This is a genomic window from Bifidobacterium bohemicum DSM 22767 (genome assembly GCF_000741525.1).
Classification (GTDB): Bacteria; Actinomycetota; Actinomycetes; order Actinomycetales; family Bifidobacteriaceae; genus Bifidobacterium; species Bifidobacterium bohemicum.
Map to the genome: position 1 here is coordinate 634,386 of NZ_JGYP01000002.1, position 57,671 is coordinate 692,056.

At 56.8% G+C, this 57,671-nt stretch carries 43 protein-coding genes, 2 tRNA genes and 2 pseudogenes (2 of these 47 cut by a window edge); 26 read left to right on the plus strand and 21 right to left on the minus strand.

Features of this window, described 5'->3' with window-relative positions:
• The 4 genes from BBOH_RS08260 to BBOH_RS04885 all read left to right on the plus strand — a co-directional run.
• Positions 1-63: the final stretch of a hypothetical protein gene (locus tag BBOH_RS08260; protein ID WP_052118223.1), read on the plus strand. Its footprint begins 561 nt before the window's first position; only the last 63 of its 624 coding nucleotides appear in the window; the start codon falls outside the window, past its left edge; it ends in the stop codon at positions 61-63.
• Between the two features lie 250 nt (positions 64-313).
• Positions 314-751, plus strand: coding sequence for a hypothetical protein (locus BBOH_RS08265; RefSeq protein WP_143242497.1), 438 nt, complete (start codon positions 314-316; stop codon positions 749-751).
• Between the two features lie 235 nt (positions 752-986).
• On the plus strand, positions 987-3,824 hold the full coding sequence (locus BBOH_RS04880; RefSeq protein ID WP_033522256.1) for a phosphoenolpyruvate carboxylase: 2,838 nt from the start codon (positions 987-989) through the stop codon (positions 3,822-3,824).
• 417 nt (positions 3,825-4,241) lie between these two features.
• On the plus strand, positions 4,242-5,576 hold the full coding sequence (locus BBOH_RS04885; RefSeq protein ID WP_033522254.1) for an ATP-binding protein: 1,335 nt from the start codon (positions 4,242-4,244) through the stop codon (positions 5,574-5,576).
• A 522-nt stretch (positions 5,577-6,098) separates the two neighbouring features.
• Here BBOH_RS04885 and BBOH_RS09565 read toward each other — a convergent pair.
• The 3 genes from BBOH_RS09565 to BBOH_RS04900 form a co-directional block, all read right to left on the minus strand.
• Positions 6,099-6,440 (minus strand): BspA family leucine-rich repeat surface protein, encoded by a 342-nt coding sequence (locus tag BBOH_RS09565; RefSeq protein WP_033522252.1) that lies wholly within the window; start codon positions 6,438-6,440, stop codon positions 6,099-6,101.
• Positions 6,441-6,610: 170 nt separating this feature from the next.
• Positions 6,611-8,518: an FAD-dependent oxidoreductase gene (locus tag BBOH_RS04895; RefSeq protein ID WP_033522302.1), complete on the minus strand. Its 1,908-nt coding sequence runs from the start codon at positions 8,516-8,518 to the stop codon at positions 6,611-6,613.
• A gap of 223 nt (positions 8,519-8,741) precedes the next feature.
• Complete coding sequence (locus BBOH_RS04900; RefSeq protein WP_033522250.1) at positions 8,742-9,305, minus strand: redoxin domain-containing protein; 564 nt, start codon at positions 9,303-9,305, stop codon at positions 8,742-8,744.
• A 666-nt stretch (positions 9,306-9,971) separates the two neighbouring features.
• Between BBOH_RS04900 and BBOH_RS04905 the strand changes: the two genes are divergently transcribed.
• On the plus strand, positions 9,972-10,709 hold the full coding sequence (locus BBOH_RS04905; RefSeq protein ID WP_033522300.1) for a carbonic anhydrase: 738 nt from the start codon (positions 9,972-9,974) through the stop codon (positions 10,707-10,709).
• Positions 10,710-11,048: 339 nt separating this feature from the next.
• Here the strand turns inward: BBOH_RS04905 and BBOH_RS04910 are convergent, their stop codons facing one another.
• From BBOH_RS04910 to BBOH_RS04925, 4 genes are all read right to left on the minus strand, one after another.
• Complete coding sequence (locus tag BBOH_RS04910) at positions 11,049-13,184, minus strand: alpha-galactosidase (protein ID WP_033522249.1); 2,136 nt, start codon at positions 13,182-13,184, stop codon at positions 11,049-11,051.
• 221 nt (positions 13,185-13,405) lie between these two features.
• Positions 13,406-14,323 carry a carbohydrate ABC transporter permease gene (locus BBOH_RS04915; protein WP_237743138.1) on the minus strand — a complete coding sequence of 306 codons (918 nt, stop codon included), beginning with the start codon at positions 14,321-14,323 and terminating at the stop codon, positions 13,406-13,408.
• A 2-nt stretch (positions 14,324-14,325) separates the two neighbouring features.
• The gene (locus BBOH_RS04920; RefSeq protein WP_169740237.1) at positions 14,326-15,294 is read right to left on the minus strand and encodes a carbohydrate ABC transporter permease; all 969 of its coding nucleotides are present in this window, start codon (positions 15,292-15,294) and stop codon (positions 14,326-14,328) included.
• Positions 15,295-15,480: 186 nt separating this feature from the next.
• Entirely contained in the window at positions 15,481-16,737 is a 1,257-nt protein-coding gene (locus tag BBOH_RS04925) for an ABC transporter substrate-binding protein (RefSeq protein WP_033522247.1), read from the minus strand.
• A 273-nt stretch (positions 16,738-17,010) separates the two neighbouring features.
• Between BBOH_RS04925 and BBOH_RS04930 the strand changes: the two genes are divergently transcribed.
• The 4 genes and pseudogenes from BBOH_RS04930 (at position 17,011) to BBOH_RS04945 (ending at position 20,673) form a co-directional block, all read left to right on the plus strand.
• Complete coding sequence (locus BBOH_RS04930; RefSeq protein WP_033522245.1) at positions 17,011-18,003, plus strand: LacI family DNA-binding transcriptional regulator; 993 nt, start codon at positions 17,011-17,013, stop codon at positions 18,001-18,003.
• A 217-nt stretch (positions 18,004-18,220) separates the two neighbouring features.
• Positions 18,221-19,534 carry a hemolysin family protein gene (locus BBOH_RS04935; protein WP_033522243.1) on the plus strand — a complete coding sequence of 438 codons (1,314 nt, stop codon included), beginning with the start codon at positions 18,221-18,223 and terminating at the stop codon, positions 19,532-19,534.
• Between the two features lie 84 nt (positions 19,535-19,618).
• Positions 19,619-19,912 (plus strand): annotated as a pseudogene (locus tag BBOH_RS09250) (Fic family protein); the annotation flags it as partial.
• A gap of 263 nt (positions 19,913-20,175) precedes the next feature.
• On the plus strand, positions 20,176-20,673 hold the full coding sequence (locus tag BBOH_RS04945) for a Dps family protein (RefSeq protein WP_033522239.1): 498 nt from the start codon (positions 20,176-20,178) through the stop codon (positions 20,671-20,673).
• Between the two features lie 314 nt (positions 20,674-20,987).
• Here BBOH_RS04945 and BBOH_RS04950 read toward each other — a convergent pair whose 3' ends face one another.
• Positions 20,988-21,752: an SDR family oxidoreductase gene (locus tag BBOH_RS04950; RefSeq protein ID WP_033522234.1), complete on the minus strand. Its 765-nt coding sequence runs from the start codon at positions 21,750-21,752 to the stop codon at positions 20,988-20,990.
• Positions 21,753-21,880: 128 nt separating this feature from the next.
• Positions 21,881-22,477 (minus strand): M48 family metallopeptidase, encoded by a 597-nt coding sequence (locus BBOH_RS04955; protein ID WP_420305097.1) that lies wholly within the window; start codon positions 22,475-22,477, stop codon positions 21,881-21,883.
• Between the two features lie 259 nt (positions 22,478-22,736).
• Here BBOH_RS04955 and BBOH_RS04960 point away from each other — a divergent pair.
• From BBOH_RS04960 to BBOH_RS04975, 3 genes are all read left to right on the plus strand, one after another.
• Positions 22,737-22,810 (plus strand) — tRNA-Ile (locus BBOH_RS04960).
• 59 nt (positions 22,811-22,869) lie between these two features.
• Positions 22,870-22,942 (plus strand) — tRNA-Ala (locus BBOH_RS04965).
• Positions 22,943-23,419: 477 nt separating this feature from the next.
• Complete coding sequence (locus BBOH_RS04975) at positions 23,420-23,908, plus strand: hypothetical protein (RefSeq protein ID WP_033522228.1); 489 nt, start codon at positions 23,420-23,422, stop codon at positions 23,906-23,908.
• 275 nt (positions 23,909-24,183) lie between these two features.
• On the opposite strand, the gene BBOH_RS04980 is transcribed toward BBOH_RS04975, so the two are convergent.
• A complete protein-coding gene (locus BBOH_RS04980) occupies positions 24,184-24,441 on the minus strand; it encodes a hypothetical protein (protein ID WP_033522226.1) in 258 nt (85 codons plus the stop codon).
• A 129-nt stretch (positions 24,442-24,570) separates the two neighbouring features.
• On the opposite strand from BBOH_RS04980, the gene BBOH_RS04985 reads away from it, so the two are divergent.
• The 7 genes and pseudogenes from BBOH_RS04985 to BBOH_RS05015 all read left to right on the plus strand — a co-directional run bounded on the left by BBOH_RS04985 (position 24,571) and on the right by BBOH_RS05015 (position 31,965).
• A complete protein-coding gene (locus tag BBOH_RS04985) occupies positions 24,571-24,870 on the plus strand; it encodes a helix-turn-helix domain-containing protein (RefSeq protein ID WP_033522223.1) in 300 nt (99 codons plus the stop codon).
• A 265-nt stretch (positions 24,871-25,135) separates the two neighbouring features.
• Positions 25,136-25,522, plus strand: coding sequence for a helix-turn-helix domain-containing protein (locus tag BBOH_RS08545; protein ID WP_074428601.1), 387 nt, complete (start codon positions 25,136-25,138; stop codon positions 25,520-25,522).
• A gap of 61 nt (positions 25,523-25,583) precedes the next feature.
• Positions 25,584-28,607: a CAP domain-containing protein gene (locus BBOH_RS09410; RefSeq protein WP_044098140.1), complete on the plus strand. Its 3,024-nt coding sequence runs from the start codon at positions 25,584-25,586 to the stop codon at positions 28,605-28,607.
• 740 nt (positions 28,608-29,347) lie between these two features.
• Positions 29,348-29,536: pseudogene (locus tag BBOH_RS09260) on the plus strand (hypothetical protein); the annotation flags it as partial.
• Between the two features lie 878 nt (positions 29,537-30,414).
• Entirely contained in the window at positions 30,415-30,948 is a 534-nt protein-coding gene (locus BBOH_RS05005) for a nuclear transport factor 2 family protein (protein WP_143242488.1), read from the plus strand.
• Between the two features lie 56 nt (positions 30,949-31,004).
• The gene (locus BBOH_RS05010; protein ID WP_033522181.1) at positions 31,005-31,247 is read left to right on the plus strand and encodes an HU family DNA-binding protein; all 243 of its coding nucleotides are present in this window, start codon (positions 31,005-31,007) and stop codon (positions 31,245-31,247) included.
• A 400-nt stretch (positions 31,248-31,647) separates the two neighbouring features.
• A complete protein-coding gene (locus BBOH_RS05015) occupies positions 31,648-31,965 on the plus strand; it encodes a hypothetical protein (RefSeq protein ID WP_033522179.1) in 318 nt (105 codons plus the stop codon).
• Positions 31,966-32,239: 274 nt separating this feature from the next.
• On the opposite strand, the gene BBOH_RS05025 is transcribed toward BBOH_RS05015, so the two are convergent.
• Together BBOH_RS05025 and BBOH_RS05030 are read right to left on the minus strand one after the other, a co-directional pair.
• Complete coding sequence (locus tag BBOH_RS05025) at positions 32,240-32,527, minus strand: ribbon-helix-helix domain-containing protein (RefSeq protein ID WP_033522175.1); 288 nt, start codon at positions 32,525-32,527, stop codon at positions 32,240-32,242.
• 3 nt (positions 32,528-32,530) lie between these two features.
• The gene (locus BBOH_RS05030) at positions 32,531-32,815 is read right to left on the minus strand and encodes a hypothetical protein (protein ID WP_237743139.1); all 285 of its coding nucleotides are present in this window, start codon (positions 32,813-32,815) and stop codon (positions 32,531-32,533) included.
• A gap of 393 nt (positions 32,816-33,208) precedes the next feature.
• On the opposite strand from BBOH_RS05030, the gene BBOH_RS05035 reads away from it, so the two are divergent.
• Complete coding sequence (locus BBOH_RS05035; RefSeq protein ID WP_033522171.1) at positions 33,209-37,255, plus strand: YobI family P-loop NTPase; 4,047 nt, start codon at positions 33,209-33,211, stop codon at positions 37,253-37,255.
• Between the two features lie 1,502 nt (positions 37,256-38,757).
• Here BBOH_RS05035 and BBOH_RS05040 read toward each other — a convergent pair.
• The 6 genes from BBOH_RS05040 to BBOH_RS05065 form a co-directional block, all read right to left on the minus strand.
• Entirely contained in the window at positions 38,758-39,471 is a 714-nt protein-coding gene (locus BBOH_RS05040; RefSeq protein ID WP_033522169.1) for an HAD family hydrolase, read from the minus strand.
• Between the two features lie 223 nt (positions 39,472-39,694).
• The gene (locus BBOH_RS05045; protein WP_033522218.1) at positions 39,695-40,354 is read right to left on the minus strand and encodes a heat shock protein transcriptional repressor HspR; all 660 of its coding nucleotides are present in this window, start codon (positions 40,352-40,354) and stop codon (positions 39,695-39,697) included.
• Between the two features lie 197 nt (positions 40,355-40,551).
• A complete protein-coding gene (locus BBOH_RS05050; RefSeq protein WP_033522167.1) occupies positions 40,552-41,565 on the minus strand; it encodes a DnaJ C-terminal domain-containing protein in 1,014 nt (337 codons plus the stop codon).
• A gap of 117 nt (positions 41,566-41,682) precedes the next feature.
• Positions 41,683-42,327 (minus strand): nucleotide exchange factor GrpE, encoded by a 645-nt coding sequence (grpE, locus tag BBOH_RS05055; protein ID WP_033522216.1) that lies wholly within the window; start codon positions 42,325-42,327, stop codon positions 41,683-41,685.
• 359 nt (positions 42,328-42,686) lie between these two features.
• Complete coding sequence (gene dnaK, locus BBOH_RS05060; RefSeq protein ID WP_033522165.1) at positions 42,687-44,588, minus strand: molecular chaperone DnaK; 1,902 nt, start codon at positions 44,586-44,588, stop codon at positions 42,687-42,689.
• 323 nt (positions 44,589-44,911) lie between these two features.
• Positions 44,912-45,418 carry a hypothetical protein gene (locus BBOH_RS05065; protein ID WP_033522163.1) on the minus strand — a complete coding sequence of 169 codons (507 nt, stop codon included), beginning with the start codon at positions 45,416-45,418 and terminating at the stop codon, positions 44,912-44,914.
• Between the two features lie 57 nt (positions 45,419-45,475).
• On the opposite strand from BBOH_RS05065, the gene BBOH_RS05070 reads away from it, so the two are divergent.
• A complete protein-coding gene (locus tag BBOH_RS05070; RefSeq protein ID WP_044098141.1) occupies positions 45,476-46,105 on the plus strand; it encodes a DUF4143 domain-containing protein in 630 nt (209 codons plus the stop codon).
• 160 nt (positions 46,106-46,265) lie between these two features.
• On the opposite strand, the gene BBOH_RS05075 is transcribed toward BBOH_RS05070, so the two are convergent.
• Both BBOH_RS05075 and BBOH_RS05080 read right to left on the minus strand, forming a co-directional pair.
• Positions 46,266-47,876: an MDR family MFS transporter gene (locus tag BBOH_RS05075; RefSeq protein ID WP_044098142.1), complete on the minus strand. Its 1,611-nt coding sequence runs from the start codon at positions 47,874-47,876 to the stop codon at positions 46,266-46,268.
• Positions 47,877-48,525: 649 nt separating this feature from the next.
• Positions 48,526-50,241 (minus strand): MFS transporter, encoded by a 1,716-nt coding sequence (locus BBOH_RS05080; protein ID WP_237743140.1) that lies wholly within the window; start codon positions 50,239-50,241, stop codon positions 48,526-48,528.
• Positions 50,242-50,478: 237 nt separating this feature from the next.
• On the opposite strand from BBOH_RS05080, the gene BBOH_RS08270 reads away from it, so the two are divergent.
• The 4 genes from BBOH_RS08270 to nrdE all read left to right on the plus strand — a co-directional run bounded on the left by BBOH_RS08270 (position 50,479) and on the right by nrdE (position 55,041).
• Positions 50,479-51,357, plus strand: a complete 879-nt coding sequence (locus BBOH_RS08270; RefSeq protein ID WP_052118220.1) for a TetR/AcrR family transcriptional regulator — start codon at positions 50,479-50,481, stop codon at positions 51,355-51,357.
• A gap of 384 nt (positions 51,358-51,741) precedes the next feature.
• The gene (locus tag BBOH_RS05090; protein WP_044098145.1) at positions 51,742-52,044 is read left to right on the plus strand and encodes a glutaredoxin domain-containing protein; all 303 of its coding nucleotides are present in this window, start codon (positions 51,742-51,744) and stop codon (positions 52,042-52,044) included.
• A 188-nt stretch (positions 52,045-52,232) separates the two neighbouring features.
• The gene (nrdI, locus tag BBOH_RS05095) at positions 52,233-52,745 is read left to right on the plus strand and encodes a class Ib ribonucleoside-diphosphate reductase assembly flavoprotein NrdI (RefSeq protein ID WP_044098224.1); all 513 of its coding nucleotides are present in this window, start codon (positions 52,233-52,235) and stop codon (positions 52,743-52,745) included.
• Between the two features lie 136 nt (positions 52,746-52,881).
• Entirely contained in the window at positions 52,882-55,041 is a 2,160-nt protein-coding gene (gene nrdE, locus BBOH_RS05100) for a class 1b ribonucleoside-diphosphate reductase subunit alpha (protein ID WP_237743163.1), read from the plus strand.
• 122 nt (positions 55,042-55,163) lie between these two features.
• On the opposite strand, the gene BBOH_RS05105 is transcribed toward nrdE, so the two are convergent.
• Complete coding sequence (locus BBOH_RS05105; RefSeq protein ID WP_081930339.1) at positions 55,164-56,414, minus strand: putative ABC transporter permease; 1,251 nt, start codon at positions 56,412-56,414, stop codon at positions 55,164-55,166.
• Positions 56,415-56,772: 358 nt separating this feature from the next.
• Here BBOH_RS05105 and BBOH_RS05110 point away from each other — a divergent pair, with 358 nt between their 5' ends.
• On the plus strand, positions 56,773-57,671 hold the 5' portion of the coding sequence (locus tag BBOH_RS05110; RefSeq protein ID WP_052118219.1) for a YhgE/Pip domain-containing protein. It continues 2,008 nt past the right edge of the window; only the first 899 of its 2,907 coding nucleotides appear in the window; it begins with the start codon at positions 56,773-56,775; its stop codon lies beyond the right edge, outside the window.

The following is a 57,671-nucleotide window of genomic DNA, read 5'->3' on the forward strand; positions in this document are numbered from 1 at the left end:
ATGATCACCACCTACAAATTCACCCAAACCCCTCAAATCAACATGGCAACCCTGGGAGACTGAACCATGACACGCCGCAACCCCCACACATACTGACGCACGAATCATAAAGCAACGCAATGATTGAACAAAGGAGATAACCATGGAACAAGCAGTCACCCTCTTCAATGGAACGGTGGAAATAAGTTTACCTAACGGATATGAACCAGTTAACGCCCGACCCAACGACAGCACGCATCCGACACCTCCGCCATTCATTGCAGCTTTGATGGCCGAATTACAAAAGTCGTTCACTGACGAGGACAGATCAGATATGCTGCAATCACGAACCCACGAGCTTTTCCGACGGGGTCATAACGCTTACGTCGCGGCAAGCTTGACGGGGCGCGACTGGGATGCGGCCAAACTCAATGAACGTCTCGACGGCTACTACCAAGGCATCGCGCGAAGTCTCCCGCTCGTCGCAAATGCTGAAATCGCAACCCGCCAAGCCAACAGCATCGACGAAGGCGACGAAACCACCAGCGGCAAGTCCATCGGCCTGATTCGCTACACGTTCGCCACTCCCCGGCACGACTGGTTCGCCAACACACTGCTGCTGCCGGCTGGCGAGCAGGAAGCCGTAATCAATATGGCATGCGACACGGAGCAACTACCAGCGCGCGCGATCGAGTTCATGTCCATCGCCGATTCCGCCAAGCTAGCAGGCACGGCCACATCGGATGTGCAGGCCGTGGACTCCAACCTCTGACCGGCGGCAGGTCCGACAGACCGAAGAATGCATGAGCTTTCATGGCACAAGTCCGTCCACAGTGCGGCCATCATGGGCGGCGCGCACGCAAAATGTCGCTTAGCTCACTCTACAATCGGAAGCGAACTTACCGGAAGATGGCTTTGGGCTCGCAACGACCGGCACCACAACCGCGGAGGAGCCGCGGAATGTCGGCAGATCAGGCAACCATGCGACCGGTTTGAAGGAGGAACTGATGTCAAATCAGCCAACAAGCAATACATCCGACGATGCGCGGGCAACGCACCCGGGCGACACGGTATTTACCGCCGGTGTCGGCACCAAAAGCCCCGAAGAGCATGAACTGCCGGAATCACTGAAAAGCGACCTGGACCTCTGCCTCGATATCCTGCGCAAAGTGCTGGGGGAGTACGACAAAGACCTGCTTTCCACATTCGACACCGTGCGCGGCTACGCCGTCAAAGCCAGCGCCGAGCACTATTCGGAGACCATCGGCAATGCCGAGACCAAGGAAGACAACCTCGAGAAGGCCGTCAAGGTCATCGACGGACTCAACGTGCATGACGCGCAGTTGCTGGCACGGGCCTTCACCACGTACTTCCATCTGGCGAACCTGTGCGAGGAGAACTACCGCGTCTCCACGCTGCACGACCGCGAGGCCGAGGTCGGCGAAAACGCCGCCACCGACCCCGTCAACGAACTCACGGGCGCATATCACCAGCTCATCGGTGAAATGGGTCCCGCGAAGGCCAAGGAGCTGCTGGACAAGCTTGAGTTCCACCCCGTGTTCACCGCGCACCCCACCGAGGCGCGGCGCAAGGCCGTCGAAGGCAAGATCCGCCGTATCGCAACGTTGCTTTCAGCCGGCAAACTGCTGGGCGGGTCCGACAAGAAAGAGAACATGCGGCGCCTGTACAACGAGGTCGACGCCCTGTTCCGCACCTCGCCGATCGCCCTGAAGAAGCCGACCCCCGTGGAGGAGGCCGACACGATTCTCGACATCTTCGACAACACCCTGTTCAATACGATTCCGCAGGTCTACCGCCGCTTCGACGACTGGCTGCTGGGCGACAAGGCCGGCACTGTCGAACCGCAGTGCCCTGCGTTCTTCCACCCCGGCAGCTGGATCGGCTCGGACCGCGACGGCAACCCGAACGTCACCGCGAAGGTGAGTCGCACCGTGGCGCGCAAATTCAGCGATCACGCGATTTCCGCGCTCGAAAACGCGACCCGTCGTGCGGGCACGAACCTTACGATGGAGGCGGTCACCACTCCGCCGAGCGACGAGCTGATCAACCTGTGGAACCATCAGAAGGAGATGAGCGAGCGGCTGACGGACAAGGCGTTGCTGATCTCCACGCAGGAGCTTCACCGCGCCGTGATGCTCGTCATGGCCGACAGATTGCATTACACTATTGAGCGGGACGCTGATCTGATGTACAAGAGCTGCGACGACTTCATCGCGGACCTCAAAGTGGTGCAGCGTTCGCTCGTGGCAGCCGGTGCGCCTCGGGCCGCCTATGGTTCGTTGCAGGACGTGATCTGGCAGGCACAGACCTTCGGCTTCCACCTGGTCGAGATGGAGTTCCGCCAGCATTCACTGGTGCATTCACGAGCATTGGAGGACATCCGCGAGCACGGCCTGCACGGCGAGCGCGGAGAGCTTCAGCCGATGACGCACGAGGTGCTCGACACCTTCCGCGCCTTGGGGTCGATCCAGAAGCGTCACGGGCAGAAGGCTGCGCGGCGCTATATCATCTCCTTCACCAAGTCGGCGCAGAACGTACGCGACGTCTACGAGCTCAACCGCATGGCTTTCGCCCATCCGGAGGATGTGCCCACCATCGACGTCATTCCGCTGTTCGAGCAGTTGGAAGACTTGCAGAACTGCGTAAGCGTGCTGGATGAAATGATCAGGATTCCCGAGGTTCAGGCGCGGCTTAAGGCCACGGGCGGCAGGCTTGAGGTGATGCTCGGCTATTCGGATTCCTCCAAGGACGCCGGCCCGACCACCGCCACGCTGGCTTTGCACTCGGCGCAGGGGCGCATCGCCGCGTGGGCCAAGGAACACGACATCGATCTGACGCTGTTCCACGGTCGTGGCGGAGCGGTCGGTCGAGGCGGCGGGCCCGCGAACCGGGCTGTGCTCGCGCAGCCGGTCGGTTCGGTGAACTGCCGTTTCAAGCTCACCGAGCAGGGGGAGAGCATTTTCGCGCGTTACGGCAACCAGGTGCTTGCCATTCGCCATGTCGAATCGGTTGCGGCCGCAACGCTTCTGCAGTCGGCCCCGAGCGTCGAGAAGACCAATACCGACATGACCAGGAAGTACTGGGACATGGCTCAGAAACTCGATGATTCGGCGCATAGGCGCTTCCTCGACCTGCTCAACACCCCTGACTTTACGCCGTGGTTCTCCACCGTCACCCCGCTTACGGAAATTGGCCTGCTGCCGATCGGCTCGCGTCCGGCCAAGCGCGGTCTGGGCGCCAAGTCGCTGGATGACCTGCGCACGATTCCGTGGGTCTTCTCGTGGGCGCAGGCACGCATCAACCTGGCCGCCTGGTACGGCTTGGGCACCGCGTGCGAGGAGTTCGGCGACCTCGATACGTTGCGTGCCGCCTACCGCGAGTGGCCGGTGTTCTCGACGTTCATCGACAACATCGAGATGTCACTGGCCAAAACCGACGAGCGCATCGCGAAGATGTACCTGGCGCTCGGCGACCGCGACGACCTGCGCGACAAGGTGCTTGAGGAGATGGAACTGACCCGCAAGTGGGTACTGAGCATCGTGGGCGACGAATGGCCGTTGCAGCACCGCCATGTGCTCGGCCAGGCCGTGCGCGTGCGTTCGCCCTATGTTGACGCGCTGTCGGTCACTCAGGTGCTCGCCCTGCGCCGCCAGCGCATGCTCGAGGCCGGCGGCGGCCGAACCCTGCCCGCCAATCACGAGGCCCCGAAGCCGAAGAAGGTGGACAACGAGGAGCTCAGCCGCGACCAACAGCGCAGCGGGTTCACCTACCTGATCCTGTGCACCGTGTCCGGCGTGGCCGCCGGTCTGCAAAACACCGGCTGAGTTTCGGCGCACAGGAAACCGGCATTAGCCGAAACGGGGCCTGCAATCCGATTCATATCGCGATGCAGGCCCCGTTCTTTTATCGGTCCGGTTTCCCGCCATCGCGGGACGCCCCGACACAACGCCGATCGACCAACAGCCACGGAGCCACACGCCTACTCACGCGAGGACAGACCCCGCTCTTAACCGCCATTTTGACCTATCAGTCGAAATACAAAATCCCGGGCCTTCAACCACTCATCAATATTGTCAAGTTACAAGCAAACAAGGGAAATCGTACATGATAGGCATCGAATATCCTGTGGAAGCGTGCAAATTATTTATAAAAAATCAGTGAAATCGTGTAGAATAGTATCTAGAAAGTTAGTGAAAACGTGCACAAAGCGGCGTGAAACGTTGGAATGAAGCGGGGATGACATGAAACGACAACTAATGGCTCAACTGGTCACCTGGAAAGACGACCCACAACGCAAGCCGCTCGTACTCGACGGCGCACGGCAGACGGGCAAGACGTGGATAGCCCGGGAATTCGGCCGCACGCACTTCAAACGGGTCGCCTACGTCTCCCTGCAGGACGACCCGGCGATGCAGGAGCTTTTCGCCGGTTCGCTGCGCCCGGAGCGCCTTATCTCCGGCATCGCGCTGGCGGCGGGCACGCGCATCGATCCGGCCGACACCCTCATCGTACTCGATGAGGTGCAGGAAGTGCCGCACGCGGTGGAATCACTGAAATACTTTGCCGAAGAAGCCCCGCAGTACCCGATCATCGCAACCGGCTCGACGCTGGGCATCACCATTCACCGCAACGTCTCGTTTCCGGTCGGAAAAGTCGACGTGCTACGTCTTTATCCGTTCTCATTCCGTGAGTTTCTCAACGCTTGCGGACAAGACCAGCTGACGCAGATCCTTGAAAGCGGGGACACGGATCTGATGACCGTATTCCATGAAAGATTCATGGAATACCTCAAATATTACATGGTCGTGGGCGGCATGCCCGAAGCGGTGCAGGCCTTCATCGACACTTACCCCGGCGTCGATTTCGAGCGAATTACCCGCATTCAAACGGCCATCGAACACGGTTACCGCAGCGACTTTTCAAAATACCCCGATGACATGCCGCAAGGGTTTGCACTGCGTCTGACTCAATTGTGGGATTCCCTGCCGCAACAGCTTGCGCGTGAGACCAAGAAATTCACGTATAGCGCCATCAAACCTGGCGCGCGCGGCCGAGAATACGACCTTGCGATCCAGCGTCTGCAGGACTCGTCACTGGTCACTCAGGTTCCACGCGCAAGAACCGTCGAATACCCGCTGCCGATGTTCGTGGACCGGTCCGCCTTCAAACTGTTCACCATGGACACCGGTTTGCTGCGTGAGATGAGCGGCATCGAGCCGCAGACCATTTTGGAGGGCGACAAGGTGTTCCGCACCGCCAAAGGCGCACTGGCCGAGCAGCTGGTCTGCCAGGAGCTGGTTGCCGCCGGTTTTGAGCCATATTATTGGACGGACACCAACGCGGCACACGAGCTGGACTTCCTCGTTCAAATCGACGGTCGAGTCATGCCGATCGAGGTGAAGGCCGGCGGCAATCTCAAGTCAACAAGCCTTAAATATGCAATGCGCAAATTCGGCATCACCTCCGCCGTACGCTTTTCATCCCTTCCGCCCCGCCACGACGGAGCGATCATCGACCTCCCGCTTTACGCGGTGAGCACACTGAAATCTCGGCCGCTCCAGCCGCAAAAGCAATAAGGTGCGAGACGCAGTTTGCCGCTAATCCGTCCGATGCCGTAGATTCGCAAGAGGCCGCAGTGACACCCGTCCGGCAAGCCACTGTCATATAGGATTACCACGCTTGCGGCTGAAACAGCCAGCCAGCACCGAAAACAAACGTCATAAGCAATGCACCAACAATTGACACGACGCCCTTAGATCGGTAATTCCCCGGTGTACGGCAACGCAGACACCGGTTGAATGACGACCGGAAACGGATTGGCACCCTCATCCGCAATATAGGTGCCCCGCCGAGTTGCTCACACCGCCCGCTCGGCCGAGGCGCCGGTGGCGCCCCAGGCCGAGTTCGTCCGTCCGCTCGCCGTTGGGCACCTCCTACCAATCAAGACTGTCGGAACCATAAACCCCCAATGGTGACGGCCGGCCTTCGAGCAGACCAACCCAGCCCATCATACGTTTGGGTTTGGCCGGCCGTCGTGGGTATCTCAAGGCCCGGGTCCCCTATGGTGCCGAGCTTGCTGGCGCCGTAAAACAGGAGATTTACATTGCTGACTTTACAAGTGTGCCATCTGGATAAATCAAGTTACTCAAGCTCCGGGTCTTAGTAAATATGCCTCGCATGTTGGTGACGTTCCGGGTGTTCCACTTGGATATACCGTCAGGTTGTCGAATCTCGTTCGCGACGCAGAACACGCTATCCATGTTCGTGACGTTGCCGGTATTCCAGGTTTCAAATCTGTCAATGGTCTCAAGCAGCGGAGTCACCCGGAACATGCAGTGGAGATCAGTGGCTTGGCTGACAGCGAGGTGAGTGACGTCAATGGTCTTGACACTAGGCAAGTTGGAGAAGGAGATATCGGCGCTTGCATCGTCATTTAGCACCGCTACTTAGTCTGAACAAAGTGCGAAAAGTACCGGAATCATCGTCTAGTTCCCATATTCCGGCCTGCTAAAGTGCGAAAAGTGCCAAAATCGCACTTTAGCTATATCACGCATGGGCCATCTGAATGACAATTTCAAGGAAGATGACATTCATGAGGGCATGGCCGAAACTACGCCTCGTCGATCAGGTCGAGCATCTGCGGCACAGTCTTCTTGCCGAACTCGACCTTCTGGCTGGTCGAGCCATCGGCGGCCGTCTTGTTGACGACGATGCAGGGCACGCTCATGGCGCCGTACTGGTTCTGCAACTCCGGGAAGTGCGAGATGTCGTAGGCCTCGGCGCGCACGGCGGGGTTGCCGGCGGCGATGCGCTGGGCGGAGAGAACGGTCGTGGGGCACATCGTGCAGGTCAGCGAGACCAGAACCATGACGTCCACGGACGCGGGAGTTCCGGCGGAGGCGGCGGAACCGGCAGCCCCGCCATCGGCGATGGACGCGATACGTTTCTCGCTGTCGTCATCCACCTTTTGGCCCGGGCCGGCGGCATTGTAGAGGCCAAGTACGAACGAGTTAAACTCGTGGCCGCTGGGTACGCCGTGGAAGGCCAGCCCGGTGGGCCTGAGCCGGCCCCCGTCGGACTCGTCGATCGTGCAGATGCGCACGCACGGGCGCACAAGCGGCAGGGGCGCCGTGACGTCGAATTTCGCACGGCCGTTCGCATCCAACTCGACGGAGCCATCGGCAGGCACGCCCGAGCCGGCTGCCAGACCGGCGGAACCGGACGAATCATGACCCTCGCCGTCAGCCACCACAGCAGTCAACTTGCCGTCGCTCAACGCCACCAATTCGTCGATGAACCCTTGCAACTGAGCCGAAAGCGGGGTTCGGTCCAACTCAAGCGACAGCCCCACCGGACGCGCCATGCGGGAGAACACGGCATCAAGCTGCTTGCGAATCCCGTCATTGAAGAAACCGGAGGTCTTGGAACGCGGAGCGCCGGTCTTGTCGGCGGCGGAAACAGCGGAGGATGGGGCGGGCGATGTGCCGGAGACCCTTGCCGCTGCCTCCTCGGCGGCCTCACGCCGCTCATACTTCGAGGAGGTGGGGCGAGGCGGCACCAAACCGGTCTTCTCGCTCAGATCCTTGGCGTACCGTTCGAGCTCCACGGCCGCCACCGCCCCGTCGGAGACGGCGGTGACCACCTGCCGCAGGTTCTTCTGACGCAGATCACCGGCCGCGTACACGCCGGCCGCGGAGGTCTCAAGAAAACCGTGCGTCACCACGTATCCCCATTCATCGAGGTCGACCACGTCCTTTAACAGATCGGTCTGCGGCAGGTACCCGGCGAAGACGAAAACGCCGAAACTATCGCTCAGAGTGGGTTTCCATGTGGTCTCTTCACCGGTTTTCGAATCCACCAGCGTAGCTTCGACCAACCCACCCTGTCCGGCAGAAACCGCCTTGAGCTCGGTATGATAACGGATCTCGATCTTCGGATTGGCCTTGGCCTCCGCGGCCACGGCCTCGTCGCAGGTGAAGTCATCGCTGCGGGCGATGACGGTAACCTTTTTGGCGTATTTGGTCAAGAATACCGATTCCTCGGCGGCGGAGAAGCCACCGCCCACGACCAGCACTTCCTTGCCGTTGAAGAACTCGCCGTCACAGGTTGCGCAATAGGAAACGCCGCGACCAGCGTATTCCGCCTCGCCCTCGAAGCCGATCTTGCGAGGGTTGGCGCCGGTGGCGATAAGAACGCCAAACGTCTTCAAGTCACCACGGTTGGTGTGTATGGTTTTGATGTCGTCCTGCACATCGAGGCCAGTGACCTCCGCAGACATGAACTCGGCACCGAAATCCTCGGCCTGCCCGCGCATAATGGACGTGAGCTGGCGCCCCTCGATCGACGCGACCCCCGGGTAATTGACCACCCTGTTCGTAATGGTGACCTGCCCGCCGTACTCATCCTTCTCCACAATCAGGACGCGATATCGAGCGCGCGCGAGGTACAGCCCGGCCGTGAGTCCGGCTGGCCCGCCTCCGATCACCACGACATCATACAAATCATCCTGCTGTTTCATGCTTTTCTCCCGCATCCTGCCTTAATCCTACCGACGGTCCACACTGCAATACTCTAGCGCTCCGCTATTGAAAAGCTAGATTGTCAATCGGTCTCTATCCCGTAGGCACTTTACACCGGAACCGCGGAAGCCTCCAGAGAGCCTTGGAACTCCGCCATTCTCCACAAAACGTTTCCCATGGTATTGCCGTAAAGTGCCTACGGAACGAAACGACAGGGTCCGATCAGAGCTGGCCGACCAGATCCAGGCTCGGCTCGATGGTCTCGTCGCCGGGGGTCCAATTGGCCGGGCACACCTGATCACCGTGCTCGTAGACGAACTGCGAGGCCTTGACACGACGCAGAATCTCCTCGGCGTTGCGTCCGACGTTCGAGGAAATGACCTCGTAGGCAACCACCTTGCCGTCCGGGCTGATGATGAAGTCACCACGCTCGGCCTGGCCGTTGACCTCATCATAGGTGTCGAGGTCGCGGGCGAGCTTGTTGGTCGGGTCGGCGATCATCGGGAACTGGATCTTGTTGATCTTCTCGTTGGCCTCGTGCCAAGCCTTGTGAACGAACTCGGTGTCGTGCGACACGGAATAGATCTCGCAGCCCGCGTCCTTGAATTCGCCATAGTGGTCGGCAAGATCCTCGAGCTCGGTGGGGCACACGAAGCTGAAATCGTTGGGATAGAAGAAGAACAGCGACCAGTGGCCGAGCACGTCCTTCTTGGAGATCTGCTTGATCTCGTTGTCCTGGTAGTAGTTGGAAGTGAAATCCATCAGCTCGTGCTGCAACATCGTCATATCTAATCATTCCTCCGTCCTGAATGCCCTTTCACGGGCACTCATTGCGATATCGTGCGACAACGATCCGCCGATTCGCAAACAACCACGAACCGGATTCCCGCATGTCCGCTTATCGCGCCATGCTACCGCCCATCCGAACAAGTCGGAAGTAACCGCCCCTCTTACCGACGTATCTTTACGCGCTTTGAACCACCCTTGCGCCCAACGGCGAACAACCATTCGGCATTACGACAGCCACACGCGAATCGTCCACGACCATGACGAGCACGAGTACAGCGGACAAAACCGCAACGGTCAACAAACGTGAAGCGAAGATATCACAGCGCCACCTCCGCTGGAGGCAACCCCCGGAACACCGCCGCTTCGAGCCGACCGGCATGCCTTCCTGCGACGACGCCCCACCCGCAGGGGAATACCGAACCCCCCCCCCGGCACATCGGCGGTCCCGGGTCATCTCGAAACCACCCGCACGATCGAACGGGGACGGTAGTATCGTCAGGAACGAGACACCGTCAAGACGGGCAGCCAAAGCCGACTCCGCACGCACGGCGAACAAGGAGGATCACGATGACCACCGGCCAAGCCACCACACGTTCCGAGCTCTTTGACGCACACGACGACCCAAGTTCGCCCGAATCAACGGCCAACGCCACCTGGAGCCGCATGCTGGAAGGCAACTCGCGCTTCGCGGCAGGCACACCCGAACACCCCTGGCAGGACCGCGAGACGCGGGAATCCCTGATCGACGGACAGCACCCCGACGCGGCGGTGCTCGCCTGCTCCGACTCGCGCGTGCCGCCCGAAATCATCTTCGACCAAGGACTTGGCAACATGTTCACCGTGCGCACAGCGGGCCAGATCATCGACGACGCGGTGATTGCGTCGCTTGAATACGCGGTGACGCACCTGCATGTGAGCCTGCTCGTGGTGCTCGGTCACGAACATTGCGGGGCCGTGGCCGGGGCCGTCGAAGAACTCGACGAGCTTGCCGCGAGCACCGGAATCGACCTGAATGCAGCCGATGGCGATGCGATGCAACCGGCGTCGGGAGTCGACAACGCGATTACCGGCAACGCAACTGCCGACGCGATTCTCAACGCGAACAGCGGCATGCCCATTGATGCAACGGGCGGCGAAGACGACCCGTTTGACCAGCTTGAAACGCTGGTGACAGAGGCGGAATCCGTCATTCTGCGCTCAGTCGGGGCCTCCGTGTTATCGGCTCGTGAAGCCGAACTGACCGATCACGACGATTTCGAACGCGTACATATCGCACGCACAATCGAGACCCTGGTCGACCGGTCGTCCATCATCCAGTATGCACTGGCAGAGCAACGACTTTCGATCGTCGGCGCACGCTATCGTCTGACGGACGGCAAAGTCGAGGTGTTGTCGTTCTGAGACATGACACTTCGTTGGTTCAGTTGACGATCTTGGCCTACAATCCTGTTTTTATGTAAATGCCCGGGAAGAGCGCAGACCGCCGCCGTCAAAACCGCAACGCCGCCAACTACACAGGCGTGGGGCAAGACCTGACTATACGAAACCAGATTGATCAAATCGTTCTTGTCGTAAAACTCGCCAGTGATGGGGAGACACGGGCCGCATCGGACTCATCGGGTCGTCAAGCCGCAGTATCCACCGCCCTTGCCTCGAACATAGCGTGGTCTCCCACGGTAATAAGCCTTGGTAGACCACGCATATCTCGAAGTGGCAGGATTTGGCGCAAGACCGAAACTGCTACTGTCGCACAATATCGATGAGGCGGGCAGTTTCGGGCCGGCAGCGCGGAATGCGGATGCCGACCTTTGCCAGATACTCTCCAGTTACCGCCACATCACCTATCGGACCATAGGAATCGAAGGACTCAAGCGGCGCGGAAAGCTCGGAAACCCCAGTCCAGCGAAGCTTATACCGAGCTGACGGATCGAGGCCGGGCACCCGCAAGTAGACCCCGCGGTTTGAATCGGACTCCTCATATTGCACATGCTCGATAATGGCCCGCGAGCCGTCCTGCGCGACCGCGCCGAAACCAAGTACCGTCGGGTCGGGAACATCCAATCGAACGAACCGACCGCCGTGAAGCAGGCCACGATTGGCTTTATACCAAGCAATCCAAGTCGCAAGTTGATCCAAGTCGTCGGCGTCGGCCTCGGTGATGTCCCATTCGATCCCGAAACCAAAGAACACTGCCGTGGCGGCCCGGAAAGCAAGACTGAAAGTTCGCCCCGTTTGCTGCGAGGAGGGTTGCGAGATATGTGCGCCAATGTATTCAGGCGCAACAGTCTGTGCGGTCCAACGCTGGATCTTCTGCCGGCTCAAGGCGTCGGTCATATCCGAGCACCAGAAGCGCGAAACCTTCTCAACCACGCCGGTATCGATGCGCCCGCCGCCGGAAGCACACGACTCCCATTCGATTTCGGGGAACCGTTCGCGGAAGGCATCCAGCAGGCGGTAGAAAGCCGTCGTCTGCTCATGCACCGCCGGCGCACCGCCATGCTGATTCGAACCGGCCTCAAGCAGGAAGCGGTTGTGATCCCACTTCACGTAGTCGACGCCAGTCCGCTCCAGAACCTCACTTATCGACTCATACACATAACTGAACGCCGCAGGATTGGTCAGGTCAAGCACCAACTGATTGCGCTGTTCGATTGGCGTCCGTTCGCCGGCCTGCATAATCCAATCCGGATGCTTGCGATAAAGGTCAGAATCCTGGTTGATCATCTCCGGCTCAATCCACAGGCCGAACTGCATGCCACGGGAGTGCACGTAATCCGACAACGGTTTCAGCCCGTCCGGCCATACATCTTCATCAATCCACCAATCTCCAAGGCCGGCATGGTCGTCACGACGCAGATGGAACCAGCCGTCGTCCAACACGTACCGCTCGATGCCGATGCGCGCGGCACGGTCCGCGATCTCCCTGAGCTTGTCGAAATCATGGTGGAAGGTCACCGCCTCCCACACGTTGAGCGTCGCCGGCTGACTCTTGGGATGCGTGGGCAGCGAGCGCTCCCAGGCGTGCACACTTTGGGCGGCGCCATCGAGTCCATTGTCGGAGGCGGTAACCATGACCCAAGGGGTGGTGTAGCTTTCGCCGCTTTCCAGCACGATCTCTCCGGGCAGCAACAATTCGCCTGCGTTGATGCCGGCGGTCTGCTCATCGTCCCGTTCGACGGCGACGGTAGAATTACCGCTCCACGCGACCTGGACCATGAGCACCGATCCATGACCGAAATCGAATCCCGGAGTGCCTGCCACAATCAGCGGCCCCGCGTAACCTGGCTTGCCTTTGCGGAACTCGCGCAGCCACATGCCATCAGCCACTTCATGACGCTGTGGCTGACGTTCACGCTCATGGCGACCCGCAAAATCCATAATCTCGGTCATGTCGTCACGAAGTGGAATATGCACGTCAAGACCGTCAAGCACATAAGTCCCGTCCTCAGAACCACCGATGTTGGTCAGCATATGGCGAACGCGTAGCGACCCGCCGACTAATGCCTCTACCTGTGTGACCAAGTCGAGCTTAGCGTCGGCATCCCGTGCCGAGTATGACAAAATGTTCGCCTCGACATTCACTCCCTCGGTAAGCACAAACCTAGGTGACCACGAACACCCTACGACCTTTTTCCCGACATCAACACCGATTCGCTGTCCACGCAGGCTCGGCCTGGTAAACAGATCGAGCGCATGCTCAACAAAGAGCGCACGCGGCCGCGGATCCTGATAGGGGAATTCAACTTCACCCACGCCTTCAGGATCATCAACCGCAAAGAACGCAACCACGTTCGGCAGGTCGCCTCCGATCTCGGCATCATTCATTGCCATGCGCGTCTGTGGAGTCTGACCGGTGGCATTTGTTGGAAACAGCATGGTTGTTTTCCCCTTATTTGTCTCACGTCTTACGGTTCTCGCCATTCGCGGAGCCATCACACGACTGTGATCCCTTGCAAAAACCGAGACCTTGGAACGATTCCTATAATCTTAAATTTCGATTTCGAATTGTTGTCTTGACCGTGATACCGTTTTTCATACTTTGAACAGCGGAATCACGATACATTTTTATATTTCATCGCCGCAATTACATCACTCCTTTATTTGACTGCGCCGGCGACCATGCCCGCAATGAAGTACTTCTGCAAAAATACGTAGGCCACCACCATCGGCACGGCGGCGATTAACGCTGCCGCAGCCGCAATGCCCAAGTTATTGGTGTTCGCAGAGAAGAACGACGCCACGCGCGGAGCGATGGTCTGCCTGGCCGTGTCAGTGAGGATGTAGCTTGAAAGGGCATAGTCATTCCACACCGTCGAACCAGTCATGATGACCACGGTGGCCGTCACTGGTTTAAGCATCGGCAGGATGAGGCGCAAAAACACTTGAAGTCTGTTGGCACCGTCAATCGTACCGGCCTCGTCAATAGCCGGCGGAATCGCTTTGATAAACGCCGTATAAAGGAACACCGCAAGCGGCAGGTTCGTTGCCGTCAGGACCAAAATGATGCCCCAGTAGGTGTTCGCCGCATTAATCTTCACCAAGAACGAATAAAGCGGCACTAGAATCGAAAGCGGCGGAATCATCATCATCGAAAGAATGAAAGCCGATACCGCACCGTTGAATCGTGTCTGACGGCGGGCCAACGGATAGGCCGCCATCGCGCCGAATACACACACAAGTACCGTGGTGCAGACCGTCACGATCACACTGTTGAACACGGAGGTGAGAATCCCCCCTTCTGTGATCGCCGTAGTCCAGTTGTCCCAAGCCAAATTGTGCATACGCGGGACAAGAGCGGAGGTCATGTCATCGGCAGGCTTAAGCGAGGAGGTAACCGCTAGGTAGAACGGCAACAGCTGGCAAACGATGACGACGCCGAGGAAAAAGTAGATCGCCCAACGCCCGCGTCGGTAATTCTTACGCTCTTGGCAAGCCTCGCGCATTTCGGTTGATTCGTGCGCAAGGAGGTCGCCTACGGAACCTGCGCCATTTGATTGTATGGTTTTCTGACTCATGATCACTCCCACTCCAGCTTGGTCAGGCCCTTATTGACGAGGAAGGTGACCATTGCAATGACGATGAACAGGACCACACCGATTGCCGAAGCATAGCCGGCTGCTTGATTGTCGAAATACACCGTGCTGATATAGGTCGAAAGCGAGTTGGTCGAATAGCCCGGACCTCCGCCGGTAAGCACCTTGATGACATCGTAAAGTTTGAGACCTCCGATGAGGTTGAGTACCACGCTAGTGGTGAAGGATGGCGCAAGAAGTGGTAACTGCACATGCCAGAACTTGTTCCACCCATGGGCGCCATCAACCTCTGCGGCCTCCAACACCTCCTGATCCATGGTTTGCAAACCGGATAGATAGATGATCATCGACACGCCAACGAACTGAATGGAGTTGACCAAGACGATAATCGCCACCGAAAAATGCGCGTTGTTGAACCACGCCACCTTCGGGAACCCGAGCCAGACGAGAATTTGGTTAAGCGCGCCCTGCTGATATTGAAAGATGAAATAATACATTATTCCCATCACGACTGGCGCCACGAGAGCAGGCAAATAAATAATCGCACGGATGAGCGTCTTCCCGTGAATCTTGGTGTTGAGCAGAAGGGCGAGCGCCAGGCCCAGTATCTGCTGGACCACTGTGCTGCCCACGCCGTAGATGAAGGTATTGAGCAGGATGACACCAAAATTGTGGTCCTTCAGAATCTGTCCGTAATTGGCCAGACCAATGAAGGTTTTGTTGGCATTGTAGCCATCCCAATTGGTCAGGGAATACCCGATTCCCGAAATCAGTGGGTAGATGATGAAAATTGCAAGAATGAGGACGACAGGCGCGTAGAACAGGTTGACAGATGCGCCGGCGAACCGTTTACGCCTGCGCTCTCGAGTTTCGCCCGAATTTGTCCTGTCGGCCCCCTGCCGCAGCGCTGTCTGTTGTCGCTGCGCGACCGACGATGTTGTATTACTAGACACGATTGCTTCCTAATGTTGATGTACTGCTTGATTCCAGCCGTCCGCTCCCAGGCCATTTGTCACCGAGGAGCGGGCGCCATTCGGCCTCATCGAAGCGGAGAGCCTGAAGCGCTACCTAAGACGGGGCTTTAGACGATCAAATCGCCACAGCGAGTGGCGCGGCTTACAAAAACCGCGCCGGAGCAATCAGGACTTCTGTCCGTAAAGGCTTTCAAACGAGGTCTTCATCTGGTCGGCTGCCGCAGAAGGAGAAAGCTGGCCGGTGATGATGCCGTCAGTGGACTTGGCAAGTGTGGTATACATGCCGTTGGGCAGATACTTGCGGTCAAAGAACGGCACCGTCTGCGTCTTCTTCTCATTGACCCAGTAATCATAGGTGTCTTGGAATTGGCCTAAAGCCGCAGGGACGTTCTTCAGTGCGGAATCGTTCATGCTCACCTTCACCAGCTCCTTCATATTCTCAGGCTTTGCGAGGAAGTCGATGAACTTCAGCGCGGTCTGCTTGTGCTTGCTGGTCTTCGAGACGCCAAACGCAAATTCCTCACCAGCGGAAAAGTAAGGCTTGCCGACCTTGGACGGCACCGGCATCATACCAAGCTTCACATCGGGGTTGAAGGACTCCATCATCTGCCCGAAGGTATTGCTGCGGAGGAAGAAGGCGGCTTTGTTCGAGGCCATATAGCGGTAGTCGTCATCCGGTGAAGCGGATACATAGTCTACATTGAAGTACTTTGAATCGGCCCATTTCTTGACCATGGACGCATATTCCTCAAAGTTCTTTGTAGTGAACTTACCCTTCTGCAGCCGTTCGAGATCGGACTTTTCGTGAAGCCCCGGAAGCAGATAGTCCGCGATGTCGCCTTGGATTCCGAAATCCTTGGGCGAGGCGACGATAGGGGTAAGTCCCGCAGCCTTGACCTTCTCACAGGCTTGGTCGAAGTCATCCCAGGTATTCAGGGCCTTCGGGTCGACGCCAGCCTGCTCGAGGACAGTCTTGTTATACATGATTCCGGAGACCTGCAAATCGGCGGGTAGCCCGTAGATATTACCGTTCTTATCCTTGAGGAAGTCGTCACAGATCGGCTTGACCTGCTTGGCCCAGGAACGGTTCTGCAACGGTTCGAGGAAGTTGCCGTAGCGGTCACGTGACCATCCGTGAGTGGCCCAAATATCAGGAGGATTGTGGCCGGCCAGACGGACCTTGATATCGTTTTCCGCATTATCCGAGCTAGCCGTGGCCTTGATGGTCACTCCGGGATTCTCCTTCTCGAACTTCTTCGCCATGGTCTGGAGAATTTTCAGGCGTGGTGTTCCGGTGCCTTGCATCGTCATGAATTCAATCGTCTCGCCACCCGACGAACTCGACCCTGAGCCGCATGCAGTCAGTGGAGCCATCAACAACATCCCGCATATCAAGGATGCGGCAATCTTCCTTCTTTTCATCTTCCCACCTCTACGTGATTCGATGTTATCTTTTACGCCAGCTCAAGATGTATTCGCAGTTGAATTTCTTTCGCTGGTCATCTTAATGCTACACGTGTAGAAAGAAATGTGCAAATTACTAGAATCGGATGGTATTGAACTTGATAATTGTTTTATTTATAAGGATAAGACTACTTGAGTTATCATTTCGATCTCTGTTTTATCGTGTAGATTGAGCGTATCTTGTATTATTGTGGTTGCGAGTAGAAGTTCCGATTACCAATGAAGGAAACGATGGCTAAAACGGCAGAAACGGCAACACGTAATGACGTGGCACGGCTAGCAAACGTCTCTACAGCCGTAGTAAGCTACGTTTTCAATAACGGCCCGCGTAACGTGTCACCCAAGACCGCACAAAAAGTTCGAGAGGCGGCGGAAAAACTCAATTACACACCGAATTCCATCGCACGAGCGTTGCGAACCGGAAATTCGAAAACCCTGGGCGTGGTAATCACCGAGTTCACCAACCCATTCGCGGAAAGCATCTACGAGGAACTTGAGTTGCGGGCTGCAGAAAAGGGATACTCCCTTCTTTTTGCCACCTCGCACCGTGAACCAGAGAAGGAAAAGAAAGCAATCCGACAACTTTTGAACCGTAAAGTGGACGCGCTTTTCATATCACCGTGCGAAAACGTCGATACTTTCTCCCCGACATACGATGAATGCAGATTCGTCATTTTCGATGTCGACCGCAGGATCCCCAATGCCGCAACCGTGTCCACAGATTACGTCAGCGCAGTGGAAATGGGCATGGATCACATGTTTAAGCACGGCCATACAGACATTGCACTCCTGATCGGTAACGCAAGCAACGGCATCAGCGATGGCCGCATCAGGGGCTGGTATCAGGCATACAAAAAACGAGGTCTACCTGCTGGACACATAGAATATACCGAATTCTCACGTACGGGGGGATACAACGCGATGATGCGAATCCTAGACCTCCCCAAAAGGCCAACAGCCGTCATCACCGGGTCCGACCTCATGGCATTCGGAGCATTGCGTGCCCTTCGCAATCGGAACGTAAAAGTTCCCGATGAGATGGCAATCATTTCATTTGACGGGACAATCGATTCACAATATACCAATCCGGAACTGACCGTACTGCAACAAGACCCTAAAGCAATTGCGGAAATCGGACTTAAAGCCGCCATCGATCCCAATATGAAGCCGGATCTCCATCTGCTGGATGCGAAACTAGTCGTACGCGAATCCTGCGGGTGCTAGGGGAGCGGAGTTCCGAAAGAGCAAACCGTGCTGCATCATGGGCGAAAAGGTTCCAATTACCTACATATGAGACATTTTAGGCAGCCATACCCATTGAACAAAGGTGAGTTGCAGGGATAATGAGCAGGACGGCAGAGAATCGTCGGCATCCATACGCTTAACGGTCGGCGGCCTTACCTGCAAACACAATTCGCGCCTTACACCTACACTGAAAAACATGTCGCTTGGACTCAACGTTTTATTGGTGCTCGTATTCCTGCTCCTGGGGTCGGTCTTCTCCGGCACGGAGCTCGCGCTGGTGAGCCTCCGCGCCTCCCAACTCGACCAAATGGAGCAGGAGGACGAGCGCGGCGCAAAGGTCGCCAGAATCGCACGCGACCCGAACACGTTCCTGTCCACGGTCCAAATCGGGGTAACGCTTTCTGGATTCTTTTCGGCATCGTTCGGTGAGTCCGCCATCACACCGCACCTTGTGCCGATCGTGGTGGGTTGGGGAGTGCCGGAACGCATCGCGGCCCCCACGACCACCATCGTTCTCACGCTTATCATTTCGTACTGCTCGATCGTGATCTCCGAACTTGCCCCCAAGCGCATCGCCATGCAGCGCACGGAGCAGATCGCGAGGGCCGCGGTGCCCGCCATCGACATCTTCGCGAAAATCTGCCGCCCTCTGATCTGGGTGATCGGCAAAAGCACCAACGGCGTGGTGCGCCTGCTCGGCTTCGATCCGAACGAAACCGAAAGCGAGGTCTCGGACGACGAGCTGCGCGTGCTGGTCAACTCGAACACGCGCCTGAGCCGCGACGAACGCACGATTCTGGACGACGTGTTCGATGCCTCCGACACCATAGTCGCGGAGGTGATGAAGCCGCGCGCCGACGTGGTGTTTCTCGAAGGCGACAAGTCCATCGCGGAGGCCGCCGCATACGTGCGCGGGATGCCGTACTCACGCTACCCCGTCTCCGGTCGCGATTTTGATGACATCCTAGGCTTTGTGCACGTGCGGGATCTGTTGGACGTGCGCAACCCGAACGCAAAGACAGTGGCCGACGTGACGCGCGAGGGCATTTCACTGCCCGGCACCTCTAAACTGCTGCCGAGCCTCCAGCGCCTGCGCAAATGCGGCATTCACCTGGCCGTGGTCATCGACGAGTACGGCGGCACGGACGGCATCGTGACGCTTGAAGACATGACCGAGGAGCTCGTCGGTGACATCTGGGACGAGTACGACCTGCCGGAAGACAAACGTCCCGAAGCCGCCGACGGCAAGGACGGCCAGCCTTCGGCCTTCGTCAACGGTGTGGCCACGATCGACGGCGGCATGACAATCGAGGACTTCGCCGACCTGACCGGCATCGAACTTGAGGATGGTCCTTACGAGACGGTCGCGGGTTACTTCCTCGCTCACACCGGTCGGATGGGCGAGGTGGGCGAGACCCTGCAATCCGACGACGGCTACAACATGACGGTCACGAAGGTGGACGACCGCCGCATCGAGACCATCGAGGTGCGCAAGAACGGGGACGAGTAGCAAGTTTTAACCAGTTTTCTGCACCATCTACGATTTACCCGCATCAATTCGCTATAATATGATGCAGAAAACGGTGCAGATACCATGCATAACTACGGAGAGTCCGGGCAAGAGCTGTTGACGACGCAAACCGTGAACCTGCTCAACGCCGTCCATGAAGCCAAAGGACGCCAAAACACCCAACTACGAATCAGGCCAAAGCTGGCGGAACCCCTGCTTCATATGGCTCGTATCCAAAGCACCGACGCATCGAACCGTATCGAAGGAATCTCGACCACCGACAAACGCTTGGTCGGCATCGTCAGCGAGAAAGTCGCTCCACAAAACCGCGCCGAAGAGGAAATCGCCGGATACCGCGATGTGCTGAACACCATCCACACGCCCACAAGGCGCGCGGCAGTGCCCCCGCCGTACCAGCACCACAATAATCCCACGAAAAACACTTGCAGATAGCGCCGTCTGACCGGCAATGAGCGCAAACCTCAGTTTGTCTTAACGCGCAATACACGACGAACAGTATGAACGAAAACGGCGAGACAGCAACGTTTGCAGGCCCCGCGAACATATGCAACGGTTCCACGCCGCACACCATGAGCCTGTAGAATAGATGTTACATGAATTACTCCAAAGAAAGGGAAATCATGGCAACAGAATTCTTGAACCCGGGCCTCGATCAGGCCACGTCCGACAAAATCGTCTCGATCCTGCAGAACCGCTTGGCGCAGGAAGAGGAGGCCTCGCTGATCCTCAAGCACGCGCACTGGAACGTCGCGGGCCCCAGCTTCATCGGCGTGCACGAGATGCTCGACCCTGAGGTTGACGCGGTTCGCAACATGGCCGATGAAACCGCCGAGCGCATCGCCACTTTGGGCGGCAGCGCGCAGGGCACGCCGGAGTCCATCATCGAGAACCGCACCTGGTCCAGGTTCACGCTGATGGGCCGCCAGAACACGCAGGACTACCTCAAGGCTCTCATCGACTATTACGCCGACTTCATCACGGCCGAGCGCAACGCCTATAAGGAGCTCGACGAACTCGACATCATCAGCTCCAACATCATGCAGGATCACGTGCAGGAGCTTGAGCACTTCAACTGGTTCATGAACAGCCACTTGATCTGCGAGACGCCGAAGGCCTGAACCAAGGCACAAAGCATATGTGGCAGCCGATGATGCACTGCCACATATGCAACCATGTCGTGTTCCATGTATCAGATGGAGCACGACACTTCGTTTTTATATATTGTCTGCGCGCCGGTCTGCTCGTCGATCACGCGTTCCGGTCACGACATTCCCGTTCGGTAGGCGCCTTTCCTTGACGCTCATGGTATATGGGCGAATAAAACGGCGAGACTCCGCCATTCTCATCCGAAGAATTTCGGGACTCTCCGTAGAAAGTGCCTACGTGGCAACTTTGTTCCGTAGGCACTTTATCGAGCCGCCGCCGACCGGTTCTACCGATGATAGACGCGTTGCGCCGAAGCCTGCGCGCGCGGACGGACCACCAGTGAATCGACATCGACCGTGTCAGGCTGATCGAGCGCCCATCGGATGCATTCGGCTATATCCTCGGCGGTCAGGGGGTTTGGCACGCCCGCATAGACCGCGTCGGCCTTGGCCTGATCGCCGTGGAAGCGGTTGAGCGAGAATTCCTCGGTCGCCACCATGCCGGGGGAGACGTCAATGACACGCAACGGCTTGCCCACTTCCTCGAACCGCAAGGTTTGGGCGAACACACGCTCGGCTGATTTGGCGGCGCAGTAGCCGGCGCCGCCCTCGTAAGCCTCAATGCCGGCGACCGAGGAAATGACGACCACGGTGCCGCCGCCGGGTGCGACCTCGAGCGCCGGTAGGAGTTTCTGGGTGATGCGAAGAGTGCCGAGCACATTTATGTCATACATCTTGCGCCAGTCCTCGACGTTGCATTGGGCTATACGGTCCTGGCCGATTGCGCCGCCCGCGCAATTTATCAGCGCCTTGACCTGGCCGCCCGCAAGGATCCTTTCGACTGCACCCTGAACCGACGCATCATCGGTCACGTCGCACACAATCGGCTCGCAGGCATCAGCGCCAAGCTCGGCGACCAAATCGCGCAGCCGTTCCTCACGCCGCGCCAACGCGACGACCTTCCAGCCCTCGTTCGCCAAAGCCACCGCAGTTGCCCTTCCGATGCCGCTTGAAGCGCCGGTTACCACAACTCGTTTGTTTGAATTCGTCATGATTCTCACCGTCCTTTGAAACACTTACATTCTACCTGTGGTGCGCCACCGTCTTCAGGCCCCATTTCGTTCCGTGAGCATTTTCTTACTGAACGTGCGGGCGCCCGTTCAACACCCCCGGAACGCAGTCACCACGTGGTTTCGCGGTTGAGGTCGCGTCTGGCCGCGCGCCAGCCCGGCAAGTAGCCGTCCATCCGTCGCTGGAACCCTGCGCCATGGCCTCTTTCCCAAAAGTGTGTGAGCTCGTGGACCAGCACATATTCCAGGAATCGCGGCTCCATGAGCCCCAACTGGAGATTGAGCCGGATGCACCCGGTCGCCGGCGTGCAAGAGCCCCAGCGTGACCGCATGGCCCTGAGGGTGATGCACGTAGGTTCCCGGCCGACAATCGGCGTCCATTTCTCGAGCAGGCCGGGAATTTGCGCGTCGAGGTTACGTCGGGCCTCACGCATCAGTTCGTCGGTCCATTCCCTCGGCGGCGCATCGCTCAGTTGCCTGCGCTGTCGTGCGATCCATGCATTATGGCTCCGCACGAACGCCATGACTTGTCGGTCTGTGGTCTGCTGGGGGGCGCTCACCATTATGGTGCCGACCCGCGGGTCAACCCGTAGATACATGTTACGCATCGTTTTGCGCTTCACCTCAACGGTCATTCCATCGACTTCGAGCACCGACCGCGAAACGGCACGGGTTGAAGGTTTACAAGAACCAAGGCGATAAGGCATGGCACGATTATCCCTCGCTCGTCTGACCTGCGTGCCCGGGGTGGGGCATGTGACATGCATGTGCTTTTCTTCTATCGTGATGTTGTGCGGCGTGCCGGTATTCGAGGCGTATGAACCGCTGGGACACGATGTTCCGGCGGCAACCCAGCGCTACGGAGGAATGGCATTTTCAGTCCGCGACACGCTTAGGAGCAAAAATGTTGACGGTTGTCCAACGTCACAGTAAGCTAAATACTTGTACGTCTTAGGACGTGATGATGGGCCCGTAGCTCAGCTGGTTAGAGCGCATCCCTGATAAGGATGAGGTCGGAGGTTCAAGTCCTCCCGGGCCCACGCAAGTTCCAAGAGACCCTTTACGACATTGGTGAATCAGCCTTGGAACAGTGCACAACGGGGCTATGGCGCAGCTGGTAGCGCATCTGCTTTGCAAGCAGAGGGTCAGGAGTTCGAGTCTCCTTAGCTCCACAAGACATCTTATTTATTTCTAACCTGCTTTTTCTGAAGTTGTTGTTACTTCCTGGTCATCCACAACTCGCGTAGGCGAACTAGTCAATGCCCATTCCGAGGACTGACGTGTATCTGTGGTCATCTTCAGGTCGGCGTGACCCAGCCATGCCCACGCACTGTTGACGGGGACACCGGCCTTGAGCCAGTTGATCGCCGGTATGTGCCGTGTGCCAAAGGGCATGAATGACCATATCGCCGTAATCGCCATGTTGCATCCTCCATACTGGCATACGCAATCATTCCGGTGAGCCTGCCATGCCAGACCCAGCCGCCTACACGCAAACCGGCCGTTCGGAGACTACCATTATGGCAGGGAGACCGGCCCACGGAGCCGAGAAGTCGTGCTTCATCAGACGATCAAGAACGCCTTTTGCTTCGTTAGCGCCGCACGACCGCCGCGCGAGCGGCCCGACCAGACCCTGGAGGAGAGAGAACATGGCCCGTTTGAAAACCCAAGAGGTGCACGCCCGCGACAACATGAGGCGGCTGGACGAGCTGGAGAACGACGAGCACGGCAGGGAGATTCTGCGTCATCATGTGGTCGAGCTCCTCAATGAGCTCAACGATCTGATTTCCTCGCACGCCGACCGGCTGGAGATCGACACTTCGGAGGAGGGGCCTGATTCCGGTCTATGTCATCACGTGGGACGAGTCCTGCTGTCGCATGAACTACAGGAGGCACTGAACCGGGTCCTTGCCGTGGAAGGGGCGACGGCGGTCTATCGAGGCGACAGCAGGAGAAGCGTCGCCAAAGCCATGCATAAGGACACGGCGAATCTGTTCAAGCACAGCGCCATAGGCGATGACATCTCGCGTCTGCTTGACGCGATGGACCGGCCGTGGGAGTACGGGAGCGACGGGACACGCAAAGAGAAGTCGGTGACCCTGCACGACGGGTTCGAATATGCCATCCAGGACCTGTAAAGCATGCATATAAGCATCCAAAACAAATAAGGAATTTGGCGGATATCCGCGCCGTGCTTAAGCGGGCGAAGGCACGGCCGAACTCTACCGAGGACCGTGTTCGGCCGGAGCAGGTGTTGTTGCGTTCGATGGAGTTCGCTATTGCCGTGTTCGACTGCGGCGATAGCAGCAGCTCTTATGGCCGCGTTCGACTGCAACAGTCAGTCACCGTGCTCAATGGCGACGGCTGGCACGGCTATCGAACGACGACCGCCAACTATCCTGAATATCTTCCGCTAGTTTGCCTGACCCCTTTGGGCTTCAAGGACGCGACGCTGGAACTCGTCGTTGCGATCCTTCCAGTCGGCGAGTTCCTCGGCGTAACCGGGGTACGGTTCCTTGCCGTCGGTCTCGAAGTCGATGAACTGATCCTTGGTGATGGGCCGGGAGGGAGTGAACTCCTTCAACTCCTCCGGCCAGTCGAACGGCAGGTCGCTGCCGTCGTAGCAGTCGTCCGAATTGATGTCGGGGTCTACCTCAGTTGGGATTCCCATGGGCTTGTCTCCTTGTCCAAACTTGCCTTACATACCACAGCGCAGGTTTCCGGAGGACCGATACAACACAGTCTCCTATGCCTTTTATCTTAGGCCACTTCTAAACCATAGTAGTCGTAGCTTGGATATATGTCTCGTAAACGCCCGCAGGATGCCGAATGGCTCGAATACATGAGGGTTGTGGGTCATAATATCGAGACGATTCGCAGGAACAACCATATGAGCCAGGAACAGGTCGCCTACGCCGCCGATCTGTCGCGCTACACCTATCAGAAGCTGGAAAGCGGCGTCGGGTCCAAGCCGACAGGCGGCAAGGGCACCCCGCCGTCGAACCCGAGCCTGCGCAACATCATGGCCGTGGCCCAAGTGCTCGGCGTGAAGCTCGGCGACCTGCTGCCCGACGACCCGCCCGACCTGAGCGCACGATGACCCGCCTCGCACCGCGAGCCGCCGAAGCAACCAACCATCACATCACCGAACCCGCCGGGGGCGGCCGATTCTTCAACCATCACGCCTTTACATGCAACAACGACGCCGGCGGTGGATTTTGTTCCGGTCTCAGTGCCGTCCACATCCAAAAGTTCGGTGCCCGATTGTTTTTGAGCTGTTCCCACAACGGGAATGTATTGCTGCTGTACCCAAGGCCCCAGAGATGAGCTTGTGGTTCAAAACCGTATGACCCTAGCCTAGAAGCATGGAAGATGAAGCGGAGCAGTGGAGCGAATGCCTGCGCATTCTGGGCACGAACATACGACGGGCGCGCAATGGCGGAGCGCTCGGCACGTCCGCTTTGGCGCGAAAGGCGGGTCTGACGCCGGACGAATGCCGAAGGATTGAGAACGGGAATGATCCGAATCCCGATCTACGCACCGTAGCCGCCTTGGCACACGCCTTGGGAACGTCGATCGACGACTTGTTGCCGCGGCGATGGCCAAGGCTGGGGCGCGAAGGGCGGGCAACGACCACGGGAACCCCGGCGGCGCGGGCACGAGGTCGACCACCCGCCACCGGAGGGACGGAGACGCCGGGCCGGCGACAGGGAGGAGGGGGACCGTGCGCGGATCCGGAACGCCTATTTTAAAAGGTCTCTTAAATAAGATATAGTGTGTGACACGAACACACGAATTCATGGAGGAACAGCTATGAGCCAGAACAACCGATCCAAGGCACGCCACGCGTACCGGAATATCAGGAAACAGGAGAACCGGTACGACGGCAGGAAGCGAATCGCGGCGGCGGCACTGGGTGCGGCCACGATCCTCGGCGGTGGCATGGTATCCAACACGGCGCTCGCGGACGAAGTGACCCCCGAAGGCACGCAACCGCAGGACGGGAATGTCGTTCCGGTGACGCAACGCACCCCCGAACAGGCCGAGCAGGATGCCGCGAGCGTGAAGGCGAAGGCGGATGCCGACGCGCAGGCGAAGGCGCAGGAGGCCCGGCAGGCGCAGGCTCGTCAGGATGCCGCGAAGACGGCGCAGGAGCAGGCGCAGAGGCAGGCGGCTGATGCGGCCGCGAAGCTTGAGGCGCAGCAGCAGGCGCAGGCGAAGGCGCAGGAGGCTGCGAAGGCGGCGGCTCCGCAGGTGCCGCAGGCCACGGTCGAGCGTGACAATGCGAAGGCTGCGGATGATGCGGCGAAGGCGGCGCGGTCCAAGGCTGGTGAGGATGCCGGTCGGGCGCAGGAGGAGCAGCGTCGTGCGCAGTCGGACAAGGACGGCAGTCAGGCCGCCGCCGACAGCGCCCACAGGGTCGAGGAGGACAGCCGTGCTGCGGATCGGAAGGCCCAGTCCGACAGGCAGAATGCGGAGGACGGGCAGCGTCGGGCGGCGTCCGACGCTCGTGAGGCCAGCCAGCCGGGTGCCATCGACCGTGCGAGGAAGGATGTGAAGGACGGGACGGACGGTGTGGCTGTCGCCGACCGTGCGGTGTCGGCGGCGCAGGGCACGTTGGAGCAGGCCAAGGCCGATACGCAGGCCAGACAGCAGGACGTGCAGGCGAAGGCGCAGGCCGTGCAGGACGCGCAGCGGAAGGTCGATGACGCGCAGAAGGCCGTGGACGCGCACAACGGCGACGTGAAGGCCAAGAAGCAGGTTTTGGACAAGGCGAAGGACGGGTTGGACAAGGCCAAGCAGGCCAAGTCCGACGCGGATGACGCGCTGGCTGTCCAGCAGGCCGCGTTGCAGGCGGCGCAGGACAGTGCCGCAGCGGCGCAGAACGCGTTGAACGGCGCACAGGCCGACGAGAACACGAAGAAGACCGCGAGCGACGCGGCCGACGCCCAACGCGCCACGGGGTATGTCGGGTTCCTCAACGACCGTGGGCTTGGTTCCATGACCGGCCAGTTCACGTCCGGCTGGTACGCGCAGTACGTCAAGCTCGGCAAGGACGGGGACGCCACCGTGTTGAGCAACGTGCGCAAGGCGTTGGAGTACGTCAACCATGTCAACGACATCCGTCGCGGTCTGGGACTGGGCGAACTGGCCGTGACCGATTCGATGATGACCAACGCCATCCTCCATGCCGATGCCAGCGCCCACACGCAGGGTCATACCGGTGGCATGGGAGGAGGCCAGAACCTCGTGATCGGTGACTGTCTGGGCGAAAACATCTCCGATGCGTACTACGACCCGAACGGCAGCTGGTACACCAGCGAGATGGACTTCTACAACAGGCTCGTGGACGAGAACAAGGTCCCCGGACTGACCAAGTTCGAACCCGGCCACATCACACAGGCCCAGTGGGACGCCAACATGGCGCTCATCACCCGCACCAAGTACTATGCCAACCCGCAGACCGGCGAGCAGGTCGGGCATTACCTCAACATCATCAACCCTTCATGGACGGTGATGGGTGCCGGTCTGAACGCCGGTACGACCGACTACGTGGACAGCAACGGTGTGGATCACGGCTGGAACTACGATGGTGCCGGAATCAACGATTTCGCCAACGACCTGACGCAGGAGTCGCATCATACGGTCGGTGAGTACCGTTCCATGCTGGATGGCTACACGGGCAAGCTGGACGCCGCCAACAAGGCCTACGAGGACGCCAGGAAGACCACCAGCGACAGGCAGCAGGCCCTCACGCAGGCGCAGCAGGCCGTCAGTGACGCGCAGGCACGTCTTACCGCCGCCCAGCAGGCCGTCAGCGACGCGCAGGCCACCGTCAACGCACGGCAGGCGGACACCGACCGTGCGCAGGGCGTGTACGACACCGCCAACAACGACCATGCCGCCCAACAGGCCCTCGACCGGGCCACGCAGGACAGGGACGCGGCGCAATCCACCCTCGACACCGCCCAACAGGCCCTCGACCAGGCCCGCTCCGCGCAGTCCACGGCCGAACACGACCTGACCGCACGCCAGCAGGACCGCACCGACGCGCAGCAGACCCTCGACCAGGCCCGGCAGAAACTCGACCGCTACCAGAACGCCCTGGGCAACCTCGACGCCGCCAACCGGCAACTCGCGCAGGCCACCGCCGACGCCCAACGCACCGCCGACGCCTACCGCACCGCGCACGACGCCGCCCAACAGGCCGACCAGACCCTCGAACAGGCCAAAACCCGACTGGATGCCGCCAACAAGGACCTGGCGGACAAACAGGCCGCACTGAGCAAGGCCGACACGGACGCGAACGCCACCGCGCAGGCACTGCAAACCGCGCAGGCACGCCTCGACCGGCTCACCCACGACGCCGACCCCGCCACCCTTACCGCCGCCCAACAGGCCGTCAGCGACGCGCAGGCCGCGAAAACCAAGGCCGACAACGACCTGTCCGCCGCACAGGCCGCACTCGACAAGGCCACCACCGACACGCAGGCCGCGCAATCGGCCTACGACGAGGCCAAACGGAAAGCCGACCAGGCCGACGCCGACTACAACGCCGCCAAGACCGCACTCGACCAGGCCAACGCCATCAAGGCCGCCCAACAGCAGGCCCAACAGCAGGCGCAGACCGCGACACAGGCCGTGGCACACGACCCCAACGGACACAACGCCAAGACCGCACGCCACAACGCGAACGGCAAGACCGTCACCACCGCCCATGACACTCACGGACGCAAGCTCGCCGTCACCGGCGCTGACACGGCAGCAGCCGCAGCGCTCGCCGCCAGCATGGTGGTCGCCGCCCTCGGAATGGAAGCCATCCGCCGACGCGAGTAGTGTAAGTAATACAACCATATAGCAATGCAGTTCGTAATCGGATATCTAAAGTTAGATGGATGCAAGAACCTACAAACAAAGTTCTTGCATCCATCCGGTTTTAATTCGAAATCATGAATGCCAAACGAGGAAGAATCATGTTGTTGGGTTTCCTAATTATCCTCCTTATAGCGGTTGCTCCTCTGATGATTGTGCTCATTGGCGCAGGCTGGTTCAGCACCACTACCGTGGGGTCCTCACTCACCGAAGTATTCAACTACATCACGTCATTCGGTTTAGGAATCATCATCCTAGGAATCATCTGGCTGGTGTTCATCCTACTGGAAGCATTCATCATGTTTGCTTTGTTCGTTTGGAACGGCAAACGTAAACGCAATCTCATACTTGCTATCGCCGTCAGTGCAGTAGGCACAGGTATCGTTCCGTTCTTCACATGGCAATGGGTACTCCCATACAACATGTGCGCACCCACAGCATGCGTGGAATGGACGCTGTGTATGGTCATCATGCTCATCACCATCGCCACCCAACACAAGAATATGCAAAACTCGTTCGAAAAGTCCAGCAGTCGTGACAAAAAATCAACCGACAAGCACTCGCATAACGGTTATCATTTCAAAGCCGGACAAGCAGAATACGACAGAGCATCCAAATTATCAGCGTCACAGGAAACACAGGAAAGTCTCTTGCCGAGAAGCGACGAGGAAGTAGTCTCTTCGCGTTCAATCCCAGCCTCCATCATCAGTAAAGACAACGACCTGCAAGTTTCGGATTTCCCACTCGGCACCAAAATCCTACACGAAACATACGGTCTGGGAACTGTCATCGACACCCAAGATAGAGGACGCAATTCGACCATCACCGTCGATTTCGGTTCCGCTGGAATCAAACGTCTTATGCTTCGTGTTGCACCCATTAAAAGACTATAAACATTTCTGTGTACTTCGAATTCAATGTACAGACAGACGAGCGAAAGTTTTGTCTACACATTGAAAACAAATACAGAGGAATCAAATGTTGTCATAAATCCGAAGAACATATATTCAATAATCAGCGGCTGATCGACCATTGGATACACATACAATAACATTTTTCGGAATGTAACTTCACTCAATAAAAATCATTTCTTGCGAACTCTCAATGCAACAAAAGTGCTACGAGACAGCCAGGACGGAGAGTCGATACGACTCACCGACATCAATCCACTGAGCAACACGATACAAAATAAAATCACAGAACAAAACCATATAAATACGCTGACCCCATTTTTAAGCCGTAGTCTTGAAAAAACGGCATTTCCCTCAAATAGTTGAGTACGCTTTTCCAGAAAAGGTTTTCAAGGTTCTGGCGGGCCTCCATGTGCAACGGAACCGAATGAACAATCCGAAGCTTCGATGCCGAATCACCCCATGGCAATGGCGGACAAAAATCCAAAACAAAAAACACTTATTTATAGAGTTGACCTCATTTTGGGGAGTTTTATCATAGAAACGATGTTTTTACGATAAAATCGGCATCCATTCCCCGGACTCGTTTCGCCCCCTTTATTAGAGGCAGCTTATACATCGGCATCGAGGACGCTAGTGCTCAGAAATCATCCCTCAGACGTTGACCGCATGCACTTTAATTCCTCTTAAAGTTGTCTTTCTTATTTTGTGAGTTTACTGCCATATACATAGATGCTCCGTGCACCCGAAAGCGCACATTGATGTCGATGAACGACGGAGACAAACACCGTCAAGGAGGGCGGAAAATGAAAACGTGACGATACATTGCGACATTCTTTGTAGCGTGCATAATGGTGCCGATGTGCGCGGCATGCGGAAGCGTCGGAAGCTCGCCGAAGCAGGCGGCACAGACGCTGTTCACCGCGATGGGCAAGGGTGATGTGGCCACCGTGCGAAAGTACACATACCTCGATAAAGGAGACAAACTTTCGGACAGCAAACTGGAACAAGGCGTCACCGATGTGCAGGTGGGCGACGAAACCAAGAGCGACTCGACCGGCAGCGTCAACGTCAGATTTAAGGTGGCAGGAGAGCAGAAGAACCTGACGCTCGACATGCGCAAGGACCCGGACTCGAAGCAGTGGAAAGCCGACGGCAGCCAACTGTTTGTGAAGGCGAATGCTGATGCAGACACCGTGCTTGGCGGATTCAAAATCCGTGGAGAGAAATCTCCCACCGTGCTTCCGGGAACATACACCGCGCGCTACAACGGATGCTGGTACTCGGGAACATGGAAAGAAAAACTCACCGAGATCGGCGGCACTCACAACATGACCAAGTACCGCGACAGTCTCAGCGCAAATGACGGGATCAAGACGGACGGGAAATACTGAAGGCCGTCCGAGCCTCACTCATAGGATTCGGCAACTGCACCGTCCTTGAAGACGAGATGACATCGAACGATACTGTAGGCAATACATTCAATAATCTGTTCTTCGCTTGCCAAGCGGGGAGTAAAGGAATATCCGATGCCAGCGGCACGACCATCACCGGTTATACGAAACATGTCAACGACAGCGGATACTTCACGCTCACGCTCGGAGGAACGGCGACCGCTTCCAAGGGCGAGTTCAGAACGAGCAGTGTCGCTGGCACAATCAACCCCCGAACGGATACCGATGCAAGAACCTAGGGAGCAACGTTCAATGCGCGAAGCTCTCTCCGGCACAGATCGACATGAGCGGAATACAAGTCTCCATCAGCACCGACCTTGATGCGCAACCTTCTCACGACGCTGCTGGACAAATCGGAAAATCCTATATGCCGACCACGCAAAATACCAGGAATGACATCACATATTTTAATCTTCAAAAACAAATGCACCGAGGCGAGCAGCTCAGTGAAGGTACAAGCTTCCAAGGCAAATCTCAAAGTCAGACAACCTGGGACGGGAGCTTATGTTGAGTTCGAGCATGGACGAACAATAAATGAAGATACGGAAGTTTTTGCTTTCACAACAATTGGTTGAGACGCAAAAGTGATAGCTTAGAATTCAATAGCACGACAACTCATTGGATGAAGGTGGAGGCGAAATGAGTACCGAAACATATGATCCCATGATTTACGACACGATGCGTGAAACCGCGAACCGGCTCGTCGGGAAGTATTCGAGCAGACTCAAGCAATCCTCTGACATGAACCAACGCGAAGCCCTGCTCAAAAACATCAGCGGAGTACGGCGTTGGGTGTCCGGCATCGACGCGAACGATAAGCAGTCTGTGCTCGATACGACCAATCAATTGTGTCAGTTGTGCGACGATCAATCCGTGCTGTTGCAGGTTGAGGAACTTGCGATGCGCCTTACCGGCAAACGCGACGATAAATCCAACCGACAAGTTGCATATGTCTGATGAACGGAATTCTCTCCGACGCAACCCTGCAAGCTATTTTCAATATAGAAATAGCGCCCATTCTCGATTCGGAGATTACAGGCCCGATCAAGACTATTTTTAGGTTTTCGAGATTTTCCAAGAACATGTGCCGGCCTGAACCAAACCAAAACTCCGATAACATTCGCATCAACAAAGACGACATCCCACTTCAGCGACATATAAAAAGTAGGCTACGGTCAGACAACCATCGCTCTGACACATAGCCTAAATTCACACTATCATGATGTCGCTCTTATGCTGTCTGCCATCCAAGCTCCCTGTGGCAGGCCTCACGCATGAGATCGGCGAAACTCACGCCACGCTTGTCAGCGGCCTTGCGAAGCGCTTCCGCCTCACTGCCCGGCATACGGAACGTCACCGGAACCATCGGCTCCTCGTAAAGCGGCGGACGACCAAGCGGCTTATTGACAATCAATTCGCCTGGAGTGCCATGATAAACACCGTTGTCGGCGTCCTTGTCCCACTGGTCAATCATTTCGTCGGTGACTTCGACCCCGCCTTTTGCCCTGTAGTCCTTCATGGGTTATCTCCTTCCCAACAGTTGACGAATCTCGCTCTCGCTGAACCTCATTTCAGCGAGGAACTTCTTTCTTGCCGGTGCGACGTGGAAGATGATCCATTCGTCATCTTCCATGCCCGCATACGCAATCATTTCAGTGAGCCTACCATGCCAATCCCAGCCGACGGCAAGCATCTGGTCAGGCTCGTAGCCACCTTGGCGGGGAAGCATACGAGCCGCATCCGTCCACGCCGCAACAATCTCCTTTTCATCGAGCCAAGGACGTTTCTCCAGAACTCTCGGATGCAAGCAAACCGGCAACTTTCCACCTCTTTTCTTTTTGTATATGTAAAGAATACCTTTTCGTATACAAAATAGCAAAGTAATTCACTACAGGAGACACAGACAAACTCAGGAGACAATTTACTTATTTTAGAATTCAGAGGACTGAACACTATAAACACAAATTATCAACTTGCCTAAACCAATAAGCCAATGCAAAATACTAGTTTTAAGACATTTACCTAAAATCAAAAATTTTAAACGTCTATAAAACGCGTGAAATCGTTCATAAAAGCATGAATCACAATGATTTTTCAGAACCTTCCTAAACTTGAAGCCAACTTCTAACATTTGCTGACCTCCTAGTCCTTCTTGTTATAAAATTTATGCAAGTGGATATTGCGGCAAGAAAGGATACGAATGTGCGAGAGCGATAAATCTTCCGAGTTAAAATTACTGTCTCCTTGCTATGACGATGATAATCATGACTACTACGCGAGTCTGCTAGAAAAAGAAATCGAGCTAAAACGAGCTAAAAACATTGCGTTATCAGGCGGGTACGGTTCTGGCAAAAGCAGCATCCTCAAGCGCGTATATAAGCCGAAGTCAATGGTAATGATATCCCTAGCTCCTTTAGCAACAGCCAAAGATGTATCAACCGGCATCCATAATTCAGAGAATCGCGAAAGCACCTCTCCGAATAATGCAAATGATAAATCCCCGGAAAGTGAAACCGGAATAAATGCAGAAAATACTGAACATCCTTTAGACAATAACACGACCAATCAGTTAGAAAAAGAGATCGTTAAGCAACTGCTTTATAGCACGAATCCTTCAACACTCCCATTGTCCCATTTCCATCGAATACGTTCGATGGCCTGGCCAAAACGCCTACTATTCAGCATTCTGACATCTTTATCTTGCATTTTACTGTTTATGGCTTTCGGGTGGTACTACCTAATTTATGACAGAATCCCATACTGCTTCGCCAAAAATATACTTTTCCCAGCGGGAATTTTCCTTCTTTTCGCAGGTATTGCATGGCTATTTATAGGTCGCTTTTATGGCAAACTAGATTTGTCAAAAATTACAGCAGGTGGGGCTACCGTAGACTTAGACGATAAACCTGACACCTATTTCGATAAGTATCTTGAAGAAATACTATACTTTTTCCAACAAACCAAAAAGACTGTAGTAATTTTAGAGGACCTTGACAGGTTTGAGGATCCCAAAATCTTTGATGCGCTACATGAGCTAAATAGCATACTGAATTCCAGTTTAAAAGCAAAGAAATTGCGAAGACGCCAAAAGCACGATGCACAAGGTCGAGATAATTATTCAGAAAACGATAAAGCGAAAGTACAGTTTATTTACGCGATCAAAGATAGTATATTTTCCGATCAACTTGGAGATACAAAGAATAGGCTGCCTTTCGCCAGAACAAAATTCTTTGACGTTATAATTCCCGTCGTTCCGTTCATTTCCCATGAAAATGCAGCGAGACTTGCTTTTGATGAGTTTGAAAGTAAAAACGAAATTGATGAAAATGTTCTGGACATCGCCGCTGAATTTATTCCGGACATGAGAATACTCAAAAATATACGAAATGAATATGTTGTATATCGTCATGAACTCGATGGAAACAAAATGCAGCAATCTGGCATGGATAATTCCAAACTTTTAGGCTTTCTCATTTATAAGAATACTTATCTCAATGATGCCGATAAGCTGGCAACCGGCGATAGCAAATTAGATGCTATCTATAGAGCTAGTAGAACCATCATTCACGAGAACATAAAACTTAAGAATGACGACTTAGAAAAACAAAAGTTGGAGCTTCAGAAACGCCGAGATGCTAGCCAAAAGGAATATACAGAAAAACTGGAAGAAAAACTGGAAACCGAGCTGCGCAACATGGCCGGATGCGAGAATGATGATTCTTTCCAAGTAAAAGCATATAAACTTGATAAAAATAATAATAGTCAGGAGTCTCTTGATATCCACAATGACGATTTTTGGAATTGGCTAGCTACAATTAAACCCAGCGATAAAACAAATTTTAGCGTTTACGGAAACGTAAAGCATGAAGGTAGTTTAGCGAAAAACCTCCACCCTACGAAAAGGCAACTGTCAGTTTTATTGGAGACTCCGCTAGATTTCTCGGTGCAACACGATTCTGATATTCTTGGGCAAGAAAATATTATCAGCGGTACAGAAAAAACGATAGAAAATCTTAAAAAAGCTGACATCAGATTTCTGATGAACAATAGCAAGTATTCTGCCAACTTAAATGAGCATGGAACCATATTCGATGAAGCACAAGAACAAAAAGGCCAGGATACTACCTCCAATCCTCTATATTTTAAGGATTGTTCTCTCTCTGAATTCGTAAAACGGCTTTTCCACGGGCAAAAGCTCATGGCAGCATTACTGTCCAATGGTTGGATTGGTGAAGATTATATAGAATATTCCACAATTCTTGACGACGGCATGTCAACGCAAGCTAGAAAATTCCTTTATCAAGCAATTATTCCCAACAACCCGTCTCCCGAACTCAAACTGAGTAACGACGACATTTCCATCATTATTAAAAAAATGAGGGCACGTGGAGACACAGTATTTGAAGAAGACGGAATGCTCAACTACACCTTGCTGGACCAGCTTGCTAAAGATAGTTCCAAGACATCACTATTCCAATATCAGATAAAACGTCTGTCAGTCAAAGATGACATAAGCGATCATTTCCTCAAAGAATATCTCGTTGACGGAACCAAACAAGAGACCGTTCTGTCGCATCTGACACCATACCGCGATGATTTAATTCCTCTGCTTCTTTCTGTTCCGTATCCCCCGGATAGAGAAAACGATTTGAAGCGTTTCGCAGATAGCATTCTCTCTAATCTTAGCTCTGGCATAGATTACGAAATCGGCGACAAAAATCAAACAAAATCACTAATTGAATCGGTAATGCAAGATGAAAATACCAATACGTTTACCAAAGATCCGAGTGATCCCAAACCACTTGCACTTGTTTGCTTGAATGCAGGGATACGTGCTAATCTTACCAAACTGCCTGATGGATTATATAGTGAATTCCTCCAGGATAAACTGTACGAATACAATCGTGAAAACATTTTCGGTCAAAACACAGCCGCCTCACTCAATGCAATGGGTATGGCCGCCCAAAATAAGGCAAACGCGAACCAAAATAATGATTTACAACGCTACTCCGCAACATTGCTGCACTTACAATCATATCTTGATTTTCTGAAGCCAGATGAATATGCCATCAACGTTTATGATGATCAAGGAATTTATATAGTATTGCGAGATATCGCTAAGGTTCAAGAACAATACATTTCAGAAACGGGTGACTCACTAAGTGACACCTTAACTTCTGTTTTTAGACACTGCCCGCCTACAATGAAAATAAAGAATATTACAATTAATCCAACCGAAGACATAAATTCACCTAAAAAAACAGATCATGCCACGGTTTCAAACGAATGGAAGCCGTATCTACCAGCTCTTTTCAGTTTAGATAGAATAGAGCCATCTTTCAACAATCTCTATCCCTATTCTTTCAAGGCTAGGAGCAATTCACTCTTTGCAAATGATGACGATAACGATGTTCGGATGATAACTATATATCTCAAAAAACAATCTCGTATCCTTATCTCCAACGATAATCCTGGAGAGCGCCAAGAATTAGCTCAATTCATCTTCAACACAAGAATGCCGTTTGAACATCGTAAAAAGTTAATCAACAGTCTTGGAGTCGAGGAACTGAATCCACAACAGATTGACCCCGTTAAAATACCAAAACATATAGGCTATGCTGGGCTGCTTGAAGAAGGACTCATTTCTGATAGTGCTGAATCCTGGAATCAACTCACAAAGGCGAAATGGAGCGAAAAAGCCAAGTATATTAACCAATCGCGAGTTTTCAGCTCATATATGGACGGAAACTTGCAGCCTGATGATGCATGTAAAATGCTCATTACACGAACAGGTGACGATGAGACATTACACCAGTTGTGGGATGTCAATCCTTCGATATATATATTTGGGGCTAAAGAAAAGCTACTAGTCCAAACTTGGAGAACAGCTCTGAGGGACGGACGAAAGCCAATCAATCCGAAATACATTTATGAGAATCAAAACGCATTTATTGATCGGCACAGCTTTGCAAAAATTTACTCGCTTTCAATAAGTGACCTTTCACCAGAGCAAGTTATAAAAACACTGACGGAAAGCGGAGACAATTCCGAACAAAGAATTTTTACCGATAGAGCTAAAGTTTATTGGCGCTCTGATGACACTCCACTAAATCGTAAAATCCTTGAGTATCTCAAAGATCACGATTTAATGGAGATACTGCCCTATTCTGCCGATAAAAACGTTATCTTTGGCTCGAGCAGAAAAATAAATTCTTGGAATAAAATCTTGAACGCATCATTAAAATGATGAAATGGGGAGGGACATTACCCCTCCCCACACACAATCATATATAGACTAGTGAATCCAGCCTTATGGCAAATTCTGATTGAGAAATTTCAAAACTCCTCGAAACTAAAAACAATCAGACGGATAATCTACCACACTTAGATTATACACTTATCCGATAAATCTCGACCTACAATGACAGAGTTTTAAACGACTTTATTTAAGCAAGAATTTGGCTATACTTAGATTAGTTTCTAAGAGTGCGGATTCTTTTGAAACTTAACGCAATTATATACAGAGTGAAGTGACTATCCAAGGATAGTCAACCTTCGTGACTAAACAGTCACCAAACTATTAGGGCGTCTGAATGAGCGATTCATTCAGACGCCCTAATTGAACTCATTAAAATGGACTTTAGGTACACCTACAGGTACACAAAATCTCAATCAGTCAAATAATCGTTGAAATATCAATAGATTATGCGATTACCATCAGCTCCACTCGTAGACCGGAAACCGCAGAATATCAAGGTTTTCGGCTTTTTCTATACCTGAAAAAAGGGTGTAGAAAGGGTGGATTTGGAATACTGGCCAAATAATGGGGCATTGCATCCGATTGAACAGCATTCCGCAAATTCACATCAAGCCCCCCCCCCGATGATCACGCACGGGATTCGGATAAGCCATACACTTTCACCACAAAAAGGGTTTCTGAATACCGTCCCGCTGTCGGCAGTCCTACAAAAACATTCACTGATGTGTCCACAGCTAGGACGATTAAACACGCTAATCTAAGCGAGCCTCCCGTGATGGTCCTAGATATCGGTCCATCGGGAGGCTTTCACATGTTTAGAACCACGGACGAAACCGCCTCGTCTTATACACGCACTACTTGGAGTCTGTGATGAAACCTTCGCTTGAATGAATGCCTGGTGCACTACGGGGCAGGGGTAGGGCACACCTTCAGTCCATCAGTCCATCAACAATCCCGCAACCCCAGCCAACCCCAACATTCAGGAGCCCACTCGCCGTGGCGCAGGTGCTTGACAGGAATCTGGATACTGTACTGCCCTCAGACACGCCAGATTTAGGCAACCACTAGGCACCGAACCAACAAATCGCCGCTGGAACGCCCCCCCCCCGGAAACCGCAAGGCCGGGTGACTCACCGTTAGGTCTCCACGAGCACGGCATCCAAGGACTCCAATCAACATCCCGAGCCACCTAAACGCTCCCTGCGCAGCGGGGGCGGAAAGGGCACCGTCATTAAGTCTCTTACTTGTTTGCAATCGCCGGGGAATCAAGAATCTGGCCTTAACCGCCAAATTGAGTTCGATGCCCGCAAGTCGATTTAATTATCGAACGAACAACGAGCGACATTCCGCTGAATATTGTAAGCCTCGCGGACACAACCATATGCTAATTAAACCGGCCAAAAGTCGGAAGCACCCGATCGGCGCGTCCGACTTTTGGTGTTTTCATCCGAACAAGCTGCTCACCATGAACTTGACGACTCCTACGGTAATCACGCGCGCGGAAAATCGCGGGAAATGCGACGAGCCGCGTAATCCTCGAGCCGCGAGACCGTCAAATCGGCGTAACCGTCAATCGAAGCGAACTGCGGACCCTGCGAGGTATCCGTGGGCATGAAAGCGGTCTGTGCGAGGGTCGTGGCGCCCGATCCGGCCGCAGACTGAAGCCCGGTGAACGAGTCCTCGATCGCGACGCAATGCGCCATCGCCAAAGCGAAATCGTCCGCCGAACGCTGCTCCCGATCAACACCAAGCAATTTCGCGGCGGCCAGATATGGCGCCGGATCGGGCTTCCTAGCCAGACCGTCGTCACCGCACACACAACCGATGAACGCGCCCTTGGGAGCCTGCTCCATCAATCTTTCGGCCAATTTCCGCGGAGACGCCGTGACCAACACCGACGGCACGCCAACCTTGGCCAGCGAGCGCAGCACATTTTCAACATCCGGAACCCACGGCATATGGGCGATCTCACGTTCCGCTACGCCCTGAATCATCAGCTCGCCAATCTCATCGACCGACAGCTGCGTGCCGTTTTCGACCATACGCTCGGCCACCCGCGGAACCGGCTTACCCGAGCACAACCATCCCATTTCCTCGGTCCAGACCCCGCCATGCGCACGGGCGATCTCGCACTCCACATCATGCCAGTACGGCTCCGAGTCAATCAACGTGCCGTCCATATCCCAAAGCACCGCAGTAAGCATTGCAAATCTCCCATCAGTCCGTGTGTTCCGCCTTCAATCCCACCAAATGAAGACGACAAATCACATGAAACGACATTCCGTAGGCTCTCTGACATCGTCGCCAGTCTATTGAAGGATATCAGAATGACGCAATTGCAAGGTTTTGGGATTCAGTTTCAACGTCAGCAGAAACGAGAAGAGCCTACAGAATAAGATTTGCCCAAATCCCCCGAATAAGGCACATTCACTCGCTGAACTCCTCGCCATACAGGACCAGCGCACGGCCAGACGCGAAGGAAGCGGACGAACCGGAGTCGCGAGCGCCACGATGCCCGCGGTCGGCGGTCTGTCCACCCGTGAGACCGTATCCATCGGATTCAGAGCCATCCGTTTCCGGGTCATACGGCCGATACGGCAGTTCGCGAACCCGTGAATGGATGTCGTGACGCCAACGACGGGCCTGCCGCGAGCGCTGCATCTCGGTAATGCCGCCGTCCCGATCGGCCGCGAACACGCTCGAGCCGCTGGGGCGGTTGAGACGATGGACTTCACGCCGTAGTTGGCGGTTTTCCTCTTCGAGGTCGAGAATTCGAATGACACCGACGAGGCTGATGCCTTCACCCTGGCTCAGGTGGTGCGCCTCAGCGAGACGGGAGACGTCGCGCAGGGAATACCGGCGAGCGCCGCCTTCCGTGCGCTGAGGCACCACGACCCCTTGGCGATCGTATTGGCGGAGGGTTTGCGAATGGATTCCGGCCAGCTCGGCGGCGCGGCCGACGCTGAAGACGGGCAACACGATGTCGAATCCGACTTCGTCGGCGCCGTCGAGGTTCGCGCGCCCTTCGACGATGGCGGCGGCGCACAAAGCGTACAGCGCCTGAACCTGACGCGTGACTCTTGCCATCGTCACCACCTCTTTCCTTCAGCCATCTACCTGTTCTATGCTTCACCGTTCATCGGGGGGGGTACACCCCCAAGCGTCAGCCCCACCCCGGCCTACGTCTGAGACATGTCCGTCGCACGAACAAGCCTGAAGCATCACATTCTTTTTGCCGACGGTTCAGCACGATCATGAACCACCGCCGGGGTTATTAAGCGGCGTCAGCCGCGCTCGGCGGCCAGCGCATCTACCAAGTCGCCGCAGCTTTTGTCGAACTCCTTGGCGTCGTGCTTCTGCGAGAAGGTTGGCTTTTCGGGCACTCGGATCTCGACGCGTCCGATCAGGTCGCCATCACGGCCGGGCACGCCTTTGCCGCGGACCCGAAGCTCGGTGCCGCTGGATGTGCCGGCCGGGATCCTGAAACTCACCTCGTCGCCGTCGAAGTCGCGCGCCTTGATACGGGCGCCGGCCACGGCCTGGCCGATGGTCACCGGCAACGGCATCACTAGGTCGTTGCCGCGCATTGTGAAGTTCTCATCGGGCTTGACGGTGATTTGTAGATACATGTCGCCTGGAGCGCCGCCGTTCCGGCCTTCACGCCCTTTGCCGGGGATGCGAATCTTCTGGCCGGTTTTGACGCCGGCGGGGATATGGGTCTTGAACTTGCCGGAGCCGACTTTCAGCGAGACCGTCGCTCCCTTGACCGCCTGGCGGAAGGTCAGTGTGATCTTCGAGTCGCGATCCTCGCCGCGCACCGGTTCCGCAGGTGGCTCGCGGTAGGCGCTTGTATCGCCGCCGTAGGGTGAACCTGTGCCTTGGGAGCCTCCACCGAACATCGAGAAGATGTCGTTGAGATTGCCTGGAGCTCCACCGTTCGTCGAGAATCGGATGCTGGAGCCATCGCCGCCGTTGAACATCTGTCCGAAAATGTCGGAGAACGCGTCGGTGTTGAATCCGCCGGCACCGCCCGCTCCGGTGCCGCCCGCGAACCGTGCGCCGCCGGCGCCGAACTGTCTGATGGCGTCGTACTTCTGCCGCTCCTGTTTGTTGCTCAGCACGTCATATGCCTCGGAGATGTCCTTGAACTTCTCCTCGGCCTCTTTGGTTTTGTTCAGATCCGGATGATATTTGCGTGCCAGCTTGCGGTACGCCTTGGTGATCTCCGAATCGGTAGAGTCTTTCGAGACACCCAAAACCTTGTAAAAATCTTTATTCAACCACTCGTTTTCAGCCATTGTAACTGCCCTCCCTTCGGGCCTCGGCCGTTATTACCGTTTATACCGTTTACACAAAAGCGAGGTGCGACCCTCCGGCCAACGGGGAGCCGCACCTCGCGGTACGAACGGAACCCGCTAAGCCTGCGGAGACGCGACCACGACGCGGGCGGCGCGAATCACGCGGTCGCCGATGCGATAACCCGCTTCGACCACGGTGTCCACCGTTTCCTTGGTTGCGCTCGGATCCGGCTTGTGCAGAATCGCCTCGTGCTTGGTCGGGTCGAAGTCCTCGCCCTTTTCGCCGAACTTCTCGACGCCGAACTTCTCGAAGGTCTTGTCGATCTTCGTGGCGACGGCTTCGAAGGATTCGCCCAGCTGATCGTGCTCGCGGATGCGGTCGATGTCGTCGAGCGCGGGGAGCAGGGCCGTGAGCACGTCGATGATGCCGTGCTGGCGGAAGATGTCCTGCTCCTTCTTGGCGCGGTTGCGGAAGTTGACGAACTCCGCACGCTCGCGTTGCAAGGCCTCAAGGTAATCGGCCGCTTCCTTCTTGGCCTGACCGAGCGGGGTGAGCGTCTCGTCGTCTTTAGCACCGTCAGAAGACCCTCCCGCATCCGCCGCCGAAGCAGGGGATGCATCGGCGCCGGCGGAACCAGCATTGGCCGACCCTGATGCATCGGCGTGCCCGGAAGTGGCGTTTGAGGCGCTGGAATTCGCGTCGGACGACGCGGGTGACACGGGCGACGCGCCATCAGCACCGCTCGAGCCTCCGTCTTTCATGCCGTCGGACGCATTCACCCTACGGTCAGCGCCATTGGCATCATCGACACCGCCTTTGTTCGAATCAGCGCCTCTGTCGACACTGCCGGCAGCATGACGCCCCTTGCTTTCCACCTCGCTGAGGCCGCTTCCGCTTTCATTTTCAGATTCGGAACTCATCTCATCACCCGCCTTGTCGCCGGCCGCACCGGTGGCAGCATGCCCCGTTCGGTAAGGCGCCTTGCCATCGGCCTTCGCCTGGCCACCCGCGCCCGCCGCGTCCCGACCGGCCGCGTGGAGGTCATCGGCAAGCCCCATCCACGCGTCGTCGGGATCCGGCAGATCATCCAGGTAAGCGTCCTTATCAAAACCGGACATAATCACTTATTGTCTTTCTTGTCGTCATCGTCGTCCACGACCTCGGCGTCCACCACGTCGTCGTCGGACGAGGCAGCGGAACCCGAAGCGCCCGAAGCGTTGGCGCCACCCGCGGCACCGGCTGCGCCGGCGGCCGCGTCCTCGGCGCCCTGCTGCGCATAGAGCGCCTGACCGATCTTCTGCGAAGAGGTGGTCAGCTTCTCCTGAGCGGCCTTGATCTTGTCCACATCGTCGCCCTTGAGCGCTTCCTTCAGTTCGTTGACATCGTCGGTCACTTCCTTGACGACGTCATCGGAGAGCTTGTCCTTGTTGTCGTTGACGAGCTTCTCGATCTGATAGGCGAAGGATTCGGCGGTGTTGCGCGTCTCGGCCTCCTCCTTGCGCTTCTTGTCGTCGGCCTCGTGAGCCTCGGCCTCCTTGACCATGCGGTCGATCTCGTCCTTCGGAAGGGCCGAGCCGCCGGTGATGGTCATGGACTGTTCCTTGCCGGTGCCCTTGTCCTTGGCGGAGACGTGCACGATGCCGTTCGCGTCGATGTCGAAGGTGACCTCAATCTGCGGGACGCCACGCGGAGCCGGCGCGATGCCCGTAAGCTCGAAGGTGCCCAGCGGCTTGTTGTCGCGGGCGAACTCGCGCTCGCCCTGATAGACCTGAATCAGCACGGAGGGCTGGTTGTCCTCGGCGGTCGAGAAGACCTCGCTGCGCTTGGTCGGGATGGCGGTGTTGCGGTCGATGAGCTTGGTCATGATGCCGCCCTTGGTCTCGATGCCAAGGGAAAGCGGGGTGACGTCGATCAGCAGGACGTCCTTGCGGTCGCCCTTGATGACGCCGGACTGCACCGCGGCGCCGACGGCCACGACCTCGTCGGGGTTGACGGTCTGGTTCGCTTCCTTGCCGCCGGTCAGTTCCTTCACCAGATCCTTGACCGCAGGCATACGGGTCGAGCCGCCGACCAGCACGACGTGATCGATGTCCTTGACGGAGATGTTCGCGTCGTGCAGCACGTTGTTGAACGGCGTGCGGCAACGGTTGAGCAGGTCGCTGGTCATTTCCTCGAAGTGTGCGCGGGTGAGCGTCTCATCGAGGTGCACCGGCGTGCCGTCGGGGGTCATCGCGAGGTACTGCATCGAGACGGAGGTCTCGGAAGAGCTCGAAAGCTCCTTCTTGGCCTGCTCCGCGGCTTCCTTCAAACGTTGCAGAGCGATCTTGTCCTTGGACAGGTCAACCCCGTACTTGTTCTTCACTTCGCCGACGAGCCAGTCGATGATCTTCTGATCCCAGTCGTCGCCGCCGAGCCTGTTGTCGCCGTTCGTGGCCTGCACCTGAATGGTGGCGAAGCCGTCCTCGTCCTTGCCGATCTCCAGCAGGGACACATCGAAGGTGCCGCCGCCGAGGTCGAAGACCAGGATACGCTCGTCCTCCTTGCCCTTCTCAAGGCCGTAAGCCAACGCCGCAGCGGTCGGCTCGTTGATGATACGCAGCACGTTCAGACCCGCGATCTTGCCGGCGTCCTTGGTCGCCTGGCGCTGCGCGTCGTTGAAGTATGCGGGGCAGGTGATGACCGCGTCGGTCACCGGCTCGCCCAAGTACGCCTCGGCGTCCCTCTTGAGCTTCATCAGCACCTGGGCGGAAATCTCCTGCGGGGTCCACTTCTTGCCGTCAATCTCCACCGACCAGTCGGTGCCCATGTGGCGCTTGACCGAGCTGATGGTGCGGTCGACGTTGGTTACGGCCTGACGCTTAGCAACCTCGCCGACGAGGATCTCGCCGGACTTGCTGAACGCGACCACCGACGGCGTGGTGCGGGCGCCCTCGGCGTTGACGATCACCGTGGGTTCGCCGCCTTCGAGCGTCGCAATGCAAGAGTTGGTGGTACCAAGATCAATACCTACTGCACGTCCCATGTTCATTCTCCTTGTATTCGTTCGTTTCACATCTGTTCGCTCGGGTCCGGTCGCCGCTTCAGGACTTTCGTGCCTCGTTCACGGTCCGCATCCAGGTTCGCACCTGTTTCGCTTTCCAAACCTGAGCCTACATCACTCAACTTTGAATAGTCAAATTATATTCCCGGATTTCCGAAAAAACTTGAGTCTTTTTGGCTCAAGTTTTTGAAATTGAGTTTTCACTGGCTAAAAATGCTGGCATTTCAAGGATCCGATAGATGAATCAAAAGCGCGAAGCAAATATAATTTCTGCTTCGCACCCGGTTTATGTAATTAACTTGATATCAGACCGATACTTCACATGGCAAATCAATGGGTACATCCTGCTTACCAAGTGTCATATTCGTCAACGGACCCCTTGGCAAGGCATCCGGAAACACGACGCCATTGGGCTGCGTGCGTAGATAGGCGATAAAACTATCGATCGTCGCATCGCCGTTCTCCCACTCATCCTTATCCGACAAGTCAGCAGCGCCCTTTGGCACTGACTCAACCTGGGTAAAGGAGATGGGCACGATGCTATTCCCCGATTTCGCAAAGACGTTGGCATTGCCACCGGTAGCCCGCACGCGTTCAAGCAAGAAATAAAGGTTCTCCACACCGAGGGCAGTCACTATCGGACATTCGCCGTTTGTGTCGCGGACCGGCATGGGCTCATCGAAAAGACCTTCAGCCATATAGTCGTCAAAAAGCACGTCGAATTCGTTCAATTCGTCATAATACTTATAGACATTACGCTTCTGCACACTCTCGTACTGCCCGCTCAACGTCTGCCGTAATATTGCGCTCATCCCAATCACCTCCAGTTATTTTCGTCGCGGAAGCACACACCTTCATGATTATTCTTCGTGAGCACGCTTTCCAACATCCGTGATTTTTCATCATTTGAGACGTTCCTGAGGCTTTGCGCGCAAAGTTCCGGGGAATTACTGAACACGACCCATCTCTCCAGGGAATCACAAATATCGCCGAACACGGCGAAAGAATGGCTGAATATCCTCGCAGCCAGTTATATCGTGTTTTTACTGCCCCCGTATTTTTCGAACGCGCGCAAACGACTGACGAAGACGCCGAAGCTCTATTTCTACGACACCGGCCTGCTGTGCTATCTGCTCGGCATCCATAGCGTCGGCGAGCTGATTCGGCACCCCAAGCGCGGAGCCGTGTTCGAGAACCTCATCATCGAAGAGACGCTCAAGCGCGGGTTCAATGCGAACGGCGAATCCCGACTTTACTTCTACCGCGACTCCAACGCCGTTGAAGTCGATTTGATGGACATGACCGACTCGCTTTCGCCGCAACTCATTGAGATCAGATCCGGCATCACGCCGCGCGACGACTTCTTCCGTCACCTGAAAACCGTCGGCCGCGACCTCGACATCCCAATCGAGCAGCGTCAGGTCGTCTACCGTGGCGGCTCCAGCTTCCGCACCCCCAACGGCCGCTTCGTGTCAGCCAAAGACTACCTGCTGCGATAGAAGGCGTTTTGCCAAAGCGCGAGCCTGCCCCGCCAAAGGACTATTTGACGGGACAGATTTCAGCGGACACGTCAGACGAGCCATCACCATCCATTAAACACGCGTCCGCCAGCCAGCCAGAACGGTGCCGCTGAGGTCCGCCACGCAAACGGGAAGGCGCTCAGTGCTCGATGGAGGTGGAGAGCTCCTTCTGGCGCACGAAGAAGAACACGATCACGGCGGCGACCATGAACGGGACCATCCACAGGAAGATCGGCAGCAAGGCGCTGTTGTAGGCGTCCACGATCGGCGTGCGCAACATTCCAGGCAACGCGTTCACCGCCCTTGGGGTCAGGTCGCTTGGGCTCAGCACCGTGGCGCCCTTCATCGCCGCCATGCCCCTGCCGCCCGCAGTCCCGGCACCTGCTGCGGCCACGTGAGCCATCGCCGCGGCGAGGTTATCGCGTACGAAACCGGTCAGCCTTGAGGTGAAGACGCTGCCCACGATGGCCGAGCCGATGGTGGCGCCAACCTGTTTGAAATAGTTGAACGACGCGGTCGCGGTCCCGACAATCGCGGCTGGGAAGGCATCCTGAACGATGAGCATGAGAATCTGCTGGCCCAAGCCTAGTCCCAAGCCGAAAACCATCGTATAGATGCACAGCATCCAGACCGGCGAATCAGCCTTCAGCGTGGAGGTCAGCGCAAGCCCCAAGGCCATGATGATGGTGCCGACGATCGGATAAGCCTTGTATTTGCCGGTCTTCGAAACGAGGTTGCCGGAGATGATCGAGGTGATCAGCACGGAGGCCATCATCGGAACCATGAGCAGTCCGGCCTGGGTGGCGGTGACGCCGGTGGTCATCTGGATGTAGGTCGGCAGGTAGCTGAGCACGCCGAACATGGCCACACCGATCAGCAGCGCGCCGATGGTGGCGACATCGAAGTTGGAGTTGGAGAAGAGCATCATCGGCATGACCGGTTCCTTGACCTTGAGCTCGACGGAGACGAACAAGGCGATGAGCACGACGAGGGCAGCGGCCACCTCGACCCAGTTCAAGGTGTTCAGCTTGCTGGTGTTGGTGCAGGTGAGCACGATGATCAGCGTGATGGCCACAATCAGGGCCATGCCGAAGTAATCGATGTGGGATTGGTTCTCTTTGCTGGGCTTGGGCAGATGCAGGAAACACGCCACGGCCGCAAGCGCAAGCACACCCAGGGGAAGGTTCATCCAGAAGGCCCAGCGCCAGCCGGGACCGCTGGTCAGCCAGCCGCCGATAAGGGGACCGGCCACCGACGAAACGGCGAACACGGCGCCCATCACACCCATGTATTTGCCGCGCTCTCGGGCCGGGACCACGTCGGCGATGGCCGACTGCGAAAGAATCATGAGGCCACCGCCTCCAAGACCCTGAATGACGCGGGCGGAGACCAGGAAATCCATGCTGCCGGCCAGCGCGCCCACGGTGGAGCCGCACATGAACAGCATGATGGCGATGAGCAGCAGGGGTTTGCGACCGAACAGGTCGCTGATACGTCCGTAGACCGGCATCATCACGGTCATGGCCAGCGCGTAGCCGGTGACGACCCATGTCATGCGGTCGACGCCGCCGAGGTCTCCGACGATGGTCGGCATGGCAGTGGAGAGCACGGTCTGGCTGAGCGAAGACATGAGCATGGTGACCATAAGGCCGATGAAGACGAAGAGCACGTCGCGCTTCGAAGGTGTTCGCGGCTGCGTCTGACCGGCGTCAGGCGTCGCGCCCGTTGTCTGAACCACGGTTGTTGGCATTTGACTTTCCTTTTGCGAAATAGCGTATCGGACCACCGCCACAATCCTTCGGGCCGTCAATATAAGACAGAAAGGCCGGTGCCGCGTCATGCGAATGAATCCTCTTTGACGCGACACCGGCCTCGAATCAAAACGGCGGGTCTGATTTTTTTATCCTTTGCACATTATCCGTCGCGCAACCGCTACGCAAGCTCGTTCACTGTGATATGCCATACAATGATATTGGTTACATTCATTTAGTTTGCCCACATCCGGGAGATCCAAGCCGTCACATGAGGCACAACTGGCATCCCGACTGCCGCGGGGAATAGCAAAAGGCTCCCCATCCAATCGGTTTAGGATTGACGGGAAGCCGGTATATTCATTAGGCTTTCGGGAACCGGTGGCGCGGGTGCAGCACACCGCGGAATTCAGCGAGTAAACGGAACCTGAATGGAAATCAGAATCCGTTTATTCGCAGACACCACAGGACTTAGTATAGGAATGGAATCTTAGCCAGCCGCAGGTTCCGTTTTTTAACGACCGATGCGCAATCGGGTCAACAGCCGGAATCGGATCAACAGTCGAAATCGAGCCGATAGGCCCACGGTGGACGGCCGACGGCCTGAGGCCCCGCCGGAAGCGACGGGAGCCTCACAGCCCGCAGAAGTTATTCGACGTGGTCGCGCTTGACCGCACGGGCCACCCAAACGGAAGCGATCAGGCCGATGGCGAGCATGACGATGGCAACCACGAGGGTCCATTGCCCCGAGGTGGTAAAGGAGGCCGACATGGCGTCGACCACCTGCGGACCGAGCGCGCCGAGTTTGCCGGTCGTGCCTTGAGCGCGGATGCCCACGATGGCGGAACCGGCCGACGCGTCGAGCGAGGTGGTCAGACCGTCAATAACCTGGGAGGGTAGTTCCTTGACGCCCGCAAGCGCACCCGGTGCGGTGTGCGTGACCATGACGGAGAGCACCATGCCCGCGACAGCCGAGCCGATGCCCGTACCCAGCTGACGAATGGTGGACTGCGTGGCGGAGCCTTCGCCGGATTGCGCGACGGGCACTTCGGCGAGCACAAGGCTGGTCAGCTGCGCGGCGGCGAAGCCAAGGCCGAAGCCATACAGGACCATCGGCACGAGCATCCACGCGACGGAAATGCCGGGGCTCATCAGGAACATGATGCCGAAAACGCTCAGGATTTCAATGACCAGACCCAATTGCACGGTGTGCGTGGAACCGATTCTTGCGGTGACCAAGCGCGCCAGCCCACCGGAGACGATGGCGCCCAAGCCCATGGTGGCGATCAGCGCACCGGTCGGAATCATCTTCAGACCACGCACGTTAATCAGGTAGAGCGGCAGCACGAACATGATGGCGAATTCGCCGGCCTGAATGGCTCCGGCCGCAGTAAGGCCCAACGAGAAGGTGGGGATGCGGAAGAGGGTCAGGTCGAGCATGACGGGCTTGCCGTTGCGGGCGCGGCTGGTTTCGGTGAGGATGAACAGAACGAAGGAGACGATGCCGAACACGATGCAGAACGGGATGACCGAGACAGGCCAGTTCCTGCCCCATGCGAAACCGCCGATGCCGAACTCGCCCTTGGGCTTGAGCCAACCGTAGGTCTGACCTTCGATCAGGCCGAAGATGAGGAACGCGGAGCCGAGGGCGGACAGGACAACGCCGAGCGGATCGAAGCCTTCGGGCTTAGGCTGGCCGGACTTGGCGGCGGCCTGGGCGGCTGCGCCCATCGCCGAGGCGCCGGCCTTGCCGCCGGTTTGCGGCACGAACGGAATCGCGCACAGGAAGACGATCAGGCCCAGCGGCACGTTGACCAGGAAGATCCAACGCCAGCCGATGGTCTGGGTGAACAAACCGCCGAGGAACGGGCCGACTGCCGCGGCCGCGCTCATGACCGAACCCCAGACGCCGAATGCGATGGCGCGGTTCTTGCCGCGGAACGAGGCCGAGACGATGGAAAGCGTGGACGGCATCACCAGCGCGCCGCCGACGGCCTGCACCGCGCGCGCCGTGAGCAACAGCGCCGCACCGTTGGAGGAAGCGGCGAGCACGGAGCCGGCCACGAAGATGACCACGCCGACCTGCAACGTGGCCTTGCGGCCCTTCATGTCACCGAGTTTGCCAAAAGGCAGCAGCAACGCGGCCAAAAGAATGTTGTAGAGCGAGGTCACCCACTGGGCGTCGGTGAGGGTGAGGTTGATCTTCTGGATCATCACCGGAATGGAGACGTTGACGATCGAGCCGTCGAGCACGATCATGGAAAGCGCCAACGCAAGGACCCATAGGGCGTTCCATGGCGGTTTGCCCGCGCCATCCTCGGTTTTAGTGGCGACTTTTTGGCCACCGTTCATTGTTTCAGCCATAATCACATGGACGCTTTCCCCGTCGTTCGGACGGATCGATATTTTTCGCGACACACCGTCGCGACCTTTTTGAGACTATACGTCGCTAAAATGGATTGCGCAAGCCGACATGCGGCAAATCGTATAAATTTATTACAATGCACAAACGTGCAGCGACCGATATGTGCATATGTACGACAATACGCGCCACGACTCATACGGCGTACCGCGAATAAGCCCACGGCCGAAAGGAACACCATGCCACGCATCAAGGAGGCGACGCTCGAGGAGCACCGCCGCAACACGATGAACGCCCTGCTCGACTCCGCCGAAGCCATCATGCGCGAGCAGGGCGCCGACGGCCTGACCCCCGCAGCCGTCAGCCGCGGGGCCGGTATCGCGCGCAATTCGATATACCGCTACGTCCACGACATGAAGGACCTGCGGCGAGGTCTGATGAAGCGCCATCTGCCGGAGTGGATCGACACGCTGAACAACGCGCTCGACGGACTCGACGATCCAGTCGAGGTAATCGCCACATGGGTCCGGGTCAACCTCGAACAATCCGTGATACATGGACATGAGTGGCTTATGCGCTTGCCGGTGGACGATGCGGAGGAATACGCGAAAAGACAGCGCGAAAACGACGATTCGAAGGACGGAAGGGGCAACCCCGTCGGCTCCGGCGCCATCACCGGCGACGACAAGGATCCGCACGACACCGACGGCGACCCGGATTTTTCGATACCTTATGTCGACCCTTACTGCGGCAAGTCGCTCAAAGCACGCCAGACGCGGATCCGGCAATCCGACAAGGAGGATTGCGCCCCCGGTGCCGTCAACGGGGGCGACCAGCGCCAGGAACAAGATGCCCCCGAACATGGCGCAGGCACCGGCGAGCAGCCTCTGCAACCAGGTCAACCCAGCCTCCACGAGCAGGTGAACGCCCCAATCGTTCAGGCATGGGAGCGGCTGAAGCCCTCCGCCCCGGAAGTGGGTGTGGCACTGACCAAGGGACTGGTTTCCAGCGGGATGCGGCTGTTGAGCGAGACCACCCAAGCCGAACAGTCCCAGCAAGCCATCATCGCGGACATCGACCGTGCGACCCGCGCCCTGATCGGGGTCCTGCGCGAATAGGCCACGGTGCCACCGACAGCCACCTTCCGCAATCGACGGATCGGCATAGCCAAAGACCATCGGTTCCGAGCGGAGCCCCTTGGCAAACCTTCTTTCCCCCATCCACAGCCAAGTTATCCACCGAATTATCCACAATTGTGCACACTTCAGGAAGCATCCAGTGGATGATTCGAGCCATCTAATGTGAAGTCGCTAACACTAGCGAAGCCATTTTTGCAATACTCAAAATACGCAACCCATGCGTAAGTAGTCATTTCAGCGCAAATCACTATATCTAGTGTTTGAAAATACGACACGCTACTATCTCTTGGGGTTCCCTTTGGAACTATGTGCCTGTAATCTGGCCATATCAGGCAACAGGAAACGAAAACCCAGGAGGCACAGATGACGGTAACCGTCTTCACGAAACAACACTGCCCGCAATGCATGGCGACCGAACGCCAGCTCAAGCGCCAGGGCATTGCATTCGAACAGGTCGATCTGACCAATAACCCTTCGACCGTGCAACAACTGATCGAGGCAGGGTTCAAGCAGACACCGGTGGTCATTACGCCCGACGCATCCTGGAGCGGCTACCGCCCCGACCTTATCAAGGCACTCGGCAACGGGCATCCGGCCGAGGCCGAGGAACGGAATGTGACCGAAGCGGCAACACAAGACGCAAGCGTCAGCGAGGTTATGGCGTGACGACGATTGCATCCGCGATCCAGACCACGCCGCAGAACGGGCGACCGGCATCCGGCAAGCGACTGAACCCCGCGCCGGAACCGGCGGAACCGTGCGCCGGAAAGACAACCCCGGTTGGCGTCGAGGCGGAACCGGAGTCAGGCGAATCCGCCATCGTAAACGATTCCGCCAACGCCGATGCGCCCGCAATTCGAGCAACCGGCACACAGTCGCCCTACGATGACGAATGCGAATCGCCAAGCGCGCCCGAAACCCGCGTGCCACAAGGCGTCGAGCACATCGGGGCGGTCGTCTATTTCTCCTCCGTCTCGAACAACACGGCGCGCTTCATCGAAGCCTGCGATTTTCCATCCGAAGGCATCAACGTCTATCGCATACCGTTGCGCCCCAAAGATCCGCCGCTGCAGGTGCGCGAGCCGTACATCCTTATCGTGCCCACCTACGGCGGAGGCAACATCGCCAAGGCCATACTGCCTCAAATCAAGAAGTTCCTCAACGGACACAGGAACCGTGGCTTCATCCGCGGGGTCATCTCCTCCGGCAACCGGAACTTTGCCACGGCCTTTTGCGCGGCGGGCGACATCATCGCCCAAAAGTGCCATGTGCCGTTCATGTACAATTTCGAGCTTCTGGGAACCCCGCACGATCAGCAGCAGGTACGCGACGGCGTCAAACAGTTTTTCATCGACAACCAGGGTTAGTTTCTCGACGGTCATTGAAAGCGGATCATTGCGATTCCGCCATTTTGCCCGTCCACAACGAGAAGACCGAACCGTATATCATAAACCAACAACCGAAAGGAACCCCGCAATGGGTCTGACCGATTCCACGCTGAGCATGGACAACACCACCGAAGACACAGGCTTCGATCCGGAGCACGACTATCACTCGCTCAACGCCATGCTCAACCTCTACGACGAAAACGGCAACATCCAGTTCGACGCCGACAAGGAGGCCGAACGCGCCTACGTCACCGGGCATGTGGCCCAGAACACCATGAAGTTCGACTCCACCGCGGACCGACTCAAATACCTGATCGACAATCTATACTATGAAAAGGACGTCTTCGCGCAGTATTCGCCCGAATTCCTCGACAGGTTCTACGACCACGTCGAGAACTCCGGCTTCGAGTTCGAGACCTTCCTCGGCGCCTTCAAGTTCTACCGTTCCTACGCGCTGAAGACCTTCGATGGAAAGCAGTACCTCGAGGACTTCCCCCAGCGCGCGGGCGCCGTGGCGCTGGAACTCGCGGCGGGCGACGAGAACGCCGCCATCAAGTACGTCGACGAGATCATCTCCGGCCGTTTCCAGCCGGCGACCCCGACCTTCCTGAACCTCGGCAAGGCCCAGCGCGGCGAGCCGGTATCCTGCTTCCTTGTGCGGGTCGAAGACAATATGGAGTCCATCTCCCGCGGCATCAACTCCGCTCTCCAACTTTCCAAGCGCGGCGGCGGCGTGGCGCTGCTGCTGTCCAACCTTCGCGAGCAGGGCGCCCCGATCAAGCACATCGAGAACCAGTCAAGCGGCGTGGTTCCGGTCATGAAGCTTCTGGAGGATTCGTTCTCCTACGCCAATCAGCTGGGCGCCAGGCAGGGCGCGGGCGCGGTGTACCTCAACGCCCACCACCCCGACATCCTGCGCTTCCTCGACACCAAGCGCGAAAACGCCGACGAGAAAACCCGCATCAAGTCGCTTTCCTTGGGCGTCGTGATCCCCGACATCACCTTCGAACTGGCCAAGCGCAAGGAGAAGATGGCCCTCTTCTCCCCCTACGACGTCGAACGCGTCTACGGCAAGCCGTTCGCGGACATTTCCGTGACCGAAAAGTACGACGAGATGGTGGCCGACGACCGCATCCACAAGACCTACATCGACGCCCGCGAGTTCTTCATGACCCTGGGCGAGGTGCAGTTCGAGTCCGGCTACCCCTACATCCTGTTCGAAGACACGGTGAACCGCGCCAACCCGATCGACGGCCGCGTGACCATGTCGAACCTCTGCTCCGAAATCCTCCAGGTGCAGGAGGCCTCGACCTACAACGCCGACCTGAGCTACGGCCATGTGGGCAAGGACATCTCCTGCAACCTCGGCTCCCTCAACATTGCCAAGGCGATGGACGCGGGTCTGGCGCAGCCTGTGGAGACCGCCATCCGCGCGCTCACCAGCGTCTCGGACCACACGCACATCGACTCGGTCCCATCCATCAAACGCGGCAACGAAGAAGGACATTCCATCGGCCTGGGCCAGATGAACCTGCACGGCTTCCTCGCCCGCGAACACATGCACTATGGCTCGGAGGAGGCTCTGGACTTCACCGACATGTACTTCATGACCGTGGCCTACCACGCCTACAAGGCGTCGCATGCGCTGGCCGTGGAACGCGGCACGAGGTTCGCCGACTTCGAGAAGTCCGACTACGCCAAGCCCGCAGGCCAAGGCAACTACTTCGACAAATACACCGACGGGCGCCGCTCGCTCGAACCGCGCACGGAAAAGGTCAAGGCGCTGTTCGAACGATTCGGCATCGCGATCCCGACCGTGGCCGACTGGGAGACGCTGCGTGACGAGATTCTGCGCGACGGCATCTACAATTCGTATTTGCAGGCCGTGCCGCCGACCGGTTCGATCTCCTACATCAACCACTCCACCTCCTCGATCCACCCGATCGCCTCCAAGATCGAGATCCGCAAGGAGGGCAAGACCGGCCGCGTCTACTACCCCGCGCCGTACATGACCAACGACAACCTCGAATACTTCGAGGATGCCTACGAGATCGGTTGGCAGAGGATCGTCGACACCTACGCCGAGGCCACCCAGCACGTCGATCAGGGGCTGTCGTTGACCCTCTTCTTCCCTGCGGGCGTGACCACGCGCGAGCTCAACAAGGCGCAGATCTATGCATGGCGCAAGGGCATCAAGACGCTCTACTACATCCGCATCCGCCAGCAGGCGCTCGAAGGCACCGAGGTCGAAGGTTGCGTGTCCTGCATGCTGTAAACGCCGCATAAACCACGATAGCGCCGGGGCGTTTCGGCTCAGAGGACATCAGTCTGAGCCGAAACGCCCCGGCGCTATTGTCATGAACGCACGAGCAACCCCCTACAAAAGCGGAAAGGCCACTACTGCCGACCCGACCACTTCGGGTTCATCGTCATCGTCTGGAAACGATGCTGCATTACATCATTGCCGTAATGCTGATCGAAGAATTGGGTGACGGGGGCCGTCTGAGGCATCCCGGCAAGACGCCCGTACCAGCAATCAAGCGCCATCAGCGTAAAGGCCATGTCCACGATCATGAACGCGAGCGCCACAGCGGTCGCAGCATAACGCCACTTCCATGGGATCAGGTTAATGAATTTCAGGAGCGGCGGCAGCAGCTTCCGTATCCATATCAGCCCGCCGAGCCCCCAGAAAATCATGTATTTGCCGCTTGTGCGCCCGCCGAACAACGCAAGCCAGTCATTCGAGTAGTTCCAGGCGATCACGCCGAACGCGACTTGCATGAACCAGCTGACGAACGCTTCGAATGCGCCGCCGATGACCGCGCTGGCGCAGAAAATCACCGCCCAATTCGCATTCCACAACCGGTTGAGGAACATGGTGACAATAACTACGCCGAACCCGTAAATCGGTGAGAATGGCCCCCAAAGCAGGCCGGCTCTATTCTGCCATTCGTTGTAGAACACCAGATGGTAAATCTCTTCGACCAGAAGTCCCACGACGCAGCCGACGAAGAAGAGCCAGAACACGTTGAACACGTCGAGCTTGATATAGCCCTTGCCGCTGGGGTCGCGGCCAAGCGTTCCCGATTCGCGAGCCTCGAAGTACTCATCGCGCTCGTCCATACGCTTCAATGCATGTTGCAGCATACGTTCCTCAACCAGCGCCGGGTCCAGCCCGATGGCAAGCACCACCAGTATCGCCACTTGAGCCGTGGACACCAGGACGCCGGGCCCAAGCCCCTGCAACGCCAGCGACAACAGGGCTTGGGCCACCGTCACCGCCATGAGCGCATACGCCCAACGAGCCGCATAGTGTCGCTTGTCTCGCAGCAGAACGACGCCGAAAACGGTAAGCCCCAGGGCATTGGCGAAGGAGACCAGGCCATTGGCGCACGTCAGCAGGAAAGTCAGATCAAGCGGGTCGGCGTGAATGCGCCCGATGAGGAAGAGACGTATGCCCTCGATGATCTGGTAGCCCACATAAGGCACGCCGATCAAGCCGATCAACAGAACAAGTGTCCCATAAACGCGGGCGGCGATGACGCCGGGTCCACGAACTCGCTCGACAGCGCTGTTCACGGCCCGCCACCGAGCGCCATGCGGCGTGACGATGTCGTTGTCCTGCTTCTCTTCCGTCGTTTCCGTCATGTATTCCAAGGTTACCCTACACCATTCTCTCAAACGCCTAGCGCCGGACCGTCTGCTTGAACACCCGGCTCGACCAGCCCACACCCGTTTAAGGATATCTTCTGCCCCCAAATTCCAATCGGCGTACGGGATTCCGCCGACCCGGCCACAACACGCCGAACCACCTTGCCGCCAATAACCCGGTCACAGGCGCACGAACCACGGATACGGCCGCGACCGCACCCCACGCCCGATCAACGGAGAGCAAGATCATCACTATACGTGCATGCACGATCGGTGTATGCCCTCAGCTATAGGTTCATAGTCTCGAATAGGCTGAATGCCTTGTGGACAGCGGTCATCCAGACGGAGGGGGATTATGCGCAACGTTATGGCCATCGCCCGACGCGACATTCTGCGCGTGCTACGAGTACCGGCGGCTTGGATCGTACTGGTGGGACTCATCATCATCCCGCCGCTCTATGCATGGTTCAACATCGCGGGTTTCTGGAACCCGTACGGCAACACGCAGGGCATAAAGGTCACCGTGGTCAACAATGACCGGGAAGCCGACTCGAAGCTTGCCGGCAAACTCAGGATGGGCGATCAGATCGTCGACCAGCTCAGGACGAACAAGAAGATGGGCTGGAATTTCGCCGACTCGAGCGAAGCCCGGCGACGCGTCGAGTCCGGGGAGAGCTACGCCTCGATCGTCATCCCACCTGATTTCAGCCGCAAGGTCGCCGGAATCCTCGAGGGAAAGACGGCACAGCCGACACTGGAATATTATGTCAACGAAAAGGCCAATGCCCTGGCAACCCGCATGACGGATAGCGGCGCCTCCACCGTCGACGACCAAGTCAACGAGACCTTCGTGTCCACGGTGAGCAAGGCGGTGGCGAGCACGCTGAACAAGGCCGGCGCCAAGGTCGATTCCCGCACCGAAGCCGCCACGGCCGAAACCATCGCAAGCCTTAATCGGACCCAAGCCACCACGGCGAGCATTCGCCAATCGGTAGGCGAGTTGAACGCGCGGCTGACGCAGATGCCCGACAAAATCAAGAAGGCTCGGACGCTGCTGGCCAACGTGCAGCAGGACGGCAAGCTCGCCGCCAATGAGCTGAAATCCGCCTCGGTTTCCCTGACGGATACGCAAGCGGGTCTCAATACGTTCGTCGGTCAGGCCAATACCACCCTCGACCAAGGCGCCGGCGACATCTCGCAGTCCAGCGCAAAAGCGAGCCTGGCAATCAGCTCCATCGCCGCAGGGCTCACTCA

What these genes read in the sequence shown, in the direction of transcription:
- BBOH_RS08265 (WP_143242497.1), top strand. Translation starts at nt 314, where the DNA reads ATGCTGCAATCACGAACCCACGAGCTTTTCCGACGGGGTCATAACGCT.
- BBOH_RS04880 (WP_033522256.1), top strand. Translation starts at nt 987, where the DNA reads ATGTCAAATCAGCCAACAAGCAATACATCCGACGATGCGCGGGCAACG.
- BBOH_RS04885 (WP_033522254.1), top strand. Translation starts at nt 4,242, where the DNA reads ATGAAACGACAACTAATGGCTCAACTGGTCACCTGGAAAGACGACCCA.
- BBOH_RS04895 (WP_033522302.1), bottom strand. Translation starts at nt 8,518, where the DNA reads ATGAAACAGCAGGATGATTTGTATGATGTCGTGGTGATCGGAGGCGGG.
- BBOH_RS04900 (WP_033522250.1), bottom strand. Translation starts at nt 9,305, where the DNA reads ATGACGATGTTGCAGCACGAGCTGATGGATTTCACTTCCAACTACTAC.
- BBOH_RS04905 (WP_033522300.1), top strand. Translation starts at nt 9,972, where the DNA reads ATGCTGGAAGGCAACTCGCGCTTCGCGGCAGGCACACCCGAACACCCC.
- BBOH_RS04910 (WP_033522249.1), bottom strand. Translation starts at nt 13,184, where the DNA reads ATGCTGTTTCCAACAAATGCCACCGGTCAGACTCCACAGACGCGCATG.
- BBOH_RS04915 (WP_237743138.1), bottom strand. Translation starts at nt 14,323, where the DNA reads ATGAGTCAGAAAACCATACAATCAAATGGCGCAGGTTCCGTAGGCGAC.
- BBOH_RS04925 (WP_033522247.1), bottom strand. Translation starts at nt 16,737, where the DNA reads ATGAAAAGAAGGAAGATTGCCGCATCCTTGATATGCGGGATGTTGTTG.
- BBOH_RS04930 (WP_033522245.1), top strand. Translation starts at nt 17,011, where the DNA reads ATGGCTAAAACGGCAGAAACGGCAACACGTAATGACGTGGCACGGCTA.
- BBOH_RS04935 (WP_033522243.1), top strand. Translation starts at nt 18,221, where the DNA reads ATGTCGCTTGGACTCAACGTTTTATTGGTGCTCGTATTCCTGCTCCTG.
- BBOH_RS04945 (WP_033522239.1), top strand. Translation starts at nt 20,176, where the DNA reads ATGGCAACAGAATTCTTGAACCCGGGCCTCGATCAGGCCACGTCCGAC.
- BBOH_RS04950 (WP_033522234.1), bottom strand. Translation starts at nt 21,752, where the DNA reads ATGACGAATTCAAACAAACGAGTTGTGGTAACCGGCGCTTCAAGCGGC.
- BBOH_RS04955 (WP_420305097.1), bottom strand. Translation starts at nt 22,477, where the DNA reads ATGCCTTATCGCCTTGGTTCTTGTAAACCTTCAACCCGTGCCGTTTCG.
- BBOH_RS04975 (WP_033522228.1), top strand. Translation starts at nt 23,420, where the DNA reads ATGGCCCGTTTGAAAACCCAAGAGGTGCACGCCCGCGACAACATGAGG.
- BBOH_RS04980 (WP_033522226.1), bottom strand. Translation starts at nt 24,441, where the DNA reads ATGGGAATCCCAACTGAGGTAGACCCCGACATCAATTCGGACGACTGC.
- BBOH_RS04985 (WP_033522223.1), top strand. Translation starts at nt 24,571, where the DNA reads ATGTCTCGTAAACGCCCGCAGGATGCCGAATGGCTCGAATACATGAGG.
- BBOH_RS08545 (WP_074428601.1), top strand. Translation starts at nt 25,136, where the DNA reads ATGGAAGATGAAGCGGAGCAGTGGAGCGAATGCCTGCGCATTCTGGGC.
- BBOH_RS09410 (WP_044098140.1), top strand. Translation starts at nt 25,584, where the DNA reads ATGAGCCAGAACAACCGATCCAAGGCACGCCACGCGTACCGGAATATC.
- BBOH_RS05005 (WP_143242488.1), top strand. Translation starts at nt 30,415, where the DNA reads ATGTGCGCGGCATGCGGAAGCGTCGGAAGCTCGCCGAAGCAGGCGGCA.
- BBOH_RS05010 (WP_033522181.1), top strand. Translation starts at nt 31,005, where the DNA reads ATGACATCGAACGATACTGTAGGCAATACATTCAATAATCTGTTCTTC.
- BBOH_RS05015 (WP_033522179.1), top strand. Translation starts at nt 31,648, where the DNA reads ATGAGTACCGAAACATATGATCCCATGATTTACGACACGATGCGTGAA.
- BBOH_RS05025 (WP_033522175.1), bottom strand. Translation starts at nt 32,527, where the DNA reads ATGAAGGACTACAGGGCAAAAGGCGGGGTCGAAGTCACCGACGAAATG.
- BBOH_RS05035 (WP_033522171.1), top strand. Translation starts at nt 33,209, where the DNA reads ATGTGCGAGAGCGATAAATCTTCCGAGTTAAAATTACTGTCTCCTTGC.
- BBOH_RS05040 (WP_033522169.1), bottom strand. Translation starts at nt 39,471, where the DNA reads ATGCTTACTGCGGTGCTTTGGGATATGGACGGCACGTTGATTGACTCG.
- BBOH_RS05045 (WP_033522218.1), bottom strand. Translation starts at nt 40,354, where the DNA reads ATGGCAAGAGTCACGCGTCAGGTTCAGGCGCTGTACGCTTTGTGCGCC.
- BBOH_RS05050 (WP_033522167.1), bottom strand. Translation starts at nt 41,565, where the DNA reads ATGGCTGAAAACGAGTGGTTGAATAAAGATTTTTACAAGGTTTTGGGT.
- grpE (WP_033522216.1), bottom strand. Translation starts at nt 42,327, where the DNA reads ATGAAAGACGGAGGCTCGAGCGGTGCTGATGGCGCGTCGCCCGTGTCA.
- dnaK (WP_033522165.1), bottom strand. Translation starts at nt 44,588, where the DNA reads ATGGGACGTGCAGTAGGTATTGATCTTGGTACCACCAACTCTTGCATT.
- BBOH_RS05065 (WP_033522163.1), bottom strand. Translation starts at nt 45,418, where the DNA reads ATGAGCGCAATATTACGGCAGACGTTGAGCGGGCAGTACGAGAGTGTG.
- BBOH_RS05075 (WP_044098142.1), bottom strand. Translation starts at nt 47,876, where the DNA reads ATGCCAACAACCGTGGTTCAGACAACGGGCGCGACGCCTGACGCCGGT.
- BBOH_RS05080 (WP_237743140.1), bottom strand. Translation starts at nt 50,241, where the DNA reads ATGGCTGAAACAATGAACGGTGGCCAAAAAGTCGCCACTAAAACCGAG.
- BBOH_RS08270 (WP_052118220.1), top strand. Translation starts at nt 50,479, where the DNA reads ATGCCACGCATCAAGGAGGCGACGCTCGAGGAGCACCGCCGCAACACG.
- BBOH_RS05090 (WP_044098145.1), top strand. Translation starts at nt 51,742, where the DNA reads ATGACGGTAACCGTCTTCACGAAACAACACTGCCCGCAATGCATGGCG.
- nrdE (WP_237743163.1), top strand. Translation starts at nt 52,882, where the DNA reads ATGGACAACACCACCGAAGACACAGGCTTCGATCCGGAGCACGACTAT.
- BBOH_RS05105 (WP_081930339.1), bottom strand. Translation starts at nt 56,414, where the DNA reads ATGACGGAAACGACGGAAGAGAAGCAGGACAACGACATCGTCACGCCG.